The organism is Streptomyces sp. NPDC031132, assembly GCF_055570595.1.
In genome coordinates this window covers 80870-137130 of sequence record NZ_JBVIGX010000007.1, presented here as the reverse complement: position 1 = coordinate 137130, position 56261 = coordinate 80870, and the positions used below count along the sequence as shown (strand labels likewise).

Here is a 56261-nt window from a genome sequence, read left to right as displayed (position 1 = left end):
ATCGGCATCCCCACGCACCGCTACTGCGTCTACGCGTTCGCCGGGTCGGGCACGGTCGTCGGCTTCGCCGGTGTGCTGCTCGCCGCGCAGCAGCAGATCGGCAACCCGAGCGTCGGCCTGGACTACCTGCTGCCCGCGTTCGTCGGCGTCCTGCTCGGCTCCACCACGATCAAGCCGGGTCGCGCCAACGCCCTGGGCACGCTGGTGGCCGTCACCGTACTCGCCGTCGGCCTCGCCGGGATCGGCCAGCTCGGCGCCGAGTTCTGGGCCACCCCGCTGTTCAACGGCGGCACGCTGCTCATCGCGGTCGGGCTGGCCGGCTACTCGGCGCGCAGGAGGCTGCGTACCGACGCCACGACCACCGGCGGGCCGCCCGCGCAACGGCCGGCCTCGGCGGCGGGCGACGACGGCGCAGGCGCCCCCTGAACCTCCCGCAGAACACCTCGCAGCGCAGACCAGCGTCAGGAGCACCGTGTACCCGAACCGCAAGACCGCCCTCGCGGCCGCAGCCCTGCTGGCAGCAGCCGCGACCGCCGTCGCCGGCTGCGAGAGCGGCTCGTCGAACGCCACCGGCCCTTCCGCGGCCGCCGGTTGCCCGGCCGTGCTCCAGGAGGCGAAGGCGGCCGTCCAGCGGGCCGAGAGCAAGGGCACGTCGTGGAACGGCCCCACCACCGGGCCCGAGGCCGTCCCCGGCAAGACCATCGTCTACGTGGCGCAGACCATGACCAACCCCGGCGTGGCCGGAGTCGCGAAGGGGGTGAGGGAGGCGGCGCAGGCCATCGGCTGGGACGTCCGGTTGATCGACGGTGAGGGCACCCCGGCCGGCATCCAGGCGGCGCTCAGCCAGGCCGTCACCCTCAAGCCCTCGGGCATCGTCATCGGCGGCTTCGATCCCCGGCTCACCTCGCAGCAGGTGGCGCAGGCCGAGGCGGCGGGGATCCCGCTCATCGGCTGGCATGCGGTCAGCTCCCCCGGCCCGAGCACGGATCCCAGGCTCTTCACGAACATCACCACGAAGGTGGAGGAGGTGGCGAAGGCCAGTGCGGACTGGGTCATCGCCCAGTCCGACGGCAACGCCGGGGTCGTCGTCTTCACCGACGACTCGATCCCGTTCGCCGGTACGAAGTCCCGGCTGATCGAGCAGCGGCTCGCCGCGTGCCCCGCCGTCAAGCTCCTGGCGCACGCGAACATCCCGATCCCGGACGCGAGCCGGCGCACCCCCCAGGAGGTCTCCTCGCTCCTGTCCCGCTTCCCGAAGGACTGGACGTACTCCGTCGCCATCAACGACCTGTACTTCGACGACGCCGCCCCGGCCTTCCGCGCCGCCGGCAAGCCCGGCGCCGGGCCGCCCTTCAACATCGGCGCCGGCGACGGCGACCCCTCCGCGTTCCGGCGCATCAACAGCAAGCAGTTCCAGTCCGCGACCGTCCCCGAGCCGCTCTCGCAGCAGGGCTGGCAGATCGTCGACGAGTTCAACCGCGCCTTCGCCGGCCGGCCCGCCAGCGGTTACGTGGCTCCCGTCCACATCGCCACGGCGGCGAACAGCAGCGGGGCCACGTCCTGGAACCCCCAGGGCTACCAGGAGGCGTACGAGAAGATCTGGCGCGGCTGACCGGGCCTGCGTCGGCCGGCGGACCTCGTACGATGGGGCCCGGACGGGGCCGTAGCGCAGAGGTCGTCGCGCGCGGTCTCCAAAACCGCGAGGACGCCGGTTCGATTCCGGCCGGCTCCGTCTCCGGAAGCCGTACCGGCTTCTGGTCAGCCTCGTCAGCGCCGATGTGCCCAGCTTGCCGTCGGACGACGGGCGCTGACGACGGCTCGGCGGCACTGCTCTGCATCTGGCCGGTACCGGCCGGGTATAAGGGCCCTGTAAGAGGCGGCCGACCGGCCTGCGATGATCGTGGACACAACAACGGCCCAAGGAGATGAAGCAAGTGATCAGTCGCGGGATCCTCCGTGCCATACCCGCACTCGCGCTGGCCGGGCTGCTGCTGGCTCCGCAGGCGCAGGCCCAGGCTGCGCCGGTGACGGCTCGTCCGGTCACGGTCGCCGCCGCTGGGGCGCAGCTTCCGGCCCAGGCGGCATCTGTGCAGGTCCGGCACTCGGCAGTCGGCTCCGCCGACCTCGTCGACGGCGCCAAGAAGGGCGACAAGAAGAAGGACAAGAGCAAGAAGAGCAAGAAGAAGGGCTTCTTCAAGAAGTTGGGCACCGTCGCCCTCATCGGCACCGTGCTCATCGTTCTGCTCGTCATCGCCGCGATCGTCTTCGCCGTCCGGCGCCGCCGCAGGGAGGCGTGACCGCTCCTTCGGTGGTCGCGGCGGTGCGGGTGTGACGCGGTTCGCCGTGTCGACGGGCCGGGGGCGGCCCCGGGATGCGTGCGCCGCCTACCGGTACGGGTCGAAGGGGATGCCCTCCGGCTTGGCCTCCGCGAGGTGGGAGGAGAAGGCGCCGTCCTTCAGGCCGAAGTGGGCACTGCCGAAGTCGGCCTGGCTGAGCTTCTCGCGGAGCGTGGCCGGGTAGCCCGACCAGCCGACGAGCGCGGGGAACTGCCAGGCGTGGCGGTGGTTCTCCGGCGGTTCGTCGTTCGTGTTCGCCGCGCGGAAGCAGTGCGTGCCGATGCCGTCCTTGTGGTAGACGATCTTGGGGTGGGTGCCGTCCCAGCGGATCTGGTCGCGCGCGTGGATCTCGAAGTCGCCGTGCGCGGAGGTGGCGACGTACTTCGCCTCGTTGCCCTGGATCCACACCACCACGTGTTCCCAGTCGTGACGGTGGCCGCCGAGGCCGATGCCCGGGACGGCCTGGTCCTTCTCGAAGTACAGCGCGTACACCACGGCGCACCAGCCGTTGTTGCAGGTGGCGCGGGAGTAGCCGTTGGTGTTGGCGAGGTCCGAGGCATCGCGGCAGCTGCCGTCGAGGGCGCCGCTGGGTTTGAGACCGCCGTTCAGTACGCCGGTCGGGCCTATGGCGGGTGTCGGGTAGCAGCCGTCCGTGTCGTAGTCGTACGCCGGCTGGAAGGTCAGCTCGATGGCTTCGGCGTTGGCGGGGAGCGCCGGGGGCGGAGCCGCGAAGGCCGTCTGGGCGGCGGCGACGACCAGCGCGAGGGCCGCGCCGACGACGAGTGACGATCTGCGTATGTGCTGGCTCGTCCGCAAGGCAGGCCTCCGGGCCGGTCGATTCGGGGGGAGCGATTCGGGGCGGGGCGGAGCCCGGCCGCGTGGCCGGCGCACAGCGAGCATCATTCGCGAACCTCGACGGCACAGCAAGGGTCCCGACACGGGCGGTTCAGCCTTGATCGGTTGCGTAACAGGGCTGATTCCAGGGTGAGTTGAGTCAGGCCGAAGATCCGGAGCGCGGCGGCCGACGGAATGACCGGCGCCGCGCGGCGCCGCGAGCCGTACGGCGGCGCCGTCACAGAACCCCGCGGACGCCTGTTCGCCGACACCGGGTTCCCTGCGAAACAGTGACATACATCACTGCGCTCCAGAAGATCACGGAAGCATTACGTCCGCTCACGCTTCCCTGACATGTCGAGATTTGTCCCACCGGAATCGACATTCCCCTCTTCAGCGAAATGCGCGCATTGAGGGGCGGAACGTTCTGTGGCAACTCGCCACGTCACAAGTGCGCCTGATGGACGGTCTTCGTCCCGCGCAGTCGGCCGACCGGACGGCCAGCATGACCGTCCGCCCATTTCAAGCCCGTCGTACGGAGGTGCCGCGCGGGCCGGGGGCGAGACTTGCCAGCCCGTTCCGGGGCTTCTAAGAATGGCGGCCCGGCCCCGGCGCTCCCGCAGCTCAGGCGCAGGACGCATCGCAGAAACCAAGTGAGGTCACGCATGCACAAGCACCGTAAAAAGCGGACGCACTACAAGAAAATAACCATCGCCGCCGTCACGCTCGGCCTCGTCGGCATACCCACGGCCGCCATGGCGTGCTGGGACACCCAGGAGGCGGGCTCGGCGAGGTCCGCCGGCCGGCACCACGGCATGCGCCCCTCCCACAACGCCCCCTCCCCCAGCGAGTCGATCCAGACCCAGGCGGGACCGGCGGACGCCCCGGTCGAGACGGCACCGACCGTGCCGGTCGAGCAGACCGATCAGACCGAGCAGACTCCGCAGACCACGGAGCCCGCGGAGCCGTCGACCGCCCCCGCGGCGCCGAAGCCCGCGCAGCCTGCCCCGGCCCGTCCGACGGCTCCGGTGACGCCGCAGAAGCCGACGACCCCGACCGCCGCGCCCTCCGGCCCGGCCGCCGAGGTGGTGGCCCTCGTGAACAAGGAGCGCGCCAAGGTCGGGTGCTCGGCGCTGACCGTCAATGCCAAGCTGACGGACGCCGCGCTGAAGCACAGCGAGGACATGGCCGCGCACGCCAACATGTCGCACACCGGCTCCGACGGTTCGGACCCGGGCCAGCGCATCACCCGTGCCGGCTACACCTGGACGACCTACGGCGAGAACGTCGCCTACGGCTACAGCACGCCCGAGCAGGTCATGACCGGCTGGATGAACAGCCCCGGGCACAGGGAGAACATCCTGAACTGTGCCTTCAAGGAGATCGGCGTCGGCCTCGCGCAGCCGAACTTCTTCTGGACGCAGGACTTCGGCACGGCCCGCTAGCGGGAGCCGGCGGACACCTCGTCCCGGGCCGCGGCCGGGGCGCACTCCCCGCGCCCCGTGCAGGACGAGGTGTTCGCGTCGGCGTTGAGCACGACCCGCAGGGCTCGGCCGCCTCAGGCCGGTGTCGGAGGTCTTGCGTCATGCGTCCATTGGCCCCATGATGTGCGTCCAGTGGACGCATAGCAGAGGGAGGCGGCGTGGACCGGACGACGGGCACCCGAGGGCAGCACGAGACGGACACGGGTACGGGGCCGGGCGCGGCGACGGCCGCCGGGCTGCGCCGGAGCGCGTTCGTACCGCGGCAGGAGAACCTCGAACTGCCCCTGCCGCCCGTGTTCACCGACCCCGCGCAGGAGCGCGAGCACCGCAAGCAGCGGCTCGCCGGAGCCTGCCGCGTCTTCGGCCGCCTCGGCTTCTCCGAAGGGGTCGCGGGACACATCACCGTGCGGGATCCGGAGTACCCGGACATGTTCTGGGTCAACCCGTTCGGCATGTCCTTCCGGCACGTACGGGTCAGCGACCTGATCCTCGTCGACCACGAGGGACAGGTCCGCCACGGCAGGCGCCCCGTCAACCGGGCGGGATTCGTGATCCACTCCGCAATCCACGCCGCCCGGCCCGACGTGGTCGCCGCCTGTCACGCACACGCCGTCCACGGGAAGGCGTTCTCGAGTCTGGGACGCCTGCTGGACCCGATCACCCAGGACGCGTGCGCCGTGTACGAGCAGCACACCGTCCACCGGGACGGCGCAGGTGCCGTGGTGGTCGAGGAGGAGGCCGGGCGACAGCTCGCCGCAGGGCTGGGGCCGCACAAGGCCGTCATCCACCAGAACCACGGCATCTTCACCGTCGGCGAATCGGTCGACGAGGCGGCCTGGTGGTTCATCTCCATGGAGCGCAGCGCCCAGGCGCAGCTGCTCGCGCAGGCCGCGGGCACCCCGCACCTGATCGACCCCGAGGCCGCCCGGCACACCCGGGACCAGACCGGGTTCCCGCTCGCGGGCTGGTTCTCCTTCCAGCCCCTCTGGGACGAGATCACCCGCACGGAACCCGACCTCTTCGAATAGGCGCCACCACCCATGACACCCCAGCCCGAATCCGGGTCCGAAGCCGCCCCTGAGCCCGGCTCCCCCGCCTGGTGGCAGGCCCGGTACGCCGAACACGACCGGCGCAGGCCCCGCCAAGGCGGGCTGACGCTCGACCGGATCACCGCGGGCGCGCTCGAACTGGCCGACCGCGAGGGCCTGGAGGCGCTCACGATGCGCCGGCTCGGCGAGCACCTCCAGGTCCGCCACACCTCCCTCTACCGGCACGTCGCGAGCCGCGAGGAGCTGCTGATCGAGACGGTCGACCACATGCTGGGCGAGATCCGGCTGCCCTCCCTCGACGGGGACTGGCGGGCCGGACTGGAAGGCGGGGCCCGGGAGTTCCGCCGGGTCCTCGCGGAACACCCTGCGGTCGTCCCGCTGCTGACCGCCGGTCAGCTGCTCGGCCCCAAAGCCCTGCGGGCCCGTGAGCACGCCCTCGGACAGCTCCTGGCGCACGGGTGGGCCCCGCGGCCGGCCGTCCACGTCTACCTCACGGTCACCCACTTCGTGATCGGCGCCGCCGTGCTCGACTCCGGCGGCGCGGCCCGTACCGCCGATCAGCGTGCCGCGATGGCCGAACTGTTCGCGTCCCTCTCCCCGCGCACCCACCCCGTGGTCCACCGCCACGCCGAACTCCTCAACTCGCTCGACGCCGAGGCCGAGTTCGCCTTCGGCCTGCGGGCGCTCCTGCACGGCCTGGGTCACCTCCACGACGAGGAGGACCGGGCATGAGCGGCGACCTGACCACCCGACGCGCCCTGCCGCCGCTGCGCCGCTGGACCGAGGGCGGCAGCACCGTACGGATCGACGGCCACTCGGTCTTCGTGCGCCAGGACGGGCCCGCGCTCGGCGCCCCCGTCACCCTCGTCCACGGTTTCCCGACCTCCTCGCACGACTGGGCCGCCGTCGTCCCGGCGCTCGTCGCGGCCGGACTCCGGGTCACCACGCTGGACCTGCTCGGCTTCGGGGAGAGCGACAAGCCGCGGCGCCACCGCTACTCGCTCCTCGACCAGGCCTCGCTGGTCGAGGAGGTCTGGCGACGGTACGGAATCGGCAGGACCGCCCTGGTCGCGCACGACTACGGGGTCAGCGTCGGCCAGGAGTTGCTGGCGCGCGACCCGGCCCGGATCACCCGCATGGCCTGGCTCAACGGCGGCCTCTACCCCGATCTGCACCGCCCCGTGCCGATCCAGCGGCTGCTGCACGGCCCGCTGGGGCCGCTGCTGGCGCCCCTCACCACGGAGCGGCGGTTCGCCGCGTCCCTGCGCGCCGTGCTCGGGCGGCCGGTCCACGACGAGGACCTGCACGACCTGTGGGCGTCCGCGTCCCGGGCCGGCGGCCACCGCCTCGCCCCGCGACTGCTGCGCTACATCGACGAGCGCCGCCGGAATGCCGCGCGCTGGACCTCGGCCCTGGAGGGCTTCCCCGGACCCACGCTGTTCGTCTGGGGACCCGCCGACCCGATCAGCGGGGCCCACGTACTGTCCCGGATCCGGTCACGCATGCCGCAGGCCCGGGTCGTGGAGCTCGCCGGGCCGCCGGCCGTCGGGCACTACCCGCAGCTGGAGGATCCCGAAGCGGTGGCGGCCGCGCTCACCGCGTTCCTGGCACCCTGAGGCGCCCCCGGGGAAACCACCGGGGTTCCACCGGTCAAGGCGTACGGGCATCAGGACGTCAGGACATGCTGATCAACGAGGCGGCGCGAGGGATAATGTCACTCTCGCCCCCGGCCGCTGGAGCCCAGGATGTCTTCCCTCGCCTCGCTGATCAGCATCGACCGCTCCAGCCCGGTTCCCCTGTACTTCCAGGTGGCCGTGCGGCTGGAGGAGCTGATCGCGGGCGGCGAGCTGCCCGCGGGATCGCGGCTGGACAACGAGGTCGCCCTGGCCGGTGACCTGGGCCTGTCCCGTCCCACCATGCGGCAGGCCATCCAGCACCTCGTCGACAAGGGACTGCTGGTCCGCAAGCGCGGCGTCGGCACGCAGGTCGTGCACAGCAGGGTACGCCGCCAGGTCGAACTGACCAGCCTCCACGACGACCTGCTCCGCGCCGACCGGCATCCGCGCACCGAGGTGCTGTCGATGGAGCGCGTCACGGCCCCCGACGAGGTGGCGGCCGCGCTGCGCCTGCCGCAGGGCAGTGAGGTCATCGCGCTCGAGCGGCTGCGCTACGCGGACGACGAGCCTCTCGCCCTGCTCCGCAACCACGTCCCGGTCGAGCTGGGCCGGTTCACGGTGGAGGATCTGGCGGACCGGGGCCTGTACGAGCTGCTGCGCGCGGCCGGTACCCGGCTGAGCCTGGCCGACCAGTCGATCACCGCCCGGCGGGCGTCCAGCGCCGAGGCGCGGCTGCTCTGCGAAGTCCGGGGCGCCCCGCTGCTGGCCATGCGGCGCACGGCGTACGACAGTGACGGCCGCCCCGTGGAGTACGGCGACCACCTCTACCGGGCCTCGCTCTACTCCTTCGAAATCACCCTCATGGCGCGCTGAGGCGCACACCCGGACCCGTCACGGTTCGACCTCACACACCAAACAACCAAGTCCGTATGTCTTGACATACTGACTTGCGCGGGACGAAGGTGATGCCCATCGCTGCGGCACACCCGCCCGCCACCCGGGGTGCCCCAGCGGCCGGCGCACGTACTCCCCCTTCAGGGCCGACACCTCGCCTCCGGCCCCGCAGCCCCTCATCGGAGGTCGCACCCCATGAACGTGAACCACTCCGCACCCGGACGCCGCCCCTCCGCGTCCCGCAGACGCACCCTGCCCCGCCTGCTGCCCACCGCCGCGGTCGCCGTGGCGCTCGCCTTCGCCGCTGCCTGCAGCGGCCCCGCCGCCGAGGGCGGTTCCGCCAAGGGCGCGGCCGCCGACGCGTCCGGTGCCCAGCCGGCTCCCGGAAACGGATCCCTGCACATCGCGGTCATCAGCCACGGCGGCCCGGGCGACGCCTTCTGGAACGTGGTGAAGAACGGTTCCACCGACGCGGGCAAGCAGCTCGGCGTACAGGTGGACTACAACTCCGACCCGGACCCGTCCGGCCAGGCCAAACTGATCGACAACGCGGTCGCCCAGCACGTCGGCGGCCTGGTCGTTTCGATGGCCAACCCCGACGCCCTCCAGAGCTCGGTCAAGGCCGCCGTGGCGGCCGGGATCCCGGTGATCACCATCAACTCGGGATCCGCCAAGAGCCGGGAGTTCGGCGCCGTCGGGCACGTGGGCCAGGAGGAATCGGTCGCCGGGGAGGGCGCGGGCGCCAAGCTCAAGCAGAGCGGACGGCACAAGGTCCTGTGCGTGATCCACGAGGCCGGCAACATCGGCCTCAACCAGCGCTGCGACGGCGCCCGCAAGGGCTTCGGCGGCGACGTGGTCAACCTCCAGGTCGACGCGGCCAACCCGACCGACGTCCTCTCCCGGATCCGCGGCGCCCTCCAGGCCGACCCCGCGGTCGACGGCGTCCTGACCCTCAACGCCCAGATAGCCGCGACGGCCACCGAGGCGGTCAAGGCCCTGGGCTCCAAGGCGCAGGTCGCCACCTTCGACCTCAACGCCGACGTGATCAGCGCCGTCAAGGCCGGAACCGTCGCCTTCGCCGTGGACCAGCAGCAGTACGAGCAGGGCTACCTGCCCGTCGTCATGCTGAAGCTCCAGCACGACAACGGCAACACCGTCGGCGGCGGACTGCCCGTTCTCACCGGCCCCGCCTTCGTCGACGCGTCCAACGTCGACCAGGTGGCGAAGTACGCGGCCCGGGGCACCCGATGACAGCGACCTCCCCCGCCCGGACCACCCCCGCGCCCCCGCAGCAGAGTTCCGTGCCGGACGAGCGGCTCGGTCGGCGCGGCCCGCTGGGACGGCTGCTGCTGCGGCCCGAACTCGGCGCCCTGCTCGGCGCGTTGCTCGTCTTCACCTTCTTCTCCGCGGTCACCGGCCAGTTCCTCAGCCCGCTCGGCGCGGCGACCTGGCTCGACGACTCGGCGACGCTCGGCATCGTCGCGGTCGCCGTCGCACTGCTCATGATCGGCGGCGAGTTCGACCTCTCGGCCGGTGTGATGACGGCGTCCACGGCCCTGGTGACCGCGCTGCTCTCGGTCGAACTCGGCTGGAACGTCTGGCTCGCGCTCCTCGTCTCGCTGGCCTTCGCCCTCGGCGTGGGGGCCCTCAACGGCTGGCTGGTCATGCGCACCGGCCTGCCGAGCTTCATCGTCACCCTCGGCTCGTTCCTCGCCCTCCAGGGCCTCAACCTCGGCGTAACCCGCGCGGTGACGGGAACCGTGCAGGTCAGCGGCATGCGCAGCACGCCGGGCTTCGAATCGGCGGGCTATGTGTTCGCCTCCACCATCGACATCGGAGGCACGTCGTTCCAGATCTCGCTGGTGTGGTGGATCGTGGCGACGGTACTGGCCTCGCTCGTCCTGATGCGCACCCGCGGCGGAAACTGGATCTTCGCCGTGGGCGGGTCGGTGCTGAGCGCCCGTCAGGTGGGCGTGCCCGTCGAGCGTACGAAAATCACGCTGTTCATGACCACGGCGGCCGCCGCCTGGCTGGTCGGCACCATCAACATCCTGCGGTTCACCACCGTGCAGGCCAACCAGGGCGTCGGGCTTGAGTTCCAGTACATCATCGCCGCGGTCATCGGCGGCTGTCTGATGACCGGCGGGTACGGCTCGGCGGTCGGCGCCGCGATCGGCGCGCTCATCTTCGGCATGGCCCGCCAGGGCATCGTCTTCGCCCAGTGGAACAGCGACTGGTTCATGGCGTTCCTCGGCGTGATGCTGCTCTCCGCCGTCCTGGTGAACAACACGTTCCGGCGTCGGGCGGAAAGGGTACGGCGATGAAGGACGCATCCCGGGCGGTACGCCCGCTGCTGGAGGCCAAGGGCATCGGCAAGTCGTACGGCTCCGTCATCGCGCTGCGCGACGTGAGCGCGGTCGTCAATCCCGGCCAGGTCACCTGCGTCCTGGGCGACAACGGTGCCGGCAAGTCCACGCTGATCAAGATCCTGGCCGGTGCGCACCAGCACACCGGCGGCGAACTGCTCCTCGACGGCGAGCCGGTGCACTTCCCCTCACCGCGGGCGGCACTCGACCGGGGTATCGCCACGGTGTTCCAGGACCTTTCGGTCGTGCCGCTGATGAGCGTGTGGCGCAACTTCTTCCTGGGCTCCGAGCCCGTACGCCGCTTCGGGCCGGTGAGACTGCTCGACCGGAAGTACGGCCGGGAGACGGCCCGTACGGCACTGCGCGAGATGGGCATCGACCTGCGCGACGTCGAGCAGCCGGTCGGGACCCTGTCGGGCGGCGAGCGGCAGTGCGTCGCCATCGCCCGGGCGGTCCACTTCGGGGCCCGGGTGCTCATTCTGGACGAGCCGACCGCGGCGCTCGGCGTCAAGCAGGCCGGTGTGGTGCTGCGTTACGTGGCGCAGGCACGGGACCGGGGTCTCGGCGTGGTCCTGATCACGCACAACCCGCACCACGCCTACCCGGTCGGCGACCGGTTCCTGCTCCTCAAGCGGGGCCGCAGCCTGGGCTGTTTCGAGAAGGCCGACATCTCGCTGGCCGAGCTGACCCGCCAGATGGCCGGCGGAGCCGAACTCGAGGCCCTGGAGCACGAACTGCGTGCGCCCGCCCCCGCGTCCGCCGACTGACGACGGCTCGCGCGCTCCCCCTCTCCCCTGATCTCCGCCCTCCGCTCTCCGCTCTCCGCTCCATCGAAAGGCGACACCATGCGCGTCGGTCTTCTGGGAACGGGCCGCATCGGCTCCTTCCACGCCAGAACACTGGCCACCCACCCCGCGGTCACCGAGCTGCTCGTGGCCGACACCGATCCCGCCCGCGCCCACGACGTGGCGGACACGCTCGCGGACGCCCCGGCATCCGTCGCCGCCCTCGACTCGGTCGAGGCCGTGCTCCGGGCAGGCGTCGACGCCGTGGTCATCGCGACCGCCACGGACGCCCATGCGGATCTGATCATCCGCGCCGCCCGGGCCGGGCTCCCCACGTACTGCGAGAAGCCGATCGCCACCGACGTACCGGGCACCCTCGCCGCCCTGCGCGAGGTGGAGCGCTGCGGCACCGCCCTCCAGCTCGGCTTCCAGCGGCGCTTCGACGCCGGGTACGGTGCCGTCCGCGAGGCGGTCCGCACCGGCGGCCTCGGTTTCGTGCACACCATCCGGGCCGTCACCGCCGACCCGGCCCCGCCGCCGGCCTCGTACGTCCCCACCTCCGGCGGGCTCTTCCGGGACTGCTGCGTCCACGACTTCGACATCGTCCGCTGGGTCACCGCCCGCGAGGTCGTCAGCGTCTTCGCCGCCGGCTCCAACCTCGGCGAGCCGTTCTTCTCCGAGGCCGGTGACGTCGACACGGCGGCCGCGCTCCTGACCCTTGACGACGGCACCCTGGTCAGCTGCAACGCCACGCGCTACAACGGCGCCGGGTACGACGTGCGCATGGAGGTCTCCGGCAGCCGGGGCACGCTGGTCGCCGGCCTCGATGCCCGGGCTCCGCTGACCTCCGCAGAACCCGACGGCCCCAAGGCCCCCGCCGACCCCTGGCCCGATTTCCTCGCGCGCTTCCGCGACGCGTACGCCGCCGAGCTGGACGCCTTCCTCGATGTCGCGCGGGGCCTGCGCCCCAGCCCGTGCAGCGGGCACGACGCCCTCGAGGCGCTGCTCGTCGCCGAGGCCTGCGAACTCTCCCGGCGGCTCGGCAGCCCGGTCCGCGTCGACGACGTCCGCGCCGAAGCCGAGGCAGAAGCCGAAGGGGTGGCCCGATGAGCACGACGGACACCGCCCGGCCCCTGGCCGACCGGATCGCAGCAGCCCCGATCTCCTGGGGCGTGTGCGAGGTCCCCGGCTGGGGCCACCAGATGCCGCCCGCCCGAGTGCTGCGCGAGATGCGGGAACTGGGCCTCACGGCCACCGAGTTCGGGCCCGACGGATTCCTGCCGGACGCCCCCGACGAGCGCCTCGCCGTACTCGGCGCGCAGGGCATGCGCGCGGTGGGCGGATTCGTCCCCGCCGTGCTGCACGATCCGGACTTCGACCCGCTGCCCGCGGTCCGCGCGGCCCTCGCCGCCTTCGCCGCCTGCTCCGCGGACACGCTCGTACTCGCCGCGGCCACCGGCCTGGACGGGTACGACAGCCGCCCCGGCCTCGACGCCGACGGCTGGCGCACCCTCCTCGCCCGCCTCGACACCATCACCGCCGTCGCCCGCGAGTACGGCATCACCGCCACCCTCCACCCCCACGTGGGCACGATGGTCGAGCGGGTGGACGAGGTCCTGCGCGTGCTCGACGGCAGCGACGCCCCGCTCTGCCTGGACACCGGGCACCTCCTCGTCGGCGGCACGGACCCGCTCGCGCTGGCCCGCCGGGCCGCCGACCGGATCGCCCACGTCCACCTCAAGGACGTCGACGCCCGGGCGGCCGCGCAGGTCCGCGCCGGCCGGCTCGGCTACACCGCCGCCGTTGCTGCCGGCATGTACCGACCGCTCGGCCGGGGCGATGCGCAGATCGCGGAACTGGTCGGGGTACTGGAGGGCAGCGGGTACGACGGCTGGTACGTCATGGAGCAGGACGCCGTCCTCACCGCCGAGCCCGCCCCCGGCGAGGGACCCGTCCGCGACGTCACCGCCGGGGTGCGGTTCCTCGCCGGACTGGGCGCCGGCCGCCGGGCGGTCGGCCGATGAGCGCCGCGGGCACCGCCGGGGGCGGGGGCCGGACCCCGTCGTACGACCTGGTGGCCCTGGGGCGCGTGGGGGTCGACCTCTATCCGCAGCAGACCGGCGTGCCCCTGGCCGACGTGCGGACCTTCGCCAAATCGCTCGGCGGCACGGCCACCAACGTCGCCGTGGCCGCCACCCGGCACGGCCTGCGCACCGCGGTCGTCACCGGGGTGGGGGACGACCCCTTCGGCCCGTACGTACGCCGGACCCTGCGCGCGTTCGGCGTGGACGACCGCCAGGTGGTCACGGTCCCCGGCGCTCAGACCCCCGTGGTCTTCTGCGAGATGCACCCGCCGGACGACTTTCCGCTCCTCTTCTACCGCCGGCCCGTCGCCCCCGACCAGTGCATCGCCCCGCACGACCTGGACCTCGACGTCATCCGCGGCGCGGCGATCGTCTGGATCACCGGCGGCGGACTGGCCGTCGACCCCTCACGGACCACCACCCTGCTCGCGGCGGCCCGGCGCGCGCCCGAGGCCGACGTGGTGTTCGACCTCGACTGGCGCCCGTCCTTCTGGGACGACCCGTCCGAGGCGCCCGCCTGGTACGCGCGGGGCCTGGAACTGGCCACCGTCGCCGTCGGCAACCGCGACGAGACCGAGGTCGCCGTCGGTACCCGGGACCCCGACCGGGCCGCCGACCTGCTGCTGGAGCGGGGCGTACGGCTCGCCGTCGTCAAGCAGGGACCGGCGGGCGTCCTGGCCCGTACCGCCACCGAGGAGGTCCGGGTCTCCCCCTTGGCGGTCAGGGTCGTCAACGGCCTGGGCGCCGGTGACGCGTTCGGCGGCGCGCTGGCCGCCGGGCTGCGCCGGGACAGGCCGCTGCGGGAGGTCGTCGAGACCGCCAACGCGGCCGGCGCCCTCGTCGCCGGACGCCTCGCGTGCGCCGACGACATGCCCGAACCCCACGAGATCCAGGCGCTGCTGGCCCGCCACTGGCGGCGGCGCCCCGACGATCCGGTCCTGGCCGTGCCGCCCGCCGCACACCGGCCGGCGGACTCCCGTACCGAAGGCCACCGAGAGATGATCGTATGACCGAGATGTCCGTGGCCGCCGCGCCGACCGCATGCTCCCCGCCCCTCCTGCGGCGGCCGTTCGACCTCAGCTCCCTCACCGAGCTGCGGGCCCGCGATCCCGAAGCCGTCCGACGACTGGTCCGCCAGCGCCCGCGGTTCGACCGGGAACGGCTGGCCCGCCCGATGTTCGTGCTGGCCGCCGACCATCCGGCGCGCGGCGCCGTGGCCGCCGGCGGGGACCCCGCCGCCATGGGCGACCGGCACGAACTGCTGGCCCGCTGCGCCGAGGCACTCGCCCGTCCCGGCGTGGACGGCTTCCTCGGAACCGCCGACCTGGTCGAGGACCTGACCCTGCTCGGGGCCCTCGACGGCAAGCTGGTGCTCGGCTCGATGAACCGGGGCGGCCTGAGCGGCTCCACCTTCGAGATGGACGACCGGTTCACCGGGTACGACGCGGCCGGCATCGCCGACTCCGGTCTCGACGGCGGGAAGATGCTGCTGCGCATCGATCCGCACGACTCGCGCACCATCCGGACCCTGGAGAGCGCCGCCCGGGCGGTGGACGCCCTCAACGAGCGGTCCCTCATGGCCATGATCGAACCGTTCAGCTCCCGCCGGCAGCGGGGCAGGATCGTCAACCTGCTGACCGCGGACGAGCAGATGTGGGCGAACAACATCGCCCAGGGCCTGGGCCGTACGACCGCGCACACCTGGCTGAAGCTCCCGATCGTCGCGGACATGGAACGGATGATGTCCTCGACGACGCTTCCGACGATGCTGCTGGGCGGCGAAGGCGGCCCGGACCGCGACGCCATGTACGAGTCCTGGCGCCAGGCCCTGCGCATCCCCCAGGTACGCGGGCTCATGATCGGGCGCACCGTGCTGTATCCGCCGGACGGGGACGTCGCCCGGGCCGTCGACACGGCCGTCGGCCTTTTGGACCGCTGAACCCTGCTGCCCGCTCCCGCCCCTCCCGCCCCCCGCCCCCCGCCCCCCGTACCTGGAGCACCACGTGACACGTCTGCACCTGCCCGACGGCGCCGCCGCGCGGGACGGCTACCGCTGCCGGATCGACCCGGAGTCCGCCGGGTGGACCCACACCTCCCTGCGGATCCTCGACCTGGCACCGGGCGGCTCCCACACCCTCGACACCGGCGACAGCGAGTGGATCCTGCTGCCGCTGTCCGGTGCGGCCGACGTCGTGTGCGACGGCGAGCGGCTGCGGCTGCACGGCCGTCCGGACGTGTTCGGCGCCGTAAGTGATTTCGCGTACCTGCCGCGGCAGGCGACGGCCCGGGTCGACTCGGCGGGAGGAGGCCGTTTCGCGCTCTGCGGGGCCCGCTGCACCTCGAAACTCCCGTTCCGCTACGGACCGGCGGCCGGGGTGCCGGTCGAGATCCGCGGGGCGGGGCGGGCCGCCCGCCAGGTCAACAACTTCGCCTCGGCCGAGGCCTTCGAGACGGACCGGCTGATCGCGGTCGAGGTCCTGACCCCGGCCGGGAACTGGTCCTCGTACCCGCCGCACAAGCACGACGAGGACCGGCCGGGCGAGGAGTGCCGGCTGGAGGAGATCTACTGGTTCGCCATCGGCGAGGGTCCGCACGGCGGCGCGGGCTGGGGGGAGGGCGAGGGCATGGGCTACCACCGCGTCCGCCCCTCGGGCGCGCGCGGTCCCTCGGACGTCCTGGCCGAAGTCCGTACGGGTGACGCCGTCCTGGTCCCCGACGGCTGGCACGGCCCGTCCATGGCCGCCCCCGGCTACCCCATGTACTACCTCAACGTGATGGCCGGTCCGGGAGCCGAGCGGCGCTGGCTGATCTGCGACGACCCCGCGCACGCCTGGGTCCGCGAGACCTGGCCGGACGAGCCCGCGGACCCCCGGCTGCCCCTCTACACCGCCCCGTCCCCGGAAGGCACGCACTGATGCTGACCCCGCCCGACACCACCCCCGCAACCGTCTCCCCGGCGGGCACGGTCCGGCTGACCACCGCGCAGGCGCTCGTACGGTTCCTCTCGCGCCAGTACACGGAGCGGGACGGCCGTCGGCAGCGCCTGATCACGGCCTGCTGGGGCATCTTCGGCCACGGGAACGTGGCCGGGCTCGGCCAGGCGCTGGTCGAGTCGGCGGAACGGGACCCGGCGGTCCTTCCCTTCCTCCAGGGCCGCAACGAGCAGTCGATGGTCCATGCCGCCGTCGGGTACGCCCGCCAGAGCGGGCGCCTGAGCACGCACGCGGTGACCACCTCGATCGGCCCCGGTGCGACCAACCTCGTCACGGGAGCCGCCCTCGCCACGATCAACCGGATCCCGGTGCTGCTCCTGCCCGGTGACGTCTTCGCGGGCCGCCCGGCCGACCCCGTGCTGCAACAGCTGGAGACCCCGTGGGCGGGTGACGTGAGCGTGAACGACACGCTCCGGCCGGTCTCCCGCTTCTTCGACCGGATCTGGCGGCCGGAAATGCTGATCCCGGCCGCGCTCCAGGCGATGCGGGTGCTCACCGATCCGGTGGACACCGGTGCCGTCACGCTGGCCCTCCCCCAGGACGTGCAGGCCCAAGCCCACGACTGGCCCGTGGAGTTCTTCGCCGAACGGGTCTGGCACGTCCGCCGCCCGCAGCCCGACCTCGGCGAACTCGACCGCGCCGTACGGCTCGTCCGGGCCGCCGAGCGCCCGTTGATCGTGGCCGGCGGAGGCGTCCACCACAGCGCCGCCGAGGACGCACTGCGCGTACTGGCGGACGCCACCGGGATCCCGGTCGCCGAGACCCAGGCCGGCCGGGGTGCGCTGGAATGGGACCATCCGTGCGCCCTCGGCGGCCTCGGCCACACCGGTACGGCGGCGGCCAACGCGGTGGCGCGACGTGCCGACGTGGTGATCGGGGTCGGCACCCGCTGGAGCGACTTCACCACGGCCTCGGCCACGCTGTTCGCCGAGCCCGGTGTCCGGTTCGTCAATGTCAACGTCGCCGCCTCGGACGGGCACAAGCTCGCCGGGCAGCCGGTGGTCGCCGATGCCCGCGTCGCCCTGGAGGCGCTGACCGTGCGCCTGGGCACGTACCGGGTCCCGGAGAGCCATCGGGCGGAGTACTGCGACGGGGTGGCGCGCTGGCAGCGGGCCGTCGACGAGGCCGTCTCGGCCCCCGACGGCAGCCGCCCGCCGACCCAGGCCCAGCTGCTGGGCGTGCTCAACGAGCTCCTGGAGCCGACCGATGTCGTCGTCAACGCGGCCGGATCGATGCCCGGCGACCTCCACAGGCTGTGGCGTCCGCGCGAGCGCCGCCAGTACCACGTCGAGTACGGCTATTCCTGCATGGGCTACGAGATCCCGGCCGCGCTCGGTGTCCGGCTCGCCGCCCCGGAGCGCGAGGTGTTCGCGCTGGTGGGCGACGGCACGTACCTGATGATGCCGACGGAACTGGTGACGGCCGTCCAGGAAGGCATCAAGATCGTCCCCGTGTTGGTGCAGAACCACGGCTACGCGTCCATCGGAGCCCTGTCCGAGAGCGTGGGCGCAGAACGCTACGGCACCGACTACCGCTTCCGCACGGCCGACGGCCGCTATGCGGGCCACCCGCTGCCGGTCGATCTCGCCGCCAACATGGAGAGCCTGGGAGTCGACGTGCTGTGCCCGCGCACGGTCGCGGAGTTGCGGCAGGCGGTGCTCGACGCCAGGAAGGCGGAGCGGCCCACGGCGATCTACGTCGAGACCGTTCCCCCGGCGCCGGACCTGCCGGCCCTGGCGTCCCATGCCTGGTGGGAGGTCGCCGTGGCGGAGGTCTCCGCGTCCCCTGCCGCCCGCGCAGCCCGGGAGCGCTACGAGACCGAGAGGCGCGCCCAGCGCCGGCACCTGTGACCGCCGTGGACGGCCCTCGGCAGCGAGGGGCTGCGCGCATGCGGGACGCCGGATACCGGCAGCCGGGCGTCCCGGCTGCCGGTGTCCGATGGGACCTAGGGCTGCGTCACCAGAGCACGGGCATCCGCTCGGGGATGCGCTTCATGAACCCGGTGCGCCACACGAGCTGCTCGATCGGCACGGCGAGGTCGAGCCCCGGCAGCCGCTCGAGGAGCACCTCGATGGCGATCTGTGCGTGGCGCTTGCCGAGGGCGGTGGCGGGGCAGTAGTGGCCGCCTCCGCCGAACGACAGGTGCGCGTTCGGGTTCGGCCGGTCGAGGCGCACGGTGTGCGGGTCCTCGAACTCGGCGGGGTCGTGGTTGGCGGCCTCGACCAGGACGAGGACGAGCTCCCCCTTCTGCACGGTGACGTCACCGAGCTGCATGGTCTCGGTGGCGATCCGGGGCAGGCCGTCGGCGATCGACAGGTTGATGCGCAGCAGCTCGTCCACGGCGGCCGGGACGAGGGCCGGGTCGGCGATCAGCCGTTCCTTGAGTTCGGGGTGCTGGATCAGGGAGACGAGAGCCATGGTCAGGAAGCCCATGACGCTGATGACGCCCGCCCCGAACATCGTGACGCCGACGGTGGCGAGCATCTCGTCCGTCAGGTGCGCGTAGTCGGGGTCGTCCCGCAGGGCGGCGAGTTCGGCCATCAGGCCCGTCGTCGCGGGGTCGTTGAGACGGTCGATCATGTGGCCCATGTCGCGGTCCCAGTTGATGCCCGCCGCGGGGATGGTGCGGGGGCTGTTCATGAACGCGACGTGCAGCGACCGGTAGAGGTCAGGGCCGTCGCTCTGGGGGATGCCGAGGATGTGGCAGTGCAGCCCGGTGGAGTACGGGACGGTGAAGTCGTGGCGCAGGTCGGCCGGCACCCCCGTCGTGACCATCTGGTCGACGAGTGCGTGCGCGTGGCCGGTCAGCCACGCCTCCAGCCCGGGGGCCTTCGGGTTGAGGGCCTTCATCACGGCCTTGCGGAGCCCGGCACCCGTGATGTTCCCCATGTTGTTGACCACCTCCGGGGGGATGGTCAGCGCGTACTGGCGGGGTGCGCCCGGGGCGGAGGTGTCCTTGAGCGAGAACCTGGCGTCGTCGAGCACCTGCCTGCACAGCGGATACGAGGACACCAGCCAGGCTTCTGCTCCGGCGATGGTGCGGACCTTCTTGACCGGCTCGTTGGTGAGCAGGTGCGCGATCTCGTCGGGCAGACGCGTGCCGTTGGCGTCGAACGGGAACCGGGTGAGCTCGTCGGCCGCGGCCGCCGGGGTGGGGTCGATGGTGGTGGTCATGCGGAGCGGTCCTGTTCTTCGGCGGGGGTGATGACGGCGTGGCCCTGATTGCGCGAGGCACGCAGGCCCCAGCCCCGTGCGTACAGCAGTTCGGCCAGCGGCAGCGCCTGGTGGTAGCAGTTGAGCGAGGAGGAGACCCCGAGGATGGCCGGGGTGTCGAGGAACAAGGGCACCTCGGCGCACACGTACTTGATGCACACCTCGCGCTGCAGCTCGGTCGGCGGTTGGCCGTTCAGCTTGTCGGCGAGGAAGCGGGCCGCGAGCTGGTCGCACACCTCGCGGAACTCGGGGTCGTCGGCCATGAGGGTGTCGAGCCCGGAGCGGATGCGCTGGTAGGCGGGGAGCTCCAGGAGCGCGGACATGGGGCGTCCGCGCAGCCGCTCTCCTTCGGGGTCGAGGGTGGCGACGGCGGCGGTGACCTTGGCGCGTACGCCGCGGAGGTTCTTCACCGCCTTGCGCTGTGCTTCGACCTCGGGGTAGCCGAGGGCCACGAACATCTCGGCCACGTGCATGTCCGTCCAGATGAGATCGACCTGCCGGAAGTGGTCGAGTCCCCACCGGGCGAGATCGAGCACGCGGTCGTGGGTGAAGTAGGAGTTCCCGGACGAGATGCCTATGACGGCATGGTCACCCTCGTCGTGGATGACCTGGCAGTGAGGCGTGTAGGGACGGACGGCGAAGATGCCTTGGATGGCAGTCGTCAACGTGAGTAATTCCCCTGCACCGCGAGTCCCAACAGGGCCTTGTGCCCTGGGTGTGGCGGCGCGAGACATGACGGTAGCCGAAGAACCATCAGATGATCTAGAGCTACCGGCCGGTTACTCTACGGATTTCGTTGTGGTCGGCGCCCTGCCCGGAAGGCGGGCGGGCGCTGCCGCCACCGGCGGTTTACCCGCAGGTCACGTGCTCGACAGTCCCCCGGAGCTGCGGATTCCGCCCCATGGCCGCGCGTCGTCACGCGGCCGGCGGCCGCCCGTCTGTAGCCTGTCGGTCCGGCGGCACACCGACCCACCCCCGTGGAGGCCCGCATGACCCGTGTGCGCAGGCGCGTCCTTCCCGCGGTGGCCGTGATCGCGGCCCTCGCGCCGGGTGCCACGGCGTGCTCGGGCGACACCACACCCTCCGGCGTCGCGTCGAAGGCGGCCTCGGCCGTGGCCTCGGTGGGCGCGGATCTGAATGCCGCGGCGGCCGAGGCGAAGAAGAAGCTCGACGGCGTGAAGAACGGCGTGGACGCGAAGAGCGACGTCCGGCTCGGAACGCCGTCCAAAGGCGCCGACGGGCACGCTTCCGTACCGGTCACGGTGTCCAACACGGCCACGAGCAAGAAGTCGTTCGCGGTCCAGGTCGATTTCCGCGACACGGGTGGGAACCTGCTCGACACCGTGGTGGTCACCGTCTCGGACGTCGCCCCCGGCGCAGCCGGGGAGGGGACGGCCCGCAGCACGCGGGGGCTGTCGGGCGACGTCACAGCCGACGTGGGAACGGCCCTGCGTTACTGAAGCCGCGCCGGTTCCGGGCCGCATCCGCGTTCGACGCCGTGGTTCTCGGGTAGGCGGTTCGCGTGAGCTATGTGACGCGAGGCAAGGAGTATTCCCGCGACGACCGGTACATCACCACGCGGATCACGGCCGAGGGGCGTGACGGATTCCCCGTGGAGCCCGGCCGCTACCGCCTGGTGGTCAGCCGCGCCTGCCCGTGGGCGAGCCGAGCGGTGATCGTGCGCCGGCTCCTCGGGCTGGAGGACGCTCTGCCCATGGCCGTCGCCGGGCCCACGCACGACGAGCGCAGCTGGCGGTTCGACCTCGATCCGGGGGGCCGCGACCCGGTGCTCGGGATCGAGCGGCTGCAGGAGGCGTACTTCGCCCTCGATCCCGGCTACGACCGGGGCATCACCGTACCGGCGATCGTGGACGTGCCGACCGGTCAGGTCGTGACCAACGACTTCCGGCAGATCACGATCGACATGTCGCTGGAGTGGAAGCGGTACCACCGCAGCGGGGCGCCGGCGCTCTACCCGCCGGGGCTCCGGCCGGAAATCGACGCGGTCGGCGAGGTCGTCTACCGGGACGTGAACAACGGCGTCTACCGCGCAGGGTTCGCCGGGTCGCAGGAGTCCTATGCCGCAGCGTACGGGCGCCTGTTCGACCGGCTCGACTGGCTCTCCACGCGGCTGGAGGGCACCCGCTACCTCGTCGGGGACACGATCACGGAGGCGGACGTGCGGCTGTTCACCACGCTCGTCCGTTTCGATGCCGTCTACCACGGCCATTTCAAGTGCAACCGGCAGAAGCTGTCCGAGATGCCCGTGCTCTGGGCGTACGCCCGGGACCTGTTCCAGACTCCCGGCTTCGGCGACACGGTCGACTTCGACCACATCAAGAGGCACTACTTCACGGTGCACGACGACATCAATCCGACCGGGATCGTGCCGGTCGGCCCGGACCTGTCGGGCTGGCTCGCACCGCACGGCCGCGCAGCGCTGGGCGGGCGCCCCTTCGGCGACGGCACACCGCCCGGCCCCGTCCCGGCTGCGGAGGCCGTGCCGGGCGGCCACACCCCGCTCGCCCCGTGAGCCGGTGACGACATGCCCGTACGCGTCGGCACCTCGGGATGGCAGTACCGGGACTGGGCGGGCGTCTTCTATCCGCCCGACCGGCCCCAGCGGCTGTGGCTGGAGGCGTACGCGGAGCACTTCGGCACCGTGGAGAGCAACAACGCGTTCTACAAGCTGCCTTCTCCGGAGACCTTCACCCGGTGGCGCGAACGCACGCCCCAGGGCTTCGTCATGGCGGTGAAGGCCAGCCGCTACCTGACCCACATCAAGCGCCTGCACGACCCGAAGGAACCGGTCCACCGGCTGATGACGCACGCGGCCGCCCTGGGCGACCGGCTGGGGCCGATCCTGCTCCAGTTGCCCCCCACCTTGCAGGCCGCCCCCGACGCGCTGGCCGCCTGCCTGGCCTGCTTCCCCGCCGGCACCCGCGTCGCCGTCGAACCGCGGCACGAGTCGTGGTGGACCGACGCCGTGCGCACCGTGCTCACGGAGCACCGGGCCGCCCTGTGCTGGGCCGATCGCGGCTCGCGCCCCGTGACCCCGCTGTGGCGGACCGCCGACTGGGGGTACGTACGGTTCCACGAGGGACGGGCCGATCCGGCTCCCCGGTACGGCCGGACGGCGCTGCGCTCCTGGGCCGACCGGATCGCCGATGCGTGGCCGCCCGACGCCGATGTCTTCGCGTACTTCAACAACGACGCGGGCGGGGCCGCCGTCGCCGACGCCCGCGCCTTCGCCCGACTAGTCCGGTGACCGGCCGGGCGGGCACTCCGATGCATGAACGATCCGTGAACGGCGGGCACTGCGGCCCGCGAACCCGAGAACGGGATCAGCCTGCGGACCCCCGCTCCCGGCGGCGGGTCTCACGCCGCGGCTCGGACGTCTCGTCCGGCCGGTCCAGTCGGCTCGCCTCGTCGGTGTCCGCCGCCCGGACGGGCGGCATGTCCTTGCCGTCGCCTCCGGCCCGGGGCGCGACGTGCGGGGCGCGGCGCCGTTCCTTGTCGTCGTGATCGTGCAGGGGGGCGCCTCCGGCGCCGCCTTGGTCTTCCATGGCGCGTCCCTCCTCGTGCGTCGTCCGGTCCCCGATACCCGGCGCCTGCCCGGACGCCGCGGGCGAAAACCCTTGGTCGCGCGGCGCGGCCGACCGTGCACGCGACGTACAAGGCGGTGCGCCTCACCCCTTCCTGGCCTTGCTGCGCAGGAGCAGGCTCGGCATGATCAGCCAGCAGATCACGAACCAGCCGGTGACACAGGCGGTCACAGGCCAGGCGATCCAGTGCGAGGTGGCGACCCGCAGCAGGAGCAGCACAGAGAGAGTCACGGTCAGGGCGAGGAGCACGATGCCGACGGAGACCAGCCGGCCCGCCGCCTTGACCAGTTGCGGCTTGAGGTGGTGGCCGGCCAGCAGCTGGTGGTACGCGACCGGGGCGATCAGGGTCCCGGTCGCCAGGGCGCCCAGCGCCACGGTCACCACGTACAGGCCGCGGTCGAAGGGGCCCAGCTGCTCGAAACGGGGCGTGAAGGCGACGCTGAGCAGGAAGCCGAAGAGGATCTGGGCCCCGGTCTGGGCGACGCGGACTTCTTGGAGCGTCTCGTTCCAGCGGCGATCGGCCCACTCCGCCGGGGTCTCGTCCCGCTCGTCCGTCATGGAAGCCGACCTCCTCCACACAGGGAAATGGCTGATCGCTCGTACCCGGTGCTCCCGAGCCTAATCCGACGCAGTGCCGGGACCCCGGCGACACGGAGTCGGCGAGTGGGGCGGCCGTCCGGCCGCTCCCGGCCCGGCGGCGCTGATTGAGACGCTTCCGCCCGGGCAGGCGCCCCGGTACGAGAGGAGCCCGCGGCGGCGCAACCGCCCGACTGAACGAGGTGTCCCCCGATGCGTATCGCCTTCCTCACGGCGCCCGAGGGCGTCGAGGAGATCGAACTGACCGAGCCCTGGCAGGCCGTGCTCGACGCCGGATGGAACCCGCGGCTGGTGTCCACCCGGCCCGGCCGCGTCCGCGCCTTCCGGCACTTCGCCCACGGCGGCACGTACGGCGTCGACCACGTCCTGGCAGGTGACACGGCGGAGGCCTTCGACGCGCTGGTGCTGCCCGGCGGCGTCGCCAACCCCGACGCCCTGCGGATGAACGACCTGGCCGTCGGTTTCACCAGGAGCTTCTTCGAGGCGGGCAAGCCCGTCGCCGCGATCTGTCACGCGCCGTGGACCCTGGTGGAGGCGGACGTCGTCCGGGGCCGGACCCTCACGTCCTGGCCCAGCCTCGCGACCGACATCCGCAACGCGGGCGGCACCTGGGTGGACGAGAAGGTGCACGTCTGCCACGCGGAGCCCGCCACGCTGGTCACCAGCCGCAAACCGGCGGACCTGGAGGCCTTCTGCGGCGCGTTCGTGAAGGAGTTCGCCGCGTCCGGCGCAGCGGTCGGCAGCACCTGACAGTCCGCCACCGCACACCCCATCGACGGCCCCGGAACGGAGACCCACCATGTCAACAGGCACACTCATCGCCATCATCGTGGCCGTGGCGGTCGTGCTGATCGCGATCGGCGCAACCGTGTGGATCCTGTCGCGGCGACGCCGCCTGCAGGACCGGTTCGGACCGGAGTACGAGCGCACGGTCGAGCAGCAGGGCGGCCGGCTGGCCGCCGACCGTGAGTTGCACGCCCGCGAGGAACGCCACGCCGATCTCGACATCAAGGAGCTCCCGGAGGAACGCCGCCGCGTCTATGCGCAGGAGTGGAGCGGTGTCCAGGAGCACTTCGTGGACCGCCCCGAAGGGTCCGTGACGCAGGCCGACGAACTGGTGTCGCGGTTGATGAGGGAGCGGGGCTACCCCACCGACGGGTTCGACTCCCAGGTCCGCGATCTCTCGGTGGCACACGGAGAGACCCTCCAGCACTACCGCTCGGCGCACGCGGTCAAGGTGCGCAGCACCGAAGGACAGGCGACGACAGAAGAGCTCCGCGGGGCGATGGTGCACTACCGCGCCCTGTTCGACGAGCTCCTGAGTGACCGAGGAGGTCGATGACATGCGCGAGGACGACATCCAGGGCCGCGGCGAGGGCGAGGAGCGCCTGGGCGGCAGCGGTCTCAGCACACAGGACCTGGCGGACCCCGGCCGGGCGCAGCAGGCTGCGGTCTACCCCGGGGAGGCCACGGCAGAGCAGGAGGAGGACCGGGACGAGGAGCGCGGCGCGCAGGACGACGCCGGGGCGCTGACCGCGGAGCGGAGCGCTCAGGGCGAAGGCGAGGGCGAGGACGAGCCCCTGCTCGATGCCAAGGAGGCGGAGGAGTACCGGACGACGTGGCGTGAGATCCAGGGCCGTTTCGTGGACGACCCGCAGGACGCGGTCCGGTCCGCGGACACCCTGGTGGCAGAGGTGATGCAGACGCTCGCCCGTTCGTTCGCGGACCACAAGCAGGTGCTCGTCGACCAGTGGGGACGCGGCGAGGAGGTGGCCACGGAGGAGCTGCGGCTGGCACTGCAGCGCTACCGTTCGTTCTTCAACCGTCTGTTGAAGACATGACCGCCCGCAACGGCGCGGGCCCCGACCGAGATGACCGGTCCTGAGGAAACCGGGCGGCTGTCGCCCCTCGGGCGGGTGGGCAGCGCGATGCGCCGCGCGCGGGCCGGACGCCGTTGGGCTCGCGTGCGGGCACTGGACCTGTGGCCACGCTCGCTGGGGTTCGCCGCCCTCGGGTTCCTGACGCTGGTACCCCTGCTGATCGTCGTATCCGCGGCAGACGCCGCCGACGGGCAGGGGTTCGCGCAATGGCTGGGGGACGGGCTGGGCGTCTCGGCGGCCGCCCAACTGGAGATCGAACACCTCTTCGCCCTGTCCGGCCAGGCGTGGCGGACCACGACGGCCTTCGGCCTCGCCCTGCTCGCCGTGTTCGGCCTGTCCTTCGCCACCATGGTCCAGAACGGCTACGAAAGCATCTGGGGCCTGCCCCCCGCCCGGTGGTGGGCCCGGTGGCGGCACGTCCTGTGGATCGGCGCACTGACGGGCGTCCTGTACCTGTCGGCGATCTCCCCGCCATGGCGCCACTCCCCGGCCCGCGGCTTCGTGACGGTCGTGATCGGGGCCCTGTTCTTCTGGTGGTCCCAGCGGCTGCTGCTCGCCGGCCGGGTCGCATGGACCGCCCTCCTGCCCGGTGCGGCGGCGACCATGCTGGGGCTCCTCGGGCTCCGGGTCTTCTCCCGGCTCGTGTTCTCGCCGTTGATCGCGTCCAGCGCCGTCACGTACGGCCCCTTCGGTACCGTCCTCGTCCTCCAGGCCTGGCTCGTCGGCGTCGGCTTCGTCGTCTTCGGCGGCGCGCTCCTCGGCCGCCTGGTCCACGACGAGCTGCTGCTGCGCCGTACGAAGCCTGCACGCGCGGAGGTCCGAAGCCTGCGGGGCCGCAGGCGCCGGTTAGCCGGCCGCGCCCCGGGCAAGCGCTGGCTATGGGCATAGGGCGCACGGCAAATTCCGGGGGAAGCCCGGCCGAACGGGACACCGAGACCCGGTTCACGGTGTGGGTGGCCCTCGCGGCCAACCTGGTCATCTGCGTGGCCAAAGCCGTCGGTGGCGTCATCGCCGCGTCTCCCGCCCTGCTGTCCGAAGCGGCCCATTCCGTGGCCGACAGCCTCAACGAGGTGTTCCTGCTGGCCTCGGTCAAGCGCAGCCGGCGCCCGGCCGACCGACGGCACCCCTTCGGCTACGGCAAGGAGCGCTTCTTCTGGTCGCTGCTCGCCGCCGTCGGCATCTTCGTCACCGGGGGCTGCTTCTCGGTGTTCCAGGGAATCGAAGCGTTCCGTTCGGGCGGTTCCGAGTCCCACGAGGGGTATGTGATCGGCTTCGTCGTGCTCTTCCTGGCGCTGCTCGCCGAGGGGGCCTCCCTGCTCCGTGCCGTCCTCCAGGTCCGCGGGGCGGCTGCGGCCGCCGGGCACGGCATGCGCGAGGAGGTCCGGGCCGGCCGCGACCCGACGCTGCGGACCGTCCTGGCGGAGGACAGCACGGCCTGCGCGGGCGTCCTGCTGGCCATGGCCGGGATGGGCCTCCACATGGCGACCGGGCAGGTGGCGTACGAGGCGTCCGCCTCCATCCTGATCGGCGTCCTGCTGGTCTACGTGGCGTACACGCTCGGCAGGAACGCCCGGGTGCAGTTGATCGGCGAGGCGGCCGATCCCGAGGTGCAGCGCGGGGTGAAGGAGTTGCTGCTGCAGCAGTCGGAGATCGACTCGGTCACCGCCCTGCTGACGATGCGTCTGAGTCCGGATTCCGTGCTGCTGGCTGCGAGCGTCGACCTGACGGCCGGGTACGACAGCGAGACCGTCGAGGACGCGATGGTCCGTATCAGGGCCGAGCTGAAGAGGCGCTGGCCCGAGCTGGACCAGGTGTTCCTCGATGTCACGGACGCCGCGGCCACGCGCCGTGCGGCGGCGCGCGACCGCGGCCCGGCGCGGACCTGAACCGCCCGCCCGTGCCGCCTGCGCTCCTCGATGCGGGTAACTCTCGGCGGCGCGCCGCCGCGCTTGGTCGGTGAAGGTGGCGCCGGGTGCCAGGCTGGGCCGCAAGGCCGTCGGCCGGCCGGTCCGTCGTCGCTCCTGGAGGCCCTGGTGTCGCTCACTGACCCGTTGTCTGCGGCAGCGGAGGAGGAGCAGGACGCGGAGCGGGTCACCGGTGAACGGGTGCGGGCGGGGGCTCGCGTGCTGCGCCTGCTGTCGACCACCGACCACAAGGTGATCGGCAACATGTACCTGGTCACCGCCTTCGGCTTCTTCCTGTTCGGCGGCGTGCTGGCCCTGGTCATGCGGGCGGAGCTGGCCCGGCCCGGACTGCAGATCGTCTCCGCCGAGCAGTACAACCAGCTCTTCACCCTGCACGGCACGATCATGATGCTGCTGTTCGCCACCCCGACGTTCACGGGCTTCGCCAACGCGGTCATGCCGTTGCAGATCGGCGCCCCGGACGTCGCCTTCCCCCGCCTGAACGCCTTCACGTACTGGGTGTACCTCTTCGGGGGCCTCACCGTGATCAGCGGACTGCTGACCGCGAACGGATCCGCCGCCTTCGGCTGGTTCGCCTACGCCCCGCTGAACGCGGCGGCGTACTCCCCCGGTGTCGGCGCCGATCTGTGGGTGATGGGGCTGGCGGTGTCGGGGCTGAGCACGATCCTCGGTGCGGTGAACTTCATCGCGACGATCGTGTGCCTGCGCGCGCCGGGCATGACCGTGTTCCGGATGCCGATCTTCACCTGGAACGTGCTGTTCACCTCGATCCTGGCGCTGCTGGCGTTTCCGGTGCTCACCGCTGCGCTGCTGGTTCTGGAGGCGGACCGGAAGTTCGGGGCGCACGTCTTCGACGCGGCGTACGGCGGCGCACTGCTGTGGCAGCACCTGTTCTGGTTCTTCGGCCATCCGGAGGTGTACATCGTGGCGTTGCCGTTCTTCGGTATCGTCAGCGAGATCATCCCGGTGTTCAGCCGCAAGCCGATCTTCGGCTATGCCGCCCTGGTCGGTGCGACGATCGCGATCACGGGTCTGTCCGCGACGGTGTGGGCCCACCACATATTCGCCACCGGCGCCGTGCTGTTGCCGTTCTTCTCCCTGCTGTCGTTCCTGATCGCCGTTCCGACCGGGGTGAAGTTCTTCAACTGGATCGGCACGATGTGGGGCGGGTCGCTGTCGTTCGAGACGCCGATGCTGTGGTGCATCGGATTCCTGGTGACGTTCCTGCTGGGCGGTCTGACGGGGGTCCTGGTGGCCTCGCCTCCGATGGACTTCCATCTCACCGACAGCTATTTCGTGGTCGCTCACCTGCACTACGTGCTCTTCGGCACGATCGTGTTCGCCACCTTCGCGGGCTTCTACTTCTGGTGGCCCAAGTTCACGGGCAAGCTGCTCGACGAACGCCTGGGGCGGATGCACTTCTGGACCCTGTTCACCGGCTTCCAGCTGACCTTCCTCGTCCAGCACTGGCTGGGCGAGCAGGGGATGCCCCGCCGGTACGCCGACTACCTGGCGGCCGACGGGTTCACCCTGCTCAACACGCTCTCCACCATCGGGGCCTTCCTCCTGGGGCTGTCCGTGCTGCCGTTCGCCTACAACGTGTGGAAAACCCGCCGCCACGGAAAGCGGGTGGACGTGGACGACCCGTGGGGGTGGGGCCGGTCCCTCGAGTGGGCCACCTCCTGCCCGCCGCCACGGCACAACTTCGAGGCGCTGCCCCGGATCCGGTCGGATTCGCCCGCCTTCGACCTGCACCACCCCGAAGTGGTGCCCCGGTGAAGGCGGAGGCGTGGCTGTTCAGCGGGGTGGCGGTCTTCTTCGCCGTCACCGGCGGCGTCTACGTGGTGTTCTCCAGTGATCCTGCGGGGATCGCCGCCCTGGCGGTGTCGTTCCTCATGTCGGCGCTGGTCGCCGCGTTCCTGTGGCGGCAGTACGGCCGCGGGGGCCGGCGGCCCGAGGACACCGCCGGTGCGGAGATCCGTACGGGCGGGGGCAGGCAGTTCTCGTTCCCCGCGAGGAGCTTCGCGCCCGTGATCACCGCCGCCGGTACGGCGCTCATGGGCATCGGCGCCGTTCAGGGGCTCTGGCTGGCGCTCATCGGGGGCGGCGTCGTGATCCCGGGACTCTACGGATTCGTGTTCCGCCCGGGCCAGGACGCCTGATCCGGCGTCCGGGGGTCAGTGCTCGCCCGCGGGCCCGGCCTCCTCGGCGTCCGGGCCGGCCAGCACGGCGTCGACGCGGCGGCGCTGCGCCTCGGTCAGCGGCGCCACCAGCCGGTCGCGGTAGTACCAACGGCTGAGGCCCCGCCTCAGCCGCTCCGCCACGCCCCGTACGGCCCGACGCCGCTCGCCCGCCGCCTGCCGCTCCGCCGCGGTCCGCCCGGGCGGGGGCACCCGTACGGGCACCGGCACGCGGTGGACGGACCGTACGTACCGCTCCGCACCCGTCGGCGGCCGGTGCGTCGGGTGGAAGCCGCCCTCGACGGACTGGTGTACGTCGTCCGTCGGCAGGCCGCTCTCCAGCGCCTTGACGTCCTCCTCCTGCAGGGCGAGACAGATCCGACGCGTGAGCCAGAAGGATGCCGGGGGCACGACGAGCAGGGCGCAGCGCAGCGACCAGGTGATCGCCTGGAGGGGGATCTCGGTGATGAAGGCGATGATGTCCTGCGCGCCGGCCAGCAGCAGGATCGTGTAGGCGGCGAGCACGGCGACCCCCAGCGCGGTGCGGGCGGACCGGTGGCGCGGCCGGTCGCACAGGTGCTGCTCCCTGCCCCCGGGGGTGATCCAGCGCTCGAAGAACGGATATCCGTACAGGCCGGCGAACAGCAGTCCCGGCAGGACGACGCCCGCGATCAGCGGATTCCACATCAGGGTGTGGCCCCACAGGCGGGTTTCGAAGCCCGGCATCAGCCGCAGGGCTCCTTCGAGGAACCCCACGTACCAGTCCGGCTGGGAGCCGGTGGACACCAGGTCGGGGCGGTACGGCCCGTACGCCCACACGGGATTGATCTGCGCCAGCGCCGCGAGCGCGGACAGCAGGCCGGCGACCGTGAAGAACAGCCCCGCGGACTTCGCCGTGTACTGCGCGAAGAACGGCTTGCCCCGCACGTTGCGGCCGCTGGTGCCGGGGACCGCCCACTGCGTGTGCTTGAGGTGCACGACCAGCAGCAGGTGCAGCGAGACCAGGGCGACGAGCAGTCCTGGTACGAGGAGGATGTGCACCGGGTAGAGCCGGGAGACGATGTCCTCGGCCGGGAACTCGCCGCCGAAGACGAAGAGGCTCAGGTAGGTGCCCACGACCGGCAGCGACAGCATGATGCCCTGGGCGGTGCGCAGGCCCGTGCCCGACAGCAGGTCGTCGGGGAGCGAGTAGCCCGCGAAACCCTCGACCATCGTGAGCAGCAGCATCGTGACGCCGACCACCCAGTTCACCTCGCGGGGCTTGCGGAACGCGCCGGTGAAGAACACCCGCAGCAGGTGGACGCCGATCGCGGCCACGAACACGAGGGCCGCCCAGTGGTGCATCTGGCGGATCAGCAGACCGCCCCGCACGTCGAAGCTGATGCGCAGCGTGGAGGCGTAGGCGGAGGAGACGGGCAGACCGCTCAGGGGGCCGTAGGAGCCTTGGTACGTGACCTCGCGCATGGACGGGTCGAAGAAGAACGTGAGGTAGGTGCCGGTCAGCAGCAGCACCACCAGGCTGTAGAGGGCGATCTCGCCGAGCAGGAACGCCCAGTGGTCCGGAAAGGCCTTCCGCACACCGCCCTTGGCGACGTCCAGCAGGGGCAGCCGGGCGTCGAGGCCGAACACCGTACGCCTGGCCGAGCGTCGCACCACGCGGACCGCACGGGCCTTCTTCCTCTCGAGAACCACCGGCTCCACGCCCTCCTCGCATCCGCCGACCGGGCCCGAACGGCATGGGAGGAGCATCGCGCGCCCGCGTCCCGCGGTCCGGTAGGCACGCAGGTGCGGCACTCGCCTGCGCCGTACTGCTCTGGCAGGGCGGCCGCCCTCACTGCGACGGGCCGTGCCCGTTTCCGACGGGGAGGTGGTAGACGGCGAAGGCCCGGTCGATGACCGGCATGGCGACGTTGCGCACCCGTACTCCGCCTGCCGTCAGTCCGTGTTCCGTGCCGAGGTGGGCATGGCCGTGGACGGCGAGATCGGCCCCCGCCTCGTCCACGGCCTCGGCGAGCAGATAGCTGCCGAGGAACGGGTAGATCTCGGGGGGCTCGCCCGCGAGGGTGTCGGGCACCGGGGAGAAGTGCGTGAGCGCGATGCGCAGATCGCTCCCCGCCTCGCGCAGCTCCCGCAGCGAGCGCGCGAGCCCCTCCGCGCACCGCCGGGTGTACCGGACGAAGGCCTTCATCTCGGGCTCGCCGAACTCACTGGCGCAGCGCCCCGCGAAGCCGCCGCCGAAACCCTTCGTCCCGGCGACCCCGACCTTCGTACCGTCGATGTCGACGAGCACGCCGTCACCTTCCAGCACGCGTACGCCGCCCTCGGTCAGCGCCCGCGTGAGGGCCTCCTGCTGGTCGCTCTGGTAGTCGTGGTTGCCGAGCACCGCGATCACGGGCAGGGGCAGCCCGGCCACCTCGCCGGCCACCACCCGGCCCTCCTGCGGGGTGCCGTGCCGGGTCAGGTCGCCGGCGAGCAGCAGCAGGTCGGCGCAGTCCGTGAGGGTGTCGAAAGCAGGCCGGAGCAGGCCCTCGCTGCCGGGACCGAGGTGGATGTCTCCGACGGCCGCGACGCGGATCACGGCAGTTCCTCCGAATGATCAGGAGGTCCTGGACAGTTCACGGTGACGTCCTCGTGCCAGGGCACGCCCGCCAGCTCCTCTGCGGCGATCCGCAGGACCGCCGCCCGGCAGTCGGCGCTGTTCACGCTTCCCCAGACCAGCGCGCCCGCGCCGCGGGCCTCGACCCGTACGCCGAGTTCGGAGATCTCCTCGCGCGCCAGGCGGTCCCGCAGGTGCTCGACCCGGTACTCGATGAAGTCGCCCGATGTCACGATGCAGCCTCCTCCCGGCGGTCGAAGTCGACGACGTGGAGCCGTTCGAGGAGGTACAGGAACGCGTCGGACAGCGGAGCGTCCCGGTGTTCTCGGTTCATCCGGTCCCAGTCGATCTGCTCGCGCAGCATCCGGGCCATCGGCAGCAGGTCCCCGAAGTCGCAGTAGTGCTCGCAGAGCGCGGTGAGGCGGGCGTCCATCAGGTCGGTGGGCGCCAGTACAGGCATCCACACCGAGTCGACCGGCCGGACCTCCGCCCGGGCGAGCAGCTCCGTACTGACCGGACGCCGCGCGAGCTCGAAGATCAGATCGATCTCCTCCCCACCGGAACGCCCTTTGACCAGCCAGTCCTCGGGTGCCCGGCGCATCGCGATGCCACCGTTCTCGAGCGCGTCGACGACGGCTCCGGAGTCCTCGGGCCGGACGCAGAAGTCCGTGTCGTGCTGGAAGCGGGCCGGGAGGCCGTGTGCGAACGCAGCCACGCTGCCGGCGAGGGCGAACGGCTTCCCGGACGCCTTCAGGAGGGCGGCCACCCGTTTGGTGGTCTCGAGGATGGCCTGGGTGTGGTCGCGCGGCAGCGGCCCGCCGTCGGGGGAATCGGGCGTTCCCGACGGAGCGAGCCCATCCGGCAGAGGGGGAAGAACGTCATCTCTCACGGCAGGCCTCACGGGGGTCGCGTCACGGGGTGCGCCTTGCCGTCCCGGCGCCGCTCAAACCTGCTGGACAGGGTGACCTGCGGAGGTTTCCGGCGTGCAACGGCGGGGAGACGCCGACTGCCGCCCCGCGGTCGTGTCAAACGCGGGGCGGACCAGTACGGCCCGCCAGGGGAAAGTCCCGCCACAGGAAAGTGGTGAAACCATGGGGCCCGATACGAGGGCACGGGCGGCGTCCGCGTCGCCGGCGGGGCGGACGCAGGGGCAAGGGCAGGAATACGACGCGAGCCCCTATCTGCCGCGCCGGGGCGGTGTGGCTGCTCTGCGCCGGGCGTCCGCAGACTGCCGCGGATGCCCGCTGTTCCAGGACGCCACACAGACCGTGTTCGGGGCCGGGTCGCCCACGGCGCGGCTCTTCCTGATCGGCGAGCAGCCGGGCGATCAGGAGGACCGGCAGGGTGAACCGTTCGTGGGGCCGGCCGGACAGCTGCTGCGGCGCGCGCTGGCCGAGGCAGGCCTCGGCGACGAGGAGGTCTACGTCACCAACGCCGTCAAGCACTTCAAATTCACCACGGCCCCGCGGGGCAAGCGCCGTATCCACAAGGCACCGAGCCTGCGCGAGATGGCCGCCTGCCGGCCGTGGCTCGCGGCGGAGCTGCGTCTGGTCTCCCCCCGGCTGGTGGTCGTACTGGGCGGTACCGCGGGCAAGGCACTCCTCGGGAACTCCTTCAGAGTGGGCGAGGAGCGCGGCATCCTGCGGCCGATGCCCTCCTTGGACGAAGGCGAGGGCGAAGGCGCGGGCGCGGGCGGCGGGCTGCTCCTGGCGACCGTCCACCCCTCCGCCGTGCTGCGGGCCGACGACCGGGAGGCCGCCTTCCGCGGTCTCGTGGCCGATCTCTCGGTCGCGGCGACCGCGCTCGACTAGACCGCCTCTTTCGGATCACGCCTCGCCCCCTTCATCACGATCATCTGAAGAGACCGCGGCCCGTCAACGGGCGAGTTCTTCTTACGCGGCGGCGCTCTGCGTGTTCTCGTCGCCGTGCGGTCCACGGTGCGCGACCATCAGGACGCCGACATCCGGCGGGCGCCACGGCGCGCTACGAGCGTGGGTCGCAGTGTTCGACACCAGCAAGGCAGAGAAACACCGAGACAGGAAGAAGGGCGGACGTGTCCGGCAGCGAAAGCGAAAACCCAGCAATCCCCTCCCCCACCCCCACGCCGACCCGCCCCAGGACGAACCGGGACTGGTGGCCGAATCAGCTTGACCTCCAGGTCCTCCACCAGCACTCGCCGCTGTCCGATCCCATGGGCGCGGACTTCGACTACGCGAAGGAATTCGCCGCCCTCGACGTCGACGCGCTGAAGCAGGACGTCTTCGAGGTGATGACGAAGTCCCAGGACTGGTGGCCTGCCGACTACGGTCACTACGGGCCGCTCTTCATCCGGATGAGCTGGCACGCGGCGGGAACGTACCGCATCGCCGACGGCCGGGGCGGTGGCGGCGCCGGATCCCAGCGCTTCGCCCCCCTCAACAGCTGGCCGGACAATGCGAGCCTGGACAAGGCACGCCGTTTGCTCTGGCCGGTCAAGCAGAAGTACGGCCGGAAGATCTCATGGGCCGACCTGCTGATTTTCGCCGGAAACTGCGCCATGGAATCGATGGGGTTCAAGACGTTCGGATTCGGTTTCGGGCGGGAGGACACCTGGGAACCCGAGGAGATCTTCTGGGGGCCCGAGGACACCTGGCTCGGAGACGAGCGTTATGCCGGCGACCGGGAACTCACCGGTCCTTTCGGTGCCGTGCAGATGGGCCTGATCTACGTCAATCCGGAAGGGCCCAACGGCAATCCGGATCCGTTGGCCGCCGCCAAGGACATTCGCGAGACGTTCGGCCGCATGGCCATGGACGACGAGGAAACGGCTGCGCTCATCATCGGCGGCCACACGTTCGGCAAGTGCCACGGTGCGGTCGACCCCGCCTACATCGGCCCGGAACCCGAGGCCGCCCCCCTCGAGCAGCAGGGCCTCGGCTGGCGGAACACCTACGGCAGCGGCAAGGGCGCCGACACGCTGACCAGTGGGCTCGAGGGCGCGTGGACCTCCGAGCCGACGAAGTGGGACAACGGGTACCTGGACAACCTGTTCCGGTACGACTGGGAGCTGACGCAGAGTCCCGCCGGTGCGAACCAGTGGACTCCCAAGGACCCGTCGGCCAAGGACACCGTGCCCGACGCCCATGACCCGTCGAAGCGGCACGCGCCGATGATGCTGACGACGGACCTCGCGCTGAAGATGGACCCGGTCTATGCGCCGATCGTGAAGAGCTTCCACGAGAACCCGGACAAGCTCGCGGTGGCCTTCGCCAAGGCCTGGTACAAGCTGTTGCACCGCGACATGGGCCCCCTCTCGCGCTACCTCGGACCGTGGATTCCCGAGCCGCAGCTGTGGCAGGACCCCGTCCCCGCGGTCGATCACGAGCTGGTCGGGGACGCGGACGTCGCCGCCCTCAAGAGCAGGATCCTCGCCTCGGGGCTGTCCGTCCGCCAGCTGGCCACCACCGCCTGGGCGGCGGCCGCGAGCTTCCGCGGCACCGACAAGCGGGGCGGGGCCAACGGGGCACGGATCCGGCTCGCGCCGCAACGGGACTGGGAGGTCAACGCCGTACCGGAGGTGGCCGAGGTACTGCAGACCCTCGAGCAGGTCCGGCAGGAGTTCAACGGCTCGGCCGGCGCCAAGAAGGTCTCGCTCGCGGACCTGATCGTCCTGGGCGGGTGCGCCGCGGTCGAGCAGGCCGCGAAGAACGCCGGGCACGACGTCACGGTCCCCTTCTCACCGGGGCGTACGGACGCCTCGCAGGAGCAGACCGACGTGGAGTCGTTCGCCGTGCTCGAACCCCCGGCGGACGGGTTCCGCAACTACCTGCGGGAGGGGGAGAAGCTGTCGCCGGAGACCCTCCTGCTGGACCGCGCCAACCTGCTGACGCTCACCGCTCCCGAGATGACGGTGCTGATCGGCGGCATGCGCGCCCTGGACACCGGCTTCGGGCGGTCCCGGCACGGCGTCTTCACCGACCGGCCGGAGACGTTGACCAACGACTTCTTCGTCAACCTGCTCGACATGAGCACGGAGTGGAAGCCGTCGACCTCGGCGGAGAACGTGTTCGAGGGCCGGGACCGCGCCACGGGCGGGGCCAAGTGGACCGCCACCGCAGTGGACCTCGTCTTCGGTTCGCACTCCCAGCTCCGAGCCATCTCGGAGGTCTACGCGTCCGGGGACGGTGGAGAGAAGTTCGTGCGTGATTTCGTGGCCGCGTGGGACAAGGTGATGAACCTCGACCGGTTCGACCTCGCCTGAACCCCGGCCCGGTGTCCCGGCCGGCCGCGCACCGGCCGGCCGGGACGTCCGGTACGCCTCATCCCCGCGCCGACCGCCGACGCGCAGCCAGCAGTGCCGTGGTGCCCAGCACCGTGGCCGATGCCGCCGCTGCCGCCCAGGCCGGGTGGTGGGACAGCCACATCTGCGGGGCGCGCCCGTGGGCCTCACGGTCGAAGGAGCCGTGGGCACCGTGGTCGTCCCCGTCCTCCCCGTCCAAGGGCTCCCAGAGGTTGTGGGGGCGGTCCGGGTCGTCCGGTACGGCCGTTTGCTGGGAGTCGTAGCCGGTGCGGGCGAGGTAGCGGTCGAGCAGCCCGGAGACGACCTTGTCGGCGAGGATCGTCGCCGCCGTACCGGCACCGACGTAGTACTGCTTGCGTTCCGGATGGTCGGCGGCGTAGAGCACGGCACGGGCGGCGACTTCGGGTTGGTAGATCGGTGGGACCGGCTGCGGACGACGGGGCAGCCGGGACAGCACCCAGGAGAACTGCGGGGTGTTGACGGCCGGCATCTGGACCACGGTGACGCGGACGTTGCTGCCCCGGTGCATGAGCTCGGTCCGGATCGACGACGTGAAGCCGTTGACGGCGTGCTTGGCGCCGCAGTAGGCGGACTGGAGCGGGATGGACCGTGCGCCGAGGGCGGAGCCGACCTGCACGACGGTTCCGTGGTCCTGCGGCACCATACGGCTCAGTGCGGCGCGTGTGCCGTTGACGAAGCCCAGGTAGGTCACCTGCGTGACGCGCTCGTACTCCTCGGGCGTGATCTCGTCGAACGGGGCGAAGACCGAGGTGAAGGCGGAGTTGACCCAGATGTCGATCCCGCCGAACTCCTGCACGGCCGCGTCGGCGGCGGCTTCCACCTGCCGGTGGTCCGCGGTGTCGGTCGGGACGGCCAGGGCATGACCGCCGGCCGCTTCCACTTCCCGGACGGCAGCGTTCAGGCCCGCCCGGCCGCGGGCGAGCAGGACGACGTTCGCGCCCCGGGCGGCGAATTCCCGGGCAGTGGCCCGGCCGATGCCCGCGCTGGCGCCCGTGATGACGACGGTCTGCTGCATCCTGCTCTCCTCCATCGCCTTGCTGCGGCTCACCATGGCCCTTCCGTTCCCTTCAGGCGACGCGGTAGCGCTCTGCCCCATCGCGTCGCAGTGTCAGCCCGAGCCCCGGTGCTCCCGGCTCGGCGGGCCTGATCTGCCCGCCTGCGGGGTCCAGGGTCCCGTCGAAGAGGAGCTGCTCGATCCGGACGTGGTCGTGGAACCACTCGAGGTGGCGCAGGTTGGGTACCGACGCCGCCGCGTGGGCGTGCAGGTGCGGGGCGCAGTGGCCCGACATCTCCAGCCCGGCGGCCTCGGCGAGGGCGGCGGCGCGCAGCCACACGGTGATCCCTCCGCACCGGGTCGCGTCGGCCTGCAGGCAGTCCACGGCGTCGGCGGCCACCATGTGGTGGAAGTACGCGAGGGTGTACCCGTACTCACCGGCCGCGACGTCCAGGGGGACGGCGGCTCGGATCTGTGCGAGACCGGTCAGGTCGTCGGAGGAGACCGGTTCCTCGAACCAGGTGACGTGATGGGCGTCGAGGCAAGGGGCGAGACGGACGGCCTGTTTGCGGGTGTAGGCGCCGTTGGCGTCGACGTAGAGCTCGGTCTCGTCGCCGATGCTGCGGCGCGCCCGTGCGATGCGCGCGCGGTCGCGCTCCTCTGCCCGGCCCCAGGATTCCCCGATTTTGATCTTCACCCGTGGAATGCCTTGCTCCGCCACCCAGCCGCGCAGTTGGCGGTCCTGCTGCCCGTCGTCGTACGTGGTGAACCCGCCGCTGCCGTACACGGGGACCTCGCGGCGGCTCCCGCCGAGCAGCCCGACGAGCGGGAGCGCGAGCAGCCTCGCCTTGAGGTCCCACAGGGCGATGTCGACGGCCGAGACGGCGCCGGCGACCAGCCCGGGGCGGCCCGCGTTGCGCACGGCCCGGTTCATGGCTTCGTTGGCTGCGGGGACGTCCCAGACGCAGGCGCCGGCCACCACGTCGGCCAGCTGCTCCCGGACGACCTGGGCCGTGGCCGGAGCTCCGTAGGTGTAGCCGAGTCCTGTCGTGTCGCCGGAACGGACCTGCACCAGGATCAGCGTCGTGGAGTTCCAGGCGAGCGTCCCGTCGCCCTCCGGCGCGTCGGTGGGGACGGTGTAGACGGCACTCTCCACACCGTCCACCACCGGATCGGCCGCGCCGCCTCGGGGAAGTGTCATGATCCCTACCCGTTCGCCGGGGCGCCGGGCCGGTCGTCGCGCTTGCGGTGCCCGGGCAGCATCTCCTGGACCTTGGCCTTCAGCCCCTGCCTGATCATTCCGGTGCGGTCGCTGTCGCCCTTGACGATCGCCGCGGCCGCGGCCTCGATCTGGTCGAGCGTCGCGTGCGGAGGGATCGGCGGCACCGCGGGGTCGGTACGGAAGTCGATCACGAAGGGGCGCCCGGCGCCCAGGGCCTGCTGCCAGGCGGGCTCCACCTCGTCGGGCTTCTCCACCCGTACCCCGTCGAGGCCGATGGAGCGGGCGAAGTCCGCGTACGGCACGTCGGGGATCGCCTGGGAGGGCAGGAACTGCGGAGCCCCGGACAGGGCACGCATCTCCCAGGTGACCTGGTTGAGGTCCTGGTTGTTCAGGACGGCCACGATCAGTCGCGGATCCTCCCATTCGGACCAGTACTTGGCGACCGTGATGAGCTCGGCCATTCCGTTCATCTGCATCGCGCCGTCCCCGACGATCGCGATGGCCGGCCGCCCGGGGCGGGCGAACTTGGCTCCGATGAGGTAGGGCACGCCGGGGCCCATGGTGGCGAGGGTGCCGGACAGCGATCCGCGCATCGATCCGCGCATCCGCAGGTGGCGGGCGTACCAGTTCGCGGCGGAGCCGGAGTCGGCGGCCAGCATCACGTCGTCCGGCAGGAGGGCGTCGAGGGCGTGCACCACGTACTCGGGGTTGACGGGATCGGCGTCCACGGCGGCCCTGCGCTGCATGACTTCCCACCAGCGGGCGGTGTCCTTCTCGATCTTCTCCCGCCACGCCCGGTCCTCCTTGCGCCGCAACCGGGGCAGCAGCGCGCCCAGGGTCGCCTTCGCGTCCCCGACGAGGTTCACCTCGAAGGGGTAGCGCAGGCCGATCATGTGGGGGTCGATGTCGATCTGCACGGCGCGCGCCTGGTCGAACTCGGGCAGGAACTGGGTGTACGGGAAGCTGGAACCCACCACGAGCAGGGTGTCGCAGTCCCGCATCATCTCGTAGGAGGGGCGGGTGCCGAGCAGTCCGATCGAGCCGGTCACATAGGGCAGGTCGTCGGGGAGCGCGTCTTTGCCGAGCAGCGCCTTGGCGACGCCCGCGCCCAGCACCTCGGCGAGTTCCTCGACCTCGGCTCGTGCGCCGCGGGCTCCCTGGCCGATCAGGACGGCCACTTTCTCACCGGCGTTGAGGATCTCGGCCGCGCGCGCGACCTCGTCCTCGGCCGGAACGGGCGCGTAGGCGGCCGTCCCGATGCTGGAGGGCACCATCTTGAACGCGTGCTGCGGCGGGGAGTAGTCCAGTTCCTGTACGTCGGCGGGGACGATGATCGCGGTGACCGTCCGCGCGGCATAGGCCGTGCGGACGGCCCGGTCGATGACGTTCGGCAGTTGTTCCGGGACGGTCACCATCTCGCAGTACGCGGAGGCGACGTCCTTGAAGAGGCTCAGGAGGTCGACTTCCTGCTGGTAGGAGCCGCCCATGGCGCTGCGGTCGGTCTGGCCCACGATCGCCACCACCGGAACGTGGTCGAGCTTCGCGTCGTAGAGGCCGTTCAGCAGGTGGATCGCTCCGGGGCCGGAGGTCGCCGCGCAGACCCCGACCTTCCCCGAGAACTTGGCGTACCCCACGGCCTGGAAGGCGGCCATCTCCTCGTGACGCGCCTGGATGAACCGGGGCTTGTCGTCGGCGCGGCCCCAAGCGGCGAGAAGGCCGTTGATGCCGTCTCCGGCGTAGGCGAAGACGTGGTCCACGTGCCATTCGCGCAGCCTCTGCAGGATGAAGTCGGACACTTTGACGGACACGGGTTCCTCTCCTTTCGGCAGGCCCTTCGCGGGCCGCCCGTTCGGGTCAGGGACGGCTCTTCAGGCCGAGTGCCAGGGCCTCGCTCAGGTGCACGGCCCGGCGGCCGGTGCCGCCCTGTTCGATCTGGGTGCGGCAGCTGAAACCGTCCGCGACGATCAGCGCTCCGGGAGCGGCGCCCCGTACGGCCGGCAGCACGCCTTGTTCGGCGATCTTCATCGACAGCTCGTGGTGGCCGCGTTCGAACCCGAAGTTGCCGGCGAGCCCGCAACAGCCCTCGTCCAGGACCTCGGCTTCGATACCGGCCCGGCTCATCAGCTCCCGGTCGGGGTCGAACTTCATCACCGCGTGCTGGTGGCAGTGCGTCTGCACCACGGCGGCGCGGCCGACGCGCGGCGGCCGCCATCCCGCGGCGGCATCGCTGAGGAGCAGCTCGGAGAACGTCTTGAACTGCTCCGCGAGCCGCCGTACGTCCTCGTCCTCGGGCATCAGCTCGGGAGCGTCGGCGCGGAAGACCGCGGTGCAGGAGGGCTCCAGTCCGACCACCGGAGTGCCGGCTTCGATCCACGGCCGCAGCACTTCCACCGTGTGCTTCAGGACCCGCTTCGCGGTGGCGAGTTGCCCGGTGGAGATCCACGTCAGACCGCAGCAGACGGTCCGCGTGGGCACCGCCACCTTGAATCCGGCGTCCTCCAGGACGCGTACGGCCGACTTCGCCACCTCCGGATGGAAGTGGTTGCCGAAGGTGTCGGGCCACAGCACGACGGTACGGGGGTCGGCGGGATCCGGCACGGGTGTGCCCCGCCGGCGCCACCACTGCACGAAGGACTCCTCGGCGAAGAGCGGGGCGTCGCGCTCCGGCGCCACACCGCCGAGCCGCTTGCCGAGGGCGGCCACCCCCGGCGCGTGGAGTGCGGCGTTGAACAGCCGCGGCGCACATCTCGAAAGGCGCGCCCACAGCGGCAGCCAGCCCATCGAATAGTGCGAGGCCGGCCGCAGCCGCCCCCGGTAGTGGTGGGCGAGGAACTCGGCCTTGTACGTGGCCATGTCGACGCCGGTCGGGCAGTCGGACTTGCAGCCCTTGCACGCCAGGCACAGGTCGAGCGCGTCGCGGACCTCGGTGGAGCGCCAGCCGTCGGAGACGGCGGAGTCGGCGTGCCCGCCCAGCATCTCGAACAGCAGCCTGGCCCGGCCGCGCGTGGAATGCTCCTCCTCGCCCGTGGCCCGGTAGGACGGACACATCACGCCGCCCTGGTGCGAGCGGCACTCCCCGATACCCACACAGCGCATCACGGCACGGGTGAACGAGTGGTCGTCCTGCGGATAGGCGAATGCGGTGTCGCGGCCCTGCGGACGCCACAGCGGACCCAGTCGAAGGTTCTCGTCCACCCGGTACGGAGAGACGACCTTGCCGGGGTTCATCCGGTCGTCCGGGTCGAACAGCGCCTTGACCTCGCCGAATGCGCCGACCAGCCGCTCGCCGAACATCCGCGTCAGCAGTTCCCCGCGCGCCTGTCCGTCGCCGTGCTCCCCGGACAGCGACCCTCCGTACGAAACGACCAGATCGGCCGCGCGGAACAGGAACTCCCTGAATTGCGCCAGGCCTTCGGCACTCTTCAGCTGGAAGGGGATGCGCGTGTGCACGCAGCCCTGGCCGAAGTGCCCGTAGAGCGAGGGATGGTCGTAGTCGAACTCCACGAAGAGCTTCTTCAGGTCGCGCAGGTAGGCGCCGAGCTGCTCGGGCGGGACGGCGGAGTCCTCCCACCCTTCCCACGTCTCCCTGCCGTCCGGCGGCCGCGCGGTCACCCCGAGCCCCGCCTCCCGGGCCCGCAGCAGCTGCTGCTCACGGCCGGGGTCGTCCGAGAACGCCACGGTCGGGTCGGCCTCGTCACGGCCCAGTGCCCGCAGCAGGTCGCGGGCCTGGCCGTCGGCCTCCTCCCGGCTGTCGCCGCTGAACTGGACCAGCAGCCAGCTCTCGCCCTCCGGGAACCGGTCCAGGGAATCGAGGTGGGATCCCTCTTCGCGCATCAGCTGGGCCATGCGGCCGTCCAGGGCCTCCAGCAGCTCCGGATCGCCGTGTTCCAACAGCCTGGGCACGTCGTCGGCCGCGGCGCAGATGTCGTCGTAGCCCAGGACCACCATGGCCTCGTGGGCCGGTACCGGAACCAGGTCCAATTCGGCTCGCAGGACGGTGACCAGGGTGCCCTCGCTGCCGACGAGGGCCCGGGCCAGGTCGAAGCCGTTCTCCGGGAGCAGAGAGTCCAGGTTGTAGCCCGAGACCCGCCGCGGCATGGCGGGGAAGCCGAGCCGTACGTCACCCAGATGGCGGTCGATGATCTGCCGCAGGCCCTGGTAGAGGCCGGCCCGTGGGCCGCCTTCGGTGACGACCGCTTCGAACTCCTCGGGGGAGGTGGGGCCGACCGTGCAGCGCGTTCCGTCGTAGGTCAGGATCTCCAGGCGGCGTACGTTGTCCACGGTCTTCCCGTACGCCTGGGCCGAGGCACCGCAGGAGTTGTTGCCGATCATGCCGCCCAGCGTGCAATGGCTGTGCGTGGCGGGTTTGGGCCCGAACTTCAGCCCGTGCCGGGCCAGCTGCCGGTTGAGCTGGTCGAGCACGATGCCCGGCTCGACGACGCAGGTCCTGGCCTCGGGGTCGACCGACACCAGGCGGTTGCAGTACTTCGTCCAGTCGAGGACGACCGCCGCGTTGGTGCACTGTCCGCCCAGGCTCGTTCCGCCTCCTCGGGACAGCACCGGCGCACCGAACTGCGCGCATACGGCGACCGCTTCGACGCCGTCCTCCACGCTGCGCGGCACCACGACCCCGATGGGGACCTGCCGGTAGTTCGAGGCATCGGTCGAGTAGGCCCCCCGGCTCCCGGCGTCGAAGCGCACCTCGCCCCGCACGCGGCTGCGCAGGGCCTTCTCCAACGCACCGTCGGCCACCGCTGCGGCGGTCATGCACACCTCCACTGCGATACGGGCCCCCGCGACGGCCTGGAGCGAGGACCACTCGTCTCCGGGGCGCCTGCCCCCGCGTCGCGGCGGTAATCGATCGATCCCGCTAGGTGGTGTCGGCCGCGGCGGAGGCGGGCCGCGGGCGGACGATGACCACCGGGCAGGCCGCATGGAGGGCGCACTGCTGGCTCACCGAGCCCAGCAGCAGACGGGCGAAACCGCCCCGCCCCCTGCTGCCCACGACCAGGAGTTCAGCGCCCTCCGACGCAGCGGTCAGCACGTCGGCGGGGTTGCCCCGCACCACGTGCAGATCCAGGGGGACGGGACGGTCCCGGCCGACCACCCTGCGGATCTCCTCGGTCACGGACCGCCGGGTCTCCGCCTCGTCGAAGTCGGCATCCACCGCGGGAACCGACCACCCCATCTCGAGGGGCAGATCGTAGGCGGCGATCGCTTCCACGCCCGCTTCGATCAGGCTCGCGTGGCGCACCGCCCAGCGCAGTGCCTCGTACGAGTCCGGGGAGCCGTCGAGGCCCACCACCACGCGCGGGGCACTCCTGTCGTCGCCCATGGCCGATCCCTCCTTCGCGCCGGGCCGGCGGGGTTCGCAGGGGCGGCGGCGAGCCGAATGTCCTGCACGTCCGCCCGGCCCTCATGGCGTCTGCCCGCGCCCGGCGGCGGCACACCCGCGCGGTCCGGCCTCACGCCGGGTGGTGCCCCGTCACCCGGTCACCCGGTCCACGAGGGCGGCCAGCGCGCCCGCCAGCACGTCGAGACCGGGGCCCGCCGGTCCTCCCGGCTCGCTCATGTAGAGGTCCCGCCGGATCTCCACCATCAGCGCGCCGACCCGCGCGTCCTTTCCGTAGTGGCGCAGTGGCACGTACGTTCCCGCGAACGGGCTGTCCAGCCCCGTGCCGCCGAACCCCGCGAACGCCTGCTGCGCCGCGTCGAGCAGGGGACGGGGCGTGTGGAAGGCGTCCGTGCCGATGCAGATCGGCGGGCGCGGTCCATCGCCGTGGAGCTCGTAGGGCAGTGCCCGCGCCGGGTAGGAGTGCACGTCGAGGATCACGGCCCGCCCGACGGCCGCCAGCCGCTCCTCCACCGCGTCCGTCATCGCCTGCGCGTACGGGTGGAAGTACCGCTCGACCAGCGGCCGTCCGTCGAAGTCGGCCGGGCGGAGCTCGTCGCGGTGCGTCGTCCGCGTGTAGACCGCGCCCATCCCCCGCGCCAGCATCTCCTCGCGCTCGTCGGGGAACCGCTCGGGGTCGATGACCAGCCGCGACAGCCGGTTCTCGAACCGCCAGGGGGTGACGCCGGCGGCCTCGGCCGCCCGCGCCGCGATCTCCGCCGTGTGCGAGTCGGTGATGTGGTCCAGCTCCCCTTCGAGCGCCCGGTCGTCCAGCAGGATCCCGGCGCGGACGTCCGCGGGTATGGCGCGGGACGAGTGCGGGACGTGGAGTATCACGGGTGAGTCGGGAGCCCCGGCGTGAAGGAGGGCGGCCGCGTCGCTCATCTGGTTCCTCGTTGCATGTCGCGTACGGATCAAGGTGCGAGGCCATCATGTCCGCTCGGCAGGGACCCCTCGGCACGTGTCTCACCTCCCGTGGTGACCTTGGCGCAGAGGCTTGTAACCCCCGGGTGGCACCGCCCGTTACATGTACGCAACACGGACTTTCTACGTTGGGCCGCAACGGGATCGACCTGCACACGGCCGCAGCGGCCCCGAGCGGTGGGGTCGGCCGGCTGCGCGAGGAGGTCTGCTGTGGCGGAGGCGAGGGCCGCGACCGGTCGGCAGGTGCGTACGGTCTGCTCCTACTGCGGTGTCGGCTGCGGGGTCGTACTGGACATCGCCAGGGGCGGCGACGGGCGCCGTACGGTGGCCAAGGTCGGCGGCGACAAGCAGCACCCCGCGAACGCCGGACGCCTGTGCACCAAGGGCGCCACGCACGCCGACATGCTGGCCGCGCCCGGCCGGCTGGAGACCGCATTGATCCGCGGCGAGCGGGGCGCCGAGCCGGCCGCCGTCGCGGTGGACGCGGCCGTCGCCGAGACGGCCCGCCGCCTGCGGGAGATCCTCGACGCGCACGGCCCCGACGCGCTGGCGCTCTACGTCTCCGGCCAGATGTCCCTGGAGGCCCAGTACCTCGCCAACAAGCTGGCCAAGGGGTTCCTGCGGACGAGCCGGATCGAGTCCAATTCGCGGCTGTGCATGGCGAGCGCCGGCAGCGGCTACAAGCTCTCGCTGGGTTCGGACGGGCCGCCCGGCTCGTACGAGGACTTCGAGCGGGCGGACGCGTTCTTCGTCATCGGCGCCAACATGGCCGACTGCCACCCCATCCTCTTCCTGCGGATGATGGACCGCGTCAAGGCCGCAGGAGCGAAGCTGATCGTCGTGGACCCCCGGCGCAACGCCACCGCCGACAAGGCGGACCTGTTCCTGCAGATCCGCCCCGGCACCGATCTGGCCCTCCTCAACGGGCTGCTGCACCTGCTGGTCGAGGACGGCCGGACCGACCCGGACTTCATCGCCGAACACACCGAGGGCTGGGAGGACATGCCCGCCTTCCTGCGGGACTACCCGCCCGCGAAGGTCGCCGAGATCACCGGCATATCGGAGGCGGACATCCGGCTGGCCGCCCGCTGGATCGGCGAGGCGGGCGAGTGGACGAGCTGCTGGACCATGGGCCTCAACCAGTCCGTCCACGGCACCTGGAACACCAACGCGCTGGTCAACCTGCACCTGGCCACCGGCGCCATCTGCCGTCCCGGCAGCGGCCCGTTCTCCCTCACCGGCCAGCCGAACGCCATGGGCGGCCGCGAGATGGGCTACATGGGGCCCGGTCTGCCCGGCCAGCGCTCGGTCCTGGTGGACGAGGACCGCGCGTTCGTCGAACAGCTGTGGGGCCTGCCGGAGAACACCCTGCGCACGGACGTCGGACGCGGGACCATCGAGATGTTCGAGCAGATGGCCGCCGGTGAGATCAAGGCGTGCTGGATCATCTGCACCAACCCGGTCGCCTCCGTCGCCAACCGCAGCACGGTCATCAAGGCGCTGGAGACCGCCGAACTGGTCGTCACTCAGGACGTGTTCGCCGAGACCGAGACCAACGCCTATGCGGACATCGTGCTCCCCGCCACCCTCTGGGCCGAGGCGGACGGCGTGATGATCAACTCGGAGCGCAACCTCACCCTGGTGCAGGGGGCCGCCGACCCGCCCGGCCAGGCCCTGCCCGACTGGGAGTTGATCGCCCGGGTCGCCTGCGCGATGGGGTTCGCCGAGGCGTTCACGTACAGCTGCGCCGAGGAGGTGTTCGAGGAGCTGCGGCAGGCCTGGAACCCGAAGACCGGCTGGGACCTGCGCGGTGTCACGTACGAGCGGCTGCGCTCGGGCCCGGTGCAGTGGCCGGCCGCCCCGGGCGGGCCGGACCGCAACCCGGTCCGGTACCTCAACGACGGCGTCAGCCAGACTCTGGTGGAGCGCTCGGACGGAAGCCGCCCCCGCCTGGTCTTCCCCACCGCGACGGGACGGGCCGTGTTCTTCGCCCGCCCCCATCTTGCGGCCGCCGAACTCCCGGACGACGACTACCCGTTCGTCCTCAACACGGGCCGTCTGCAACACCAGTGGCACACCCTGACGAAGACCGGCAAGGTCGCCAAGCTGAACAAGCTCAACCCGGGGCCGTTCGTGGAGATCCACCCGCAGGACGCGGCCGCCCTCGGGATCGGGGCGGGCGACGGGGTGGAGGTGGCTTCCCGGCGCGGGCGGGCCGTACTGCCCGCAGTCGTCACCGACCGGGTCCGGCCCGGGAACTGCTTCGCCCCCTTCCACTGGAACGACCTGTTCGGCGAATACCTCAGCGTCAACGCCGTCACCGACGACGCCGTGGACCCGATCTCCTTCCAGCCCGGGTTCAAGGTGTGCGCCGTGACGCTGACGAAGACACGGGCCCCGGTTGCCGTGGCCCTTCCGGCTGCCGGGCCCGGGCCCGGCCTCGGCAGCCCCGTCGCCGCCGGGGCGCACCCGGGCAGTGCCGTTGCGATGCTGACGCGGCCCGTGCCCGCCGGGGCCGCGGCGCCCGCCCTCACCTCGTTGTTCGGGCTGGACGGCCACACGCCGCCCACCCTCTCCGACCGGGAACGCCAGTACCTCGCCGGATTCCTCGCCGGGCTCGCCTCCGCCCCGCCCGGGGCGGGCGTCCCGGCGCTTCCCGCCGGGGCCCCCTTCGAGGCCGGGCACGCCCTCTGGGTCGACGGAGTGCTCGCCGGCACGTACTCGCGTACGGCGACGGCCCTGGCCGCCGCGCCGCCGGCCGCTCCGGCTCCGGCCACCGCCCCGCCGTGTACGCCGACCCGCCAGACCGTGGTCCTCTGGGCTTCCCAGACGGGCAACGCCGAGGACCTCGCCGCCACCGTCGGAACGGAACTGGCCGGCGGCGGCTCCGCGGCGACCGTGCACAGCATGGCGGACCGCACCCCCGCCTCCCTCGCTCCCGGCACGGATCTGCTGGTCGTCACGAGCACCTTCGGCGACGGCGACGCCCCGGACAACGGAGCCCCGTTCTGGGAGGCCCTGGCCGCGTCCGACGCGCCTCGGCTCGAGGACGTCCGGTACGCGGTGCTCGCCCTCGGCGACTCCACGTACGACGCCTTCTGCGGCCACGGCCGCCGACTCGACCGGCGCCTCGAAGAGCTGGGGGCCCGGCGCCTCCTGCCGCGCGTGGACTGCGAGCCCGACTACGAGGAGCCCGCCGCCCGGTGGCTGGAGCGGGTGCGCGACGCCCTGGCGGCCGCCCCGGAACCCGCCGCCCCGGAACCCGCCGGCCCGGAACCCGCCGCCGCCCCGCACCCGGCGGCCGCCGGGCCGTCCCGTGCGGTGCCGGACAAGAACTCCCCTTACACCGCCGGGCTGTCCGGCAACCGGCTCCTGAGCCTGCCCGGCGCCACGAAGGAGGTCCGCCGGTTCACCTTCGATCTGGGCGAGGAGGGCCCGGCGTACGAGGCGGGTGACGCCCTCGGCGTCCTCCCGGTCAACTGCCCCGACCTGGTGACGGAATGGCTGGCCGCCACCGGCCTCGCCCCGGACGCAGAGGTCGCCGTGCCCGGGCACGCCCCCATGCCGTTCGCCGTGGCGCTGCACCGGCACCTGGACATCACCCGTCTCACGCCCGACCTCCTGCGCTTCGTCACCGAGCACACCGGCGACCGCAGGCTGAAGCAGCTGACGCGCCCCGACAACAAGGACGGCCTCACCCAATGGGCCTGGGGGCGCCAGCCCGTCGACATCCTGGCCGAGTTCCCGGTCCGCCTCGGCGCGCAGGAGTGGGCCGAGCGTCTCAAACGCCTCCAGCCTCGCCTGTACTCCATCTCCTCCAGTCCCCTCGTCGACCCGCGCGAGGTGAGCCTGACCGTCTCGGTCCTTCGCTACGAGGGTCCGGGCGGCCGGCAGCGCAAGGGCGTCGCCTCCACCTTCCTCGCGGACGGCGAACCGGGCACCCCGGTACCGCTGTTCGTTCAGCGCTCGGGCCACTTCCGCCCGCCCGCGGGCGCGGACACGCCGGCGATCATGGTCGGCCCGGGCACCGGCATCGCCCCGTTCATGGCCTTCCTCGAACACCGCCGCGCCCTCGGCCACCACGGCGGCAACTGGCTGTTCTTCGGCGAACAGCGGCGGGCCACCGACTTCTACTACCGCGAAGAGCTCGAGGAGCTCCACCGGCACGGCACGCTCACCCGCCTCGACCTGGCCTTCTCCCGCGACCAGCGCACCAAGGTCTACGTCCAGGACCGCATGCGCGAGCACGGCGCCCAGGTGTGGTCATGGCTCCAGGACGGTGCCCACTTCTACGTGTGCGGTGACGCGAGCCGGACGGCGAAGGACGTCGACCAGGCGCTGCGCGACATAGCCGTGGCGCACGGCGGCCTCGACGAGGACGAAGCCGCCGCGTACCTGAAACAGCTCTCGGCCGACAAGCGGTACGGCCGCGACGTGTACTGAGCGCGGCGCGTACGGAGGAAGGGCCGGGACACCGCCCGCGGTGGTGGTACGGGGAAACGACCCGGAGGCGGGGGGACGAATCAGCGGGCGGTCAGGCCGTCCACCTCGGCCTCGAAGAGCAGGGCGGGGTCCAGGCCCATGCCGGTGAAGTGGCCCGCCAGCTCCAGGGACAGCACGCCGTGCAGGCGGGTCCAGAAGGCCATGGCCAGGCGCAGGGCCGACGGCGGGGCGTCCGGGTGGCTGCCGGCCCACTCCCGGTGGCCGGCCAGGTGGTCCTCGAAGGCACCGGCTTCCGCACCCGGGGCGGGGGCCGGTCCGGTGGCGGTGCAGGCATCGAGCAGGACGGACATCATCTCCGAGGCGATCGCGGTGACGTCCTGCGGCGCGTGGTAGCCGGGTACCGGGGTGCCGTAGATGAGGAAGTAGCGGTGCGGGTCCTCCAGGGCCCAGCGGCGGAGCACCTGCGCCAGCGCGGCGAGGCCGGGTCGGCCCGCCACCCCGTCGGCCGCGTCACCCGCGCCGCCGACGGCGATGAAGGCGTCGGCGAGGCTCCGGTAGGCGTCCCGGATGAGTTCGGTGATCAGCTCGTCGCGATTGGCGAAGTACCGGTACAGCGCCGGTCCGCTCATGCCCATCTGCTTGGCGATCGCATTGAGGGAGAGCGCCGAGGCGCCGGAGCCGGCGATCTGCTGCCAGGCCTTTTCCTTGACCTCGTCGCGCACCTGCTGCCGGTACCGCTCGCGCGGGGTCTTCGTACTCCCGATCATGCCCGTCACCCTCTCGTCGCCCATCGCCCGTCACCCATCGCCCGGATAGCGGTTGGTTAGAAGCTATCACCATCGGCAGGGACAGTCACGATCGGACGAACCACTCCCTTGACATCCGCGATACAGCCGCTCATTCTGGTTACAGCTTCTAACGAACACGAGATGCCGAAACACAAGAAGCGACAACCAACTGGAGGTCATGATGAACACCGCCGAGCTGATCGAGATCGTTCTGCCGGGCAAGGTCGAGCCGGAAGGCCTGGAGCTGCACCGCGGACCGGTTCCGGTCCCGGCCGCCGGGCAGGTGGTGGTCGCGATGGAGGCGACCGGCGTGTCCTTCGCCGAGCAGCAGATGCGCCGCGGCCGGTACTACGACCAGCCCGCGTTCCCCTTCGTCCCCGGATACGACCTGGTCGGCACGGTGCTGGCCGTGGGTGAGGGCGTCGGCTCCGGCCTGCTCGGCCGGCGCGTGGCCGCCCTGACGAAGACCGGAGGCTGGGCGAGCCACATCGCGCTGGACGCCGCCGACGTGGTGGAGGTACCGGACGGCGTCAGCGCGGTGGACGCGGAGACCGCGGTCGTCAACGGCGTCACCGCCTGGCAGATGCTCCACCGCAAGGCCCGGGTGCGCGCGGGCCAGACGGTGCTGGTCCACGGCGCCAACGGCGGAGTCGGCTCGATCCTGGTCCAGTTGGCGCTCGCCGCGGGCGCCCACGTGATCGGCACCGCCTCGCCCCGCCACCACGACGCGCTGCGCGCCCTCGGGGTGGTGCCCGTCGACTACCGCTCCGGCGACGTTCCCGCACGGGTACGGGCACTCGCGCCGGCCGGGGTGGACGCGGTGTTCGACCACGTCGGCGGCGAGGGCATCGTCGATTCCTGGCGTCTCCTGGCTCCCGGCGGCACGCTCGTCTCGTACGGCAGCGCCGCCACCCGCGACGACGAGGGCTCCGGCTCGTCGCCGATCCTCAAGCTCCTGGGCCGGGTGTGGATGTGGAACGCGCTGCCGAACGGCCGCAGTGCGTACTTCTTCAACGTGTGGGCCGGTCGCGCCTACGCCAAGGACCGCTTCCGGGCGCGCCTGCGCGCCGACCTCACCCAGGTGTTCACGGCTCTGCAGCGCGGTGAGATCACGGCGAAGGTCGCCGCCGAGATCCCGCTGGCCCGCGTCGCCGAAGCGATGCGCCTGGCCGAGTCCGGGACGGTCGCCGGGAAGGTCGTCCTCGTCCCCTGACCCGGCCGCCCGCCCCCTTCACCCTCACCACTCATCCAGGAGAACCGCCGTGCTGACCGCCCTGCTCGCCCAGGCCGCCGCCCTGCCCCTCGCCTTCACGCTCGGCATCGCCGGCGGCCACCACCCGGTGGAGATCGACCACGACGCCCCGGTCATCACGCGCGACGACATCGTCATCCACGCGCCGCTGCACAGGATCTGGAAGATCCAGACCGACGTGGAAGCCTGGCCGACGTGGCAGCCCGAGGTCGTCGGGGCGACCAAGCGCACGCCCGGCCCGCTGCGCGCCGGGTCCGTGTTCCGCTGGTCCGTCCACGGCCTCGCCGACATCGACTCCACCGTCCGGCAGGTCGTACCGCAGCGCCGCATCGCGTGGGGAGGACCGGCGCAGGGGATCACCGCGGTCCACGTCTGGACCTTCACCCAGCGCAAGGACGGGGTGCACGTCCACACCGAGGAGTCGTGGGCGGGTGCGCCCGTCGAGGCCGACACGCCCGCGCTCCAGCAGGCCCTCGACGCCTCGCTCGACACCTGGCTCCACCGCCTGAAGGCCGAGGCCGAAGGCGGAGCCTGAGCGGACGCCCCGGACACGGCCGTGTATGGGCTCGCCGCTGCCGGGCATGCGCTCTGTACGAGAAGGACAGGACACCTCACTCGGAGCCTCCGATGGCACCCTCGCACCCTCGGCCCCAGCGGCACCTCGACCTGCCCCCCGACATCAGCGCAGCCGGCCGCGCCCGCGACGCGACCTCGCGGTTTCTGCAGAACGCCGGCGACCAAGGGCAGCCGGTGCACCCGGCGGCCGCGGACGCCGCGGTGCTGATCGTGACCGAGCTCGTCACCAACGCCGTCCGGCACACCGACGGCCCGTGCACCCTCGATCTCGAGCTGCACGAGGGTCTGCTCGACATCGACGTCACCGACACCAGCTCGGCCCCGCCCGAGACGCGGATGCCCCACGTCAACGGGAGCGGCGGCTGGGGCTGGATCATCGTCCGCCACATCGCCCGTGACGTCGACGTCATGCCCACCCCCACCGGCGGGAAGCGCGTTCACGCCTGCATAGCCCTCGCCGGGTGACGCCGGTACGGGCCGGGCTCCGGTACGAGCGCCCCGTCAGCCCCGTCAGCCCCGCAGCCCCTCAGCCCGTCGGCGCGCTGCCGGCCGCCAGCCGCTCCAGGAGTGCGGCCCGGTGCAGCTCCGCGATCGGCGCGAGGAGGTCGGGCCCGCCGGCGGCGACCGAAGTGCGCGTCCAGGTCCGTCGGATACCGCAGCCAGGCGGCGAGCGTGACCGCTTGGCGGGCCTGCGCCTCCGCCAGGCCGCGCTGGAATGCGCCGCCGCCGGGCGGGTAGGCGCGGATGAGCCAGTGCGCTGTCGCCGCGACGAGCGGGGACAGAGAGAGGTCTGTGGGCACTGGCGGCCATCCGGCATGTTCGGGGGTTCCAGAACGCCACGGCAACGGCCGTGTCACCCGGGTCGGACTGGGATGGCCCGAATCGTTGCACACCACGGACCGCCCCTTCGAGGAGGAGAACGCCATGGGACACGGCGGTGACGTCATCGCAGAGCTGACCACCGACCACGGGGAAGTGGAGGATTTCTTCAAGGCAATCCAGAAGCTGCCCTCAGGGGACCCCCGCAGGAAGGAATACGCGGACAAGGCCACCATCGAACTGGTCCGGCACTCGGTGGCCGAGGAGGCGTACCTGTATCCGGCCGTACGCGAGTTCCTGCCCGAGGGGGACGCCGTCGCGGACAAGGAGCTGGAGGACCATGCGGCGGCAGAACGCATCATGAAGGACCTGGAGGGGTGCGACGCCGACGACCCCCGGTTCGACGCGCTGATCGACAAGCTCATGTCCGAGATCCGGGAGCACATCGCCGACGAGGAGCGCAACCTCTTCCCGCGGCTGCGCTCCGTGTGCTCGGCGGACACACTCAACGAACTCGGTGACAAGGTGCGCACCGCCAAGAAGACCGCACCGACGAGGCCGCACCCGTCCGCCCCGGACAAGCCGCCGGCCAACAAGCTCCTCGCGCCCGGGGTCGGCCTCGTCGACCGCCTGCGCGACATGATGAGCGGCCGCGGAAAGGACTCCTGACCGGGTGGCCGCGGCCCGCTCGGAGAGGAGCGGGCCGCGGCCGCTGTCCGTCGAGGCCGGCGGACCGCGCATCGCCGTTTCACCCCGCGAAGGTGATGTCCTCTGCGGAGCGGATGTCCGCCGCCATGTTGATCTGCATCATCCGCAGTGCGGCGTCCGCCAGGTCCTTGTGGATGTGGGCGACCGCGTCCCGTACGACGGTCACGTGCAGGTGGCGGATGTGGGCGTCCAGGGCGGAGTAGAGCACGCATTGTTCCGTCACCTGCCCGCACAGGATCAGGTGGTCCACCTCCAGCTCCCCCAGCAGATAGGCGAGCGGTGTCTCGTAGAAGATCGAGTGCCGTGCCTTGACGACGAACAGCGAGTCGCTGTCGGGCGCGACGGGTTTGACGAGTTCGGCGTGCGGGCCCGCCAAGGCCCTCTCCAGGATTTCGCCGTGGTGGGAGCGCCACAGTCCGAAGTTGTCGTTCACGTAGACCACCGGGACGCCGCGGCGGCGAGCCTCGTCCAGCAGCGTCCTGACACCGGGAAGGGCCCCGCGTGCGGCGGGCAGCAGCAGCTCCGCATCGTCATGGTCATAGGTGTTGATCATGTCGATGACGATCACCGCGCTGCCGGCCACCGCTGTCCGCCTCGGCTCGTTTCCGCCCCGCGTCAGCGGCCGAGGGCGTTCTTGAGCTGCTGCTTGCTCATCGTGGAGCGGCCCTCGATGCCGCGCTTCTTCGCCTCCTCGTACAGTTCGTCGCGCGTGCGCTCCGACGAGCCGCCGCCCCCGGCCTTCTCCCCGCCGCGCCGGGAGGCGGACGTGTGTGCGGACTGCCGTTCGCTCTTGCCGCTGGAACCACGGGGCATTGCAGGTCTCCTTCACCATGGGATGAACGGGCGCGGCCCGGCCGCGCGCGGCGTTCAACGTCATACTGCGAGCCGTCGCCCGACGCCGCTCGCCCGGATCCCCCAACCGGCGGCGCGGCGTGCTCGGGTGCGGGTGTGCTGCGCGGTTTCCGCCGGGCGCGTACCCGCCCGTACGCGGGGTAGTCGCCGCACATGAACACTTCGCGTCCGCTTTCCCTGGTGACGGGGGCGTCCAGCGGTATCGGCTTCGAGCTGGCCCGGGAGTTCGCCGCTCACGGCCATGACGTGTTCGTCGCAGCCGAGGACGACGACATCCACGGCGCCGCCCGACAGCTGAGCGTCCACGGGACGGAAATCCGTGCGGTCCAGGCAGATCTGGCCACCTGCGAGGGCGTCGAGACCGTCGTCCGCCAGGTGCGGGCCGAGCGGCGTCCCCTGTTCTCGGCGGCACTCAACGCGGGAATCGGCCAGGGCGGCGCCTTCCTGCGAACGAGTCTCACCGACCAGCTCCGCGTGATCGACCTCAACGTCACCTCCACGGTCCGCCTCGCCCGGCTCCTGCTGGAGGACATGGCCGCTGCCGGCGAGGGACGGCTGCTGATCACTTCCTCCGTCGCCGCCCAGCTGCCCGGCCCGTATCACGCGGTCTACAACGCGTCCAAGGCGTTCCTGCACTCCTTCGCCCTGGCTCTCCAGGCCGAGCTGGCGGACACCGGCGTCACGGTCACCGCGCTGCTGCCCGGGGCCACCGACACCCGGTTCTTCGTCCGCGCCGGGCTGCTCAACACCCGGCTCGGCAGGTCCAGGAAGGACGACCCGGGCCTGGTGGCCCGTCAGGCGTACGCGGCCCTCATGGCCGGCCGCCCGCAGGTCGTGGCCGGCTCGCTGCACACACGCGCCGAGGAACTGGCGACGCACGCCCTGCCCGGGCGGGTCAAAGCCGGACTGCACCGCCGCTGGGCCGAGCCCGGCAGGAGCAAGAGCCACCTGTGAGACGGCGCCGGCCCACTGCTGCGCGCGCCTTGTGTGATGCGCGTAGACGCCGAGGACCCTGCCCGGCCGACCTTTGCGCTCCCCGGCGCCGCGCCACGCGGGAACGCCGGACCCGCCGTAACGTGGAAGGGTCAGTGGACTCCGCGGTGAGGGGCGATGCGCCATGACCTGGGCTTCGTGGACAACGACAGGAGTGTTCGCCGGACGCGGCGGAGTACGCACCGAAGAGGCGGGGGTCCTCAGCGGGGACCTGACCGTGCACACCACCTGGTCGGGCCAGGAGGCCCAGGTGGCCGTGCAGTACAGCGGCGGCTCGGACTGGTTCACCGTCACCGGCAGTCCGGTGCCCTGCGCGTCCGAGGACGGCAGCCGCCACCTGCACCAGGCCATGGTGGACGCCGTACGCACCGGTGGGGCCGCCACCGTTCCCCGCAACCTGCCCGCAGACGCCCCCGGGGGCGGGGCGGGGCCGGTGTAGCGGGGGGGGGGCGGGGGGGCGCCCGGCGCGGGGGGGATGCTGCGCGAGACCCCCCCCACCCCCCCCCCCCCCCCGCACAACCGCCATTCTATGGCCATGCCGAACATGCCCTCGGAGAGTGT

At 71.9% G+C, this 56261-nt stretch carries 54 protein-coding genes and 1 tRNA gene (1 of these 55 cut by a window edge); 37 read left to right on the top strand and 18 right to left on the bottom strand.

All coding sequences use genetic code 11. The features are described 5' to 3' along the window. The 4 genes from ACZ49B_RS13040 to ACZ49B_RS13025 form a co-directional block, all read left to right on the top strand. Positions 1–426, top strand: partial view of an ABC transporter permease gene (locus tag ACZ49B_RS13040; RefSeq protein ID WP_468304314.1) — the 3' portion only. The gene continues 651 nt to the left of window position 1, outside the view; the window shows 426 of its 1077 coding nt (coding positions 652–1077); the start codon falls outside the window, past its left edge; the stop codon is at positions 424–426. A 46-nt stretch (positions 427–472) separates the two neighbouring features. Next, positions 473–1612 (top strand): substrate-binding domain-containing protein, encoded by a 1140-nt coding sequence (locus ACZ49B_RS13035; protein WP_468304313.1) that lies wholly within the window; start codon positions 473–475, stop codon positions 1610–1612. Positions 1613–1657: 45 nt separating this feature from the next. After that, positions 1658–1732, top strand: a tRNA-Trp gene (locus ACZ49B_RS13030). Positions 1733–1934: 202 nt separating this feature from the next. Continuing rightward, entirely contained in the window at positions 1935–2297 is a 363-nt protein-coding gene (locus ACZ49B_RS13025) for a hypothetical protein (protein WP_468304310.1), read from the top strand. Between the two features lie 87 nt (positions 2298–2384). Here the strand turns inward: ACZ49B_RS13025 and ACZ49B_RS13020 are convergent, their stop codons facing one another. Then, complete coding sequence (locus tag ACZ49B_RS13020; protein ID WP_468304308.1) at positions 2385–3152, bottom strand: NPP1 family protein; 768 nt, start codon at positions 3150–3152, stop codon at positions 2385–2387. A 683-nt stretch (positions 3153–3835) separates the two neighbouring features. Here ACZ49B_RS13020 and ACZ49B_RS13015 point away from each other — a divergent pair. The 14 genes from ACZ49B_RS13015 to iolD all read left to right on the top strand — a co-directional run bounded on the left by ACZ49B_RS13015 (position 3836) and on the right by iolD (position 18291). Then, positions 3836–4615: a CAP domain-containing protein gene (locus tag ACZ49B_RS13015; protein ID WP_468304305.1), complete on the top strand. Its 780-nt coding sequence runs from the start codon at positions 3836–3838 to the stop codon at positions 4613–4615. Positions 4616–4890: 275 nt separating this feature from the next. Continuing rightward, on the top strand, positions 4891–5682 hold the full coding sequence (locus tag ACZ49B_RS13010; RefSeq protein WP_468304863.1) for a class II aldolase/adducin family protein: 792 nt from the start codon (positions 4891–4893) through the stop codon (positions 5680–5682). Between the two features lie 12 nt (positions 5683–5694). Further along, positions 5695–6435: a TetR/AcrR family transcriptional regulator C-terminal domain-containing protein gene (locus tag ACZ49B_RS13005; RefSeq protein ID WP_468304302.1), complete on the top strand. Its 741-nt coding sequence runs from the start codon at positions 5695–5697 to the stop codon at positions 6433–6435. Next, positions 6432–7319, top strand: a complete 888-nt coding sequence (locus ACZ49B_RS13000; protein WP_468304300.1) for an alpha/beta fold hydrolase — start codon at positions 6432–6434, stop codon at positions 7317–7319. The genes ACZ49B_RS13005 and ACZ49B_RS13000 overlap by 4 nt, the downstream gene beginning before the upstream one ends. A 129-nt stretch (positions 7320–7448) precedes the next feature. Continuing rightward, positions 7449–8192, top strand: coding sequence for a GntR family transcriptional regulator (locus tag ACZ49B_RS12995; RefSeq protein WP_468304297.1), 744 nt, complete (start codon positions 7449–7451; stop codon positions 8190–8192). A 216-nt stretch (positions 8193–8408) separates the two neighbouring features. Then, positions 8409–9464 carry a sugar ABC transporter substrate-binding protein gene (locus tag ACZ49B_RS12990; RefSeq protein WP_468304295.1) on the top strand — a complete coding sequence of 352 codons (1056 nt, stop codon included), beginning with the start codon at positions 8409–8411 and terminating at the stop codon, positions 9462–9464. Then, positions 9461–10537 (top strand): ABC transporter permease, encoded by a 1077-nt coding sequence (locus ACZ49B_RS12985; RefSeq protein WP_468304292.1) that lies wholly within the window; start codon positions 9461–9463, stop codon positions 10535–10537. The genes ACZ49B_RS12990 and ACZ49B_RS12985 overlap by 4 nt, the downstream gene beginning before the upstream one ends. Then, positions 10534–11346, top strand: coding sequence for an ATP-binding cassette domain-containing protein (locus ACZ49B_RS12980; RefSeq protein WP_468304289.1), 813 nt, complete (start codon positions 10534–10536; stop codon positions 11344–11346). The genes ACZ49B_RS12985 and ACZ49B_RS12980 overlap by 4 nt, the downstream gene beginning before the upstream one ends. A 78-nt stretch (positions 11347–11424) precedes the next feature. Beyond that, positions 11425–12474, top strand: a complete 1050-nt coding sequence (locus tag ACZ49B_RS12975; RefSeq protein ID WP_468304286.1) for a Gfo/Idh/MocA family protein — start codon at positions 11425–11427, stop codon at positions 12472–12474. Further along, complete coding sequence (locus tag ACZ49B_RS12970) at positions 12471–13388, top strand: TIM barrel protein (RefSeq protein WP_468304283.1); 918 nt, start codon at positions 12471–12473, stop codon at positions 13386–13388. The genes ACZ49B_RS12975 and ACZ49B_RS12970 overlap by 4 nt, the downstream gene beginning before the upstream one ends. Beyond that, positions 13385–14458, top strand: coding sequence for a 5-dehydro-2-deoxygluconokinase (gene iolC / locus ACZ49B_RS12965; protein WP_468304280.1), 1074 nt, complete (start codon positions 13385–13387; stop codon positions 14456–14458). The genes ACZ49B_RS12970 and iolC overlap by 4 nt, the downstream gene beginning before the upstream one ends. A 5-nt stretch (positions 14459–14463) precedes the next feature. Beyond that, complete coding sequence (locus ACZ49B_RS12960; RefSeq protein ID WP_468304860.1) at positions 14464–15387, top strand: Cgl0159 family (beta/alpha)8-fold protein; 924 nt, start codon at positions 14464–14466, stop codon at positions 15385–15387. Between the two features lie 64 nt (positions 15388–15451). Continuing rightward, positions 15452–16363 carry a 5-deoxy-glucuronate isomerase gene (iolB, locus tag ACZ49B_RS12955; RefSeq protein ID WP_468304277.1) on the top strand — a complete coding sequence of 304 codons (912 nt, stop codon included), beginning with the start codon at positions 15452–15454 and terminating at the stop codon, positions 16361–16363. Further along, on the top strand, positions 16363–18291 hold the full coding sequence (gene iolD, locus ACZ49B_RS12950) for a 3D-(3,5/4)-trihydroxycyclohexane-1,2-dione acylhydrolase (decyclizing) (protein WP_468304274.1): 1929 nt from the start codon (positions 16363–16365) through the stop codon (positions 18289–18291). Before iolB ends, iolD begins: the two co-directional genes overlap by 1 nt. Before the next feature lie 106 nt (positions 18292–18397). Here the strand turns inward: iolD and ACZ49B_RS12945 are convergent, their stop codons facing one another. Together ACZ49B_RS12945 and ACZ49B_RS12940 are read right to left on the bottom strand one after the other, a co-directional pair. After that, positions 18398–19615, bottom strand: a complete 1218-nt coding sequence (locus ACZ49B_RS12945; RefSeq protein ID WP_468304272.1) for a cytochrome P450 — start codon at positions 19613–19615, stop codon at positions 18398–18400. Next, positions 19612–20319 (bottom strand): cyclodityrosine synthase, encoded by a 708-nt coding sequence (locus tag ACZ49B_RS12940; RefSeq protein WP_468304269.1) that lies wholly within the window; start codon positions 20317–20319, stop codon positions 19612–19614. The genes ACZ49B_RS12945 and ACZ49B_RS12940 overlap by 4 nt, the downstream gene beginning before the upstream one ends. 324 nt (positions 20320–20643) lie before the next feature. On the opposite strand from ACZ49B_RS12940, the gene ACZ49B_RS12935 reads away from it, so the two are divergent. The 3 genes from ACZ49B_RS12935 (at position 20644) to ACZ49B_RS12925 (ending at position 22922) form a co-directional block, all read left to right on the top strand. After that, positions 20644–21114 (top strand): hypothetical protein, encoded by a 471-nt coding sequence (locus ACZ49B_RS12935; protein WP_468304267.1) that lies wholly within the window; start codon positions 20644–20646, stop codon positions 21112–21114. 71 nt (positions 21115–21185) lie between these two features. Further along, the gene (locus ACZ49B_RS12930; RefSeq protein WP_468304857.1) at positions 21186–22187 is read left to right on the top strand and encodes a glutathione S-transferase family protein; all 1002 of its coding nucleotides are present in this window, start codon (positions 21186–21188) and stop codon (positions 22185–22187) included. 12 nt (positions 22188–22199) lie between these two features. Then, on the top strand, positions 22200–22922 hold the full coding sequence (locus ACZ49B_RS12925; RefSeq protein ID WP_468304264.1) for a DUF72 domain-containing protein: 723 nt from the start codon (positions 22200–22202) through the stop codon (positions 22920–22922). 76 nt (positions 22923–22998) lie between these two features. Here the strand turns inward: ACZ49B_RS12925 and ACZ49B_RS12920 are convergent, their stop codons facing one another. Both ACZ49B_RS12920 and ACZ49B_RS12915 read right to left on the bottom strand, forming a co-directional pair. After that, a complete protein-coding gene (locus ACZ49B_RS12920; RefSeq protein WP_468304261.1) occupies positions 22999–23220 on the bottom strand; it encodes a hypothetical protein in 222 nt (73 codons plus the stop codon). A 123-nt stretch (positions 23221–23343) separates the two neighbouring features. Next, a complete protein-coding gene (locus tag ACZ49B_RS12915; protein ID WP_468304259.1) occupies positions 23344–23817 on the bottom strand; it encodes a DUF6328 family protein in 474 nt (157 codons plus the stop codon). 231 nt (positions 23818–24048) lie between these two features. Between ACZ49B_RS12915 and ACZ49B_RS12910 the strand changes: the two genes are divergently transcribed. From ACZ49B_RS12910 to ctaF, 7 genes are all read left to right on the top strand, one after another. Then, positions 24049–24606 carry a type 1 glutamine amidotransferase domain-containing protein gene (locus tag ACZ49B_RS12910; RefSeq protein ID WP_468304256.1) on the top strand — a complete coding sequence of 186 codons (558 nt, stop codon included), beginning with the start codon at positions 24049–24051 and terminating at the stop codon, positions 24604–24606. Positions 24607–24655: 49 nt separating this feature from the next. Next, positions 24656–25198, top strand: coding sequence for a hypothetical protein (locus ACZ49B_RS12905; RefSeq protein WP_468304253.1), 543 nt, complete (start codon positions 24656–24658; stop codon positions 25196–25198). Between the two features lies 1 nt (position 25199). Then, positions 25200–25697, top strand: coding sequence for a hypothetical protein (locus ACZ49B_RS12900; protein ID WP_468304250.1), 498 nt, complete (start codon positions 25200–25202; stop codon positions 25695–25697). 87 nt (positions 25698–25784) lie between these two features. Further along, positions 25785–26624, top strand: a complete 840-nt coding sequence (locus ACZ49B_RS12895) for a ribonuclease BN (protein WP_468304854.1) — start codon at positions 25785–25787, stop codon at positions 26622–26624. Continuing rightward, a complete protein-coding gene (locus ACZ49B_RS12890; RefSeq protein WP_468304247.1) occupies positions 26615–27622 on the top strand; it encodes a cation diffusion facilitator family transporter in 1008 nt (335 codons plus the stop codon). Before ACZ49B_RS12895 ends, ACZ49B_RS12890 begins: the two co-directional genes overlap by 10 nt. A 219-nt stretch (positions 27623–27841) precedes the next feature. After that, positions 27842–29440 (top strand): aa3-type cytochrome oxidase subunit I, encoded by a 1599-nt coding sequence (gene ctaD, locus ACZ49B_RS12885; protein WP_468304851.1) that lies wholly within the window; start codon positions 27842–27844, stop codon positions 29438–29440. Next, positions 29437–29823 carry an aa3-type cytochrome oxidase subunit IV gene (ctaF, locus tag ACZ49B_RS12880; protein WP_468304245.1) on the top strand — a complete coding sequence of 129 codons (387 nt, stop codon included), beginning with the start codon at positions 29437–29439 and terminating at the stop codon, positions 29821–29823. The genes ctaD and ctaF overlap by 4 nt, the downstream gene beginning before the upstream one ends. 15 nt (positions 29824–29838) lie before the next feature. Here the strand turns inward: ctaF and qcrB are convergent, their stop codons facing one another. The 4 genes from qcrB to ACZ49B_RS12860 form a co-directional block, all read right to left on the bottom strand. Next, positions 29839–31533 carry a cytochrome bc1 complex cytochrome b subunit gene (gene qcrB / locus ACZ49B_RS12875; protein WP_468304242.1) on the bottom strand — a complete coding sequence of 565 codons (1695 nt, stop codon included), beginning with the start codon at positions 31531–31533 and terminating at the stop codon, positions 29839–29841. Between the two features lie 139 nt (positions 31534–31672). Then, positions 31673–32419: a metallophosphoesterase family protein gene (locus ACZ49B_RS12870; RefSeq protein WP_468304239.1), complete on the bottom strand. Its 747-nt coding sequence runs from the start codon at positions 32417–32419 to the stop codon at positions 31673–31675. Further along, the gene (locus tag ACZ49B_RS12865) at positions 32416–32670 is read right to left on the bottom strand and encodes a hypothetical protein (RefSeq protein ID WP_468304236.1); all 255 of its coding nucleotides are present in this window, start codon (positions 32668–32670) and stop codon (positions 32416–32418) included. The genes ACZ49B_RS12870 and ACZ49B_RS12865 overlap by 4 nt, the downstream gene beginning before the upstream one ends. Further along, complete coding sequence (locus ACZ49B_RS12860) at positions 32667–33326, bottom strand: nucleotidyltransferase family protein (RefSeq protein ID WP_468304233.1); 660 nt, start codon at positions 33324–33326, stop codon at positions 32667–32669. Before ACZ49B_RS12860 ends, ACZ49B_RS12865 begins: the two co-directional genes overlap by 4 nt. A 202-nt stretch (positions 33327–33528) precedes the next feature. Here ACZ49B_RS12860 and ACZ49B_RS12855 point away from each other — a divergent pair, with 202 nt between their 5' ends. Both ACZ49B_RS12855 and katG read left to right on the top strand, forming a co-directional pair. Further along, positions 33529–34248 carry a UdgX family uracil-DNA binding protein gene (locus tag ACZ49B_RS12855; RefSeq protein WP_468304230.1) on the top strand — a complete coding sequence of 240 codons (720 nt, stop codon included), beginning with the start codon at positions 33529–33531 and terminating at the stop codon, positions 34246–34248. A gap of 242 nt (positions 34249–34490) precedes the next feature. Beyond that, positions 34491–36677, top strand: coding sequence for a catalase/peroxidase HPI (katG, locus tag ACZ49B_RS12850; protein WP_468304227.1), 2187 nt, complete (start codon positions 34491–34493; stop codon positions 36675–36677). A gap of 58 nt (positions 36678–36735) precedes the next feature. Here katG and ACZ49B_RS12845 read toward each other — a convergent pair whose 3' ends face one another. From ACZ49B_RS12845 to ACZ49B_RS12820, 6 genes are all read right to left on the bottom strand, one after another. Next, the gene (locus ACZ49B_RS12845; RefSeq protein WP_468304849.1) at positions 36736–37752 is read right to left on the bottom strand and encodes an SDR family oxidoreductase; all 1017 of its coding nucleotides are present in this window, start codon (positions 37750–37752) and stop codon (positions 36736–36738) included. A gap of 52 nt (positions 37753–37804) precedes the next feature. After that, positions 37805–38932 carry an enolase C-terminal domain-like protein gene (locus ACZ49B_RS12840; protein WP_468304223.1) on the bottom strand — a complete coding sequence of 376 codons (1128 nt, stop codon included), beginning with the start codon at positions 38930–38932 and terminating at the stop codon, positions 37805–37807. Between the two features lie 5 nt (positions 38933–38937). Then, positions 38938–40761 (bottom strand): thiamine pyrophosphate-requiring protein, encoded by a 1824-nt coding sequence (locus ACZ49B_RS12835; protein ID WP_468304220.1) that lies wholly within the window; start codon positions 40759–40761, stop codon positions 38938–38940. A 46-nt stretch (positions 40762–40807) separates the two neighbouring features. Beyond that, the gene (locus tag ACZ49B_RS12830) at positions 40808–43720 is read right to left on the bottom strand and encodes an FAD-binding and (Fe-S)-binding domain-containing protein (protein WP_468304217.1); all 2913 of its coding nucleotides are present in this window, start codon (positions 43718–43720) and stop codon (positions 40808–40810) included. A gap of 103 nt (positions 43721–43823) precedes the next feature. Continuing rightward, positions 43824–44288, bottom strand: coding sequence for a universal stress protein (locus ACZ49B_RS12825; RefSeq protein WP_468304214.1), 465 nt, complete (start codon positions 44286–44288; stop codon positions 43824–43826). 150 nt (positions 44289–44438) lie between these two features. Continuing rightward, positions 44439–45230, bottom strand: a complete 792-nt coding sequence (locus ACZ49B_RS12820; RefSeq protein WP_468304211.1) for an N-formylglutamate amidohydrolase — start codon at positions 45228–45230, stop codon at positions 44439–44441. A 249-nt stretch (positions 45231–45479) separates the two neighbouring features. Here ACZ49B_RS12820 and ACZ49B_RS12815 point away from each other — a divergent pair, with 249 nt between their 5' ends. Continuing rightward, positions 45480–49712, top strand: coding sequence for a molybdopterin-dependent oxidoreductase (locus ACZ49B_RS12815; protein ID WP_468304208.1), 4233 nt, complete (start codon positions 45480–45482; stop codon positions 49710–49712). Between the two features lie 80 nt (positions 49713–49792). On the opposite strand, the gene ACZ49B_RS12810 is transcribed toward ACZ49B_RS12815, so the two are convergent. Then, a complete protein-coding gene (locus ACZ49B_RS12810) occupies positions 49793–50479 on the bottom strand; it encodes a TetR/AcrR family transcriptional regulator (protein ID WP_468304205.1) in 687 nt (228 codons plus the stop codon). 202 nt (positions 50480–50681) lie between these two features. On the opposite strand from ACZ49B_RS12810, the gene ACZ49B_RS12805 reads away from it, so the two are divergent. From ACZ49B_RS12805 to ACZ49B_RS12790, 4 genes are all read left to right on the top strand, one after another. Next, entirely contained in the window at positions 50682–51713 is a 1032-nt protein-coding gene (locus ACZ49B_RS12805; RefSeq protein ID WP_468304846.1) for a medium chain dehydrogenase/reductase family protein, read from the top strand. 49 nt (positions 51714–51762) lie between these two features. Next, positions 51763–52287: an SRPBCC family protein gene (locus tag ACZ49B_RS12800; protein WP_468304203.1), complete on the top strand. Its 525-nt coding sequence runs from the start codon at positions 51763–51765 to the stop codon at positions 52285–52287. Between the two features lie 92 nt (positions 52288–52379). Next, positions 52380–52793 carry an ATP-binding protein gene (locus ACZ49B_RS12795; protein ID WP_468304200.1) on the top strand — a complete coding sequence of 138 codons (414 nt, stop codon included), beginning with the start codon at positions 52380–52382 and terminating at the stop codon, positions 52791–52793. 459 nt (positions 52794–53252) lie between these two features. Then, on the top strand, positions 53253–53816 hold the full coding sequence (locus tag ACZ49B_RS12790) for a hemerythrin domain-containing protein (protein ID WP_468304843.1): 564 nt from the start codon (positions 53253–53255) through the stop codon (positions 53814–53816). 79 nt (positions 53817–53895) lie between these two features. Here the strand turns inward: ACZ49B_RS12790 and ACZ49B_RS12785 are convergent, their stop codons facing one another. Beyond that, positions 53896–54438: a cysteine hydrolase family protein gene (locus ACZ49B_RS12785; protein WP_468304197.1), complete on the bottom strand. Its 543-nt coding sequence runs from the start codon at positions 54436–54438 to the stop codon at positions 53896–53898. 32 nt (positions 54439–54470) lie between these two features. Then, positions 54471–54668 (bottom strand): hypothetical protein, encoded by a 198-nt coding sequence (locus ACZ49B_RS12780; protein ID WP_468304194.1) that lies wholly within the window; start codon positions 54666–54668, stop codon positions 54471–54473. 192 nt (positions 54669–54860) lie between these two features. On the opposite strand from ACZ49B_RS12780, the gene ACZ49B_RS12775 reads away from it, so the two are divergent. Both ACZ49B_RS12775 and ACZ49B_RS12770 read left to right on the top strand, forming a co-directional pair. After that, the gene (locus ACZ49B_RS12775; RefSeq protein WP_468304191.1) at positions 54861–55661 is read left to right on the top strand and encodes an SDR family NAD(P)-dependent oxidoreductase; all 801 of its coding nucleotides are present in this window, start codon (positions 54861–54863) and stop codon (positions 55659–55661) included. Between the two features lie 163 nt (positions 55662–55824). After that, positions 55825–56139, top strand: coding sequence for a hypothetical protein (locus ACZ49B_RS12770; RefSeq protein WP_468304188.1), 315 nt, complete (start codon positions 55825–55827; stop codon positions 56137–56139). The last annotated feature ends 122 nt before the right edge of the window (positions 56140–56261 follow it).

What these genes read in the sequence shown, in the direction of transcription:
- ACZ49B_RS12790 (WP_468304843.1), top strand. Translation starts at nt 53,253, where the DNA reads ATGGGACACGGCGGTGACGTCATCGCAGAGCTGACCACCGACCACGGG.
- ACZ49B_RS12830 (WP_468304217.1), bottom strand. Translation starts at nt 43,720, where the DNA reads ATGACCGCCGCAGCGGTGGCCGACGGTGCGTTGGAGAAGGCCCTGCGC.
- ACZ49B_RS12920 (WP_468304261.1), bottom strand. Translation starts at nt 23,220, where the DNA reads ATGGAAGACCAAGGCGGCGCCGGAGGCGCCCCCCTGCACGATCACGAC.
- ACZ49B_RS12890 (WP_468304247.1), top strand. Translation starts at nt 26,615, where the DNA reads ATGGGCATAGGGCGCACGGCAAATTCCGGGGGAAGCCCGGCCGAACGG.
- ACZ49B_RS12980 (WP_468304289.1), top strand. Translation starts at nt 10,534, where the DNA reads ATGAAGGACGCATCCCGGGCGGTACGCCCGCTGCTGGAGGCCAAGGGC.
- ACZ49B_RS12905 (WP_468304253.1), top strand. Translation starts at nt 24,656, where the DNA reads ATGTCAACAGGCACACTCATCGCCATCATCGTGGCCGTGGCGGTCGTG.
- ACZ49B_RS12945 (WP_468304272.1), bottom strand. Translation starts at nt 19,615, where the DNA reads ATGACCACCACCATCGACCCCACCCCGGCGGCCGCGGCCGACGAGCTC.
- ACZ49B_RS12910 (WP_468304256.1), top strand. Translation starts at nt 24,049, where the DNA reads ATGCGTATCGCCTTCCTCACGGCGCCCGAGGGCGTCGAGGAGATCGAA.
- ACZ49B_RS13000 (WP_468304300.1), top strand. Translation starts at nt 6,432, where the DNA reads ATGAGCGGCGACCTGACCACCCGACGCGCCCTGCCGCCGCTGCGCCGC.
- ACZ49B_RS12825 (WP_468304214.1), bottom strand. Translation starts at nt 44,288, where the DNA reads ATGGGCGACGACAGGAGTGCCCCGCGCGTGGTGGTGGGCCTCGACGGC.
- iolD (WP_468304274.1), top strand. Translation starts at nt 16,363, where the DNA reads ATGCTGACCCCGCCCGACACCACCCCCGCAACCGTCTCCCCGGCGGGC.
- iolC (WP_468304280.1), top strand. Translation starts at nt 13,385, where the DNA reads ATGAGCGCCGCGGGCACCGCCGGGGGCGGGGGCCGGACCCCGTCGTAC.
- ACZ49B_RS12780 (WP_468304194.1), bottom strand. Translation starts at nt 54,668, where the DNA reads ATGCCCCGTGGTTCCAGCGGCAAGAGCGAACGGCAGTCCGCACACACG.
- ACZ49B_RS12935 (WP_468304267.1), top strand. Translation starts at nt 20,644, where the DNA reads ATGACCCGTGTGCGCAGGCGCGTCCTTCCCGCGGTGGCCGTGATCGCG.
- ACZ49B_RS12820 (WP_468304211.1), bottom strand. Translation starts at nt 45,230, where the DNA reads ATGAGCGACGCGGCCGCCCTCCTTCACGCCGGGGCTCCCGACTCACCC.
- ACZ49B_RS12985 (WP_468304292.1), top strand. Translation starts at nt 9,461, where the DNA reads ATGACAGCGACCTCCCCCGCCCGGACCACCCCCGCGCCCCCGCAGCAG.
- ACZ49B_RS12915 (WP_468304259.1), bottom strand. Translation starts at nt 23,817, where the DNA reads ATGACGGACGAGCGGGACGAGACCCCGGCGGAGTGGGCCGATCGCCGC.
- ACZ49B_RS12770 (WP_468304188.1), top strand. Translation starts at nt 55,825, where the DNA reads ATGACCTGGGCTTCGTGGACAACGACAGGAGTGTTCGCCGGACGCGGC.
- ACZ49B_RS12995 (WP_468304297.1), top strand. Translation starts at nt 7,449, where the DNA reads ATGTCTTCCCTCGCCTCGCTGATCAGCATCGACCGCTCCAGCCCGGTT.
- ACZ49B_RS13005 (WP_468304302.1), top strand. Translation starts at nt 5,695, where the DNA reads ATGACACCCCAGCCCGAATCCGGGTCCGAAGCCGCCCCTGAGCCCGGC.
- ACZ49B_RS12900 (WP_468304250.1), top strand. Translation starts at nt 25,200, where the DNA reads ATGCGCGAGGACGACATCCAGGGCCGCGGCGAGGGCGAGGAGCGCCTG.
- ACZ49B_RS12925 (WP_468304264.1), top strand. Translation starts at nt 22,200, where the DNA reads ATGCCCGTACGCGTCGGCACCTCGGGATGGCAGTACCGGGACTGGGCG.
- ACZ49B_RS12855 (WP_468304230.1), top strand. Translation starts at nt 33,529, where the DNA reads ATGGGGCCCGATACGAGGGCACGGGCGGCGTCCGCGTCGCCGGCGGGG.
- ACZ49B_RS12810 (WP_468304205.1), bottom strand. Translation starts at nt 50,479, where the DNA reads ATGATCGGGAGTACGAAGACCCCGCGCGAGCGGTACCGGCAGCAGGTG.
- ACZ49B_RS12795 (WP_468304200.1), top strand. Translation starts at nt 52,380, where the DNA reads ATGGCACCCTCGCACCCTCGGCCCCAGCGGCACCTCGACCTGCCCCCC.
- ACZ49B_RS12975 (WP_468304286.1), top strand. Translation starts at nt 11,425, where the DNA reads ATGCGCGTCGGTCTTCTGGGAACGGGCCGCATCGGCTCCTTCCACGCC.
- ACZ49B_RS12970 (WP_468304283.1), top strand. Translation starts at nt 12,471, where the DNA reads ATGAGCACGACGGACACCGCCCGGCCCCTGGCCGACCGGATCGCAGCA.
- ACZ49B_RS12990 (WP_468304295.1), top strand. Translation starts at nt 8,409, where the DNA reads ATGAACGTGAACCACTCCGCACCCGGACGCCGCCCCTCCGCGTCCCGC.
- ACZ49B_RS13015 (WP_468304305.1), top strand. Translation starts at nt 3,836, where the DNA reads ATGCACAAGCACCGTAAAAAGCGGACGCACTACAAGAAAATAACCATC.
- ACZ49B_RS12775 (WP_468304191.1), top strand. Translation starts at nt 54,861, where the DNA reads ATGAACACTTCGCGTCCGCTTTCCCTGGTGACGGGGGCGTCCAGCGGT.
- ACZ49B_RS12895 (WP_468304854.1), top strand. Translation starts at nt 25,785, where the DNA reads ATGCGCCGCGCGCGGGCCGGACGCCGTTGGGCTCGCGTGCGGGCACTG.
- ACZ49B_RS12805 (WP_468304846.1), top strand. Translation starts at nt 50,682, where the DNA reads ATGAACACCGCCGAGCTGATCGAGATCGTTCTGCCGGGCAAGGTCGAG.
- ACZ49B_RS12845 (WP_468304849.1), bottom strand. Translation starts at nt 37,752, where the DNA reads ATGCAGCAGACCGTCGTCATCACGGGCGCCAGCGCGGGCATCGGCCGG.
- ACZ49B_RS12840 (WP_468304223.1), bottom strand. Translation starts at nt 38,932, where the DNA reads ATGACACTTCCCCGAGGCGGCGCGGCCGATCCGGTGGTGGACGGTGTG.
- ACZ49B_RS12960 (WP_468304860.1), top strand. Translation starts at nt 14,464, where the DNA reads ATGTCCGTGGCCGCCGCGCCGACCGCATGCTCCCCGCCCCTCCTGCGG.